Source organism: Methylobacterium sp. P3_A11 (assembly GCF_056403155.1).
Genome location: NZ_JBFUGA010000042.1, coordinates 1 through 47,017 on the forward strand (window position 1 = coordinate 1; position 47,017 = coordinate 47,017).

The following is a 47,017-nucleotide window of genomic DNA, read 5'->3' on the forward strand; positions in this document are numbered from 1 at the left end:
GCGCAGGCGCGCGACGGGATCGGCGCCGGCGGCGCGGCCGCGCTCGGCGTTCTCGGCGGCCTCGCGGTCGGCGGCGCCATCGCGTCGTCTAACAACGGCTACTACCCGGGCCGTCCGGTCTACCGCGCCCCGCCGCCGGTCTACGTCGAGGAGGATTACGGCCCGGTCTGCCATTTCGAGCGCCGCCGGACCGTCGATCCCTACGGCGACGTCTACGTCCGCCGCGTCCGCGTCTGCGAGTAGGCGGCCTCCGGGGTCGCCTCGGCGGCGAGGGCCGGTTTCAGGCGCTCGGCGCAGGCGATCCCGCCGAGCACCAGAGCCAGGGCGACCGCTTCCGTCGCCCCGAACGGCTCGCCGACCAACAGGACGGCGAGGATCGCGCCGAAGATCGGCACGAGGTTGACGAACAGGCCGGCGCGGTTCGGGCCGATCAGCTCGACGCCACGCATGAAGAAGAGCTGCGCCAGCAGCGACGGGCCGAGGCCGACGAACGCCACCATCACCCACCCCTCGCGGTTGGGCCAGACCGCGTGGCCCGTCGCCCATTCGACGGCCAGCGGCGGCAGGGAGGTGACGAGGGCCGCCAGAGCCATGGCGGAGAAGAACGTCAGCGCCGGCACCTTGGGGCGTGTCGGCAGGAAGATGGTGTAGCCGGCGTAGAGCAGGCAGGCCCCGAAGACGAGGACGTCGCCGCGGTTGAAGGCGAGGTTCGTCAGGACCGACAGATCGCCGTGCGTGGCGGCCAGGCCCGCGCCGACCAGCGTCAGAGCCACGCCCAGCATCTGGCCCGGCGTGACCGGCACCCGATAGGCGAGGCGGTTCAGAACGATCACCAGCACGGGGATCGCGCCCTGGAACAGGGCGAGGTTGATCGCACCCGTATGGACGCCGGCCGCATAGAACAGGCAGTTGAAGGCCGTGTAGCCGAGGCCGCCCATCAGCAGGATGCGCAGCCGGTGCGGCCGCAGCTGCGGCCAGGCGGCAACGAGGCGGCGGCCGGCAAACGGGATGAGAACCCCGCAGGCGACGGCCCAGCGCAGGGTCGTGATCACCTGGGGCGAGACGTGGCCCGGCGCCCAGCGACTGGTTACGGCGTTTCCGGCCCAGAGCAAGGCCGTGAGGGTGAGCAGCAGATAGGCTGACGCGGCCGCGGGAGCCCGGGCCGCGTGCCCGGTCCTCAACGGCGGCGGAACTGGCCGCCCCGCACGGGCGGACGCGGTCCGGAGGAGCGCTCGTCCTTGTGGCGGAACACCAGACGCCCCTTCTCCAGGTCGTAGGGCGACATCTCGACCGTCACCCGGTCACCCGCCAGCGTCTTGATGCGGTTCTTCTTCATCTTGCCGGCCGTGTAGGCCACGATCTCGTGGCCCTGGTCGAGCTGCACGCGGTAGCGCGCATCCGGCAGGATCTCGATCACGAGACCGTCGAACTGCATCAATTCTTCTTTCGCCATGCACCTTCTCCAGTCGGACCGTCCGGCAGCAGGCGTTCCGGCAATGCGTGTTCGGCTGTCATCGAGCTCGGGAAACGCCGCAGGGCGCGGATCCGATCCGACGGATCGCCCGCGCCAGCTCAGCAGCACAGCCCGCATGTAGTCGCCCGGGGAACCGGCGGCAAGTCACGGCGGCTGAACCAGTTCCGTCATCGACATGAATCGCCGCCGGTCAAGGCTCCGCATCATTGCCGGCATAGTCGAGGCGCCCATCCGGTGTCCGGCGCCAGATCCGCAGGGCGATCGGCGTTCCGGACCGGTCGCCCCGGGCATCGAAGCCGACCGGGCCGAGAAGCGTCCGGATCTTGCCGGCCCGTAGGGCCTCGGCCACCCGTCGGCCGTCGGCGATCCGGCCGGTCTTCGGGTCGGCCGCGCGGGCGTGCTCGACGGCCTGCGCCAGCAGCTCGACGGCCGCGTAGGCTCCCGCTGCAACGCTCTCCGCCTCCGGGCCGCGCGGCGTCGACCGGCCAGCGCGCGGTTCGGGCAGGCGCGGCGGGTCGGGGACCAGCGTCATCACGGTCCCCTCCCCGTCCCCGACCGCCGCGGCGGCGAAGCCCGGATCCAGGATGCCGTCGCTCGCCACCAGCGTCCCGCCGAGCCCGGCGTCCCGCATCGCGCGGAGGAGCGCGGCCGCCTCGAGCGCGAGGCCGCCGAAATACACAACCTCGATCCGCGCCGCCTTCAGCCGGGCGACGACGTCCGCGGGATCGCGGCTGCCCCGGGCGAAGCTGTCGAACAGCACCTCCGGCGTGCCCGCCTCCTTCAGCCGCGTCGCCACCGCGTCGGCGAGACCGCGGCCGAAGGTCGAGCGGTCGTTGACGATGCCGACGCGGCGCCCGGCGAAGGTCCGCGCGAGATAGGCTCCGGCCGCCCGCCCCTGCTGCGCGTCGCTCGCGCCCAGCCGGAACAGGTTCCACAGGCCGCGGCCGGTGAGCGGCGTGTAGGTCGCGCCGGGCGCCACCATCACGGCCCCGGCCTCCTCGTAGGCCGGGGCCGCGGCGGCGACCGCGCCGGATTCGAGAGGCCCGACCACGAGGCGCACCCCGTCGGCGGTGAATTTGCGCGCGACGGCAACGGCCTGCCGTCCCTCGCCGCCATCGTCGGCGGGGATCAGCACCCAGCGCGGGCGCCCTCCGGCGGCCCGGTTCAGATCGGCCACCGCCTGCTCGGCGCCCTGGCGGAGCCCCTGGCCGAAGGCCGCGTCCGGCCCCGTCAGCGGAGCCGACAGGCCGATCCGGACCGGCGCCTGCGCGGCGGCCGGGGTGGCGGCCAGGAGGCCGGCGAGGATCGGGGCGAGGCGACGCATCATGGCGGCACTCTATGGCCGATGGGCCGCCCTTCGGAAGAGCGGCGCAGGAGGCGAGGAAGGATCGTTGAGCGGATTGCGATGCTGATGCGCGCCGAAGCGCTGGCGGGCCGGCGCGATGTGCGGAATAAGGGGCTCCGGCCCGGCCCGTTGCCGGGCATGACGGGGCGCCCACGCGCGTCGCCGCCGAAGACCCTCTGGGACGATTGACGATCATGACCTCGCTGTTCGCCGGCATCCAGGACGCGCCGCTCGATCCGATCATGCGCCTGTTCGAGGCCTTCAACGCCGATCCGAGCCCGAAGAAGCTCAACCTCGTGGTCGGCGTGTACACGGATGCCGACGGCAAGGTGCCGCGCCTGCGCGCCGTGCAGACCGCCGAGAAGCGCTGGATCGAGAAGGGCCTGCCCAAGACCTACCGGCCGATCGAGGGCACGAAGCCGTTCCGCGACGCGGTCCAGGAACTGCTGTTCGGGAAGGGCGCCCCGATCCTGTCGCAGAACCGGGTCGCGACGCTCCAGAGCATCGGCGGCACCGGCGCCCTGAAGACCGGCGCGGACGTGCTCGCCAAGCTCTATCCGAACGCCAAGGTCGCGGTGAGCAATCCGAGCTGGGAGAACCACAAGGCGCTGTTCAGCCAAGCCGGCTTCACGGTCGTCGACTATCCCTATTTCTCGGCCGAGACCGGCAGCGCCGACTATTCGGCCATGAAGGCCTATCTCCAGGATCTGCCGAAGGGCTCGATCGTGGTGCTGCACGCCTGCTGCCACAACCCGACCGGCGCGGATCTCACCCTCGACGAGTGGCGCGACCTCGTGCCCCTGATGGCCGAGCGCGGCCTGATCCCGTTCCTCGACATCGCCTATCAGGGCTTCGGCAACGGCCTCGACGCCGATGCCGAGCCGGTGCGCCTGTTCGCCGAATCCGGCCAGGAATTCCTGGTCGCCTCGTCGTTCTCGAAGTCGTTCTCCCTCTATGGCGAGCGCGTCGGCGCGCTCACCATCGTGGCCGAGAACCCCGCCGCGAAGGCCAAGGTGGAGGCCTTCGCGAAGCGTCTCGTCCGCGCGAGCTACTCGAACCCCCATACCCATGGCGCCGCCATCGTCGAGATCGTGCTGACCGATCCGGAGCTGCGCGCCGACTGGGAGCGGGAACTCGGCGAGATGCGCGACCGGATCCGCGCCATGCGCGAGCGGATGGCCGACAGCCTGCAGCAGCGCCACCCGGAGCGGGGCTTCGACGCGATCAAGGTGCAGAAGGGCATGTTCTCCTACACGGGCCTCAGCCCCGCGGAGGCCACCCGCCTGCGCGAGGAGCACGAGGTCTACGCCCTGGAGACCGGCCGCATCTGCGTGGCCGCGGTCAATACCCACAACATCGACCACGTCATCGACGCGATCGACGCGGTGGTGAAAGGCTGAGGCCGTGGCGGCCCTCAAGCGCGTCTGCCGGTTCAACGTCTGGATCAACCCGATCTTCGACGCGCGCTTGAGGGCCGAGCCCGACATCGGCCTGCAGGTCGGCGACCTGCAGGGGCCCGAGGGCACGCTCCAGGCGATGCTCGAGCAGGCTCACGTCTTCCACGTCTCCCCGGCGCGGGACGAGCTGCCGCGTCGCTGGCATGTCACGGACGACCTGCTCGCGTCCTGCCCGAACCTGCTGGCCGTCTCGTCGGGCGGCGCGGGCTTCGACACGATCGACGCCGCCGCCTGCACGCGGGCGGGCGTCGCGGTCGTCAACCAGGTGGGCGGCAATGCCCGCTCGGTGGCGGAACTCGCGATCGGCCTGATGCTCGCCGTCTCGCGCAAGATCTGCGTCTCGGACCGGCTGCTCCGGACCGCCCGCGGCTTCCCGCGGGAGTCGCTGATGGGCCACGAGATCGGCGGCTCGACCCTCGGCCTCGTGGGGATCGGCCATACCGGCCGGGCGGTCGCCAAGCTCGCACGGGGCTTCGACATGCGGGTCCTGGCCTACGATCCCCTGCTCTCGGCCGACGAGATCCGGGCGCGCGGCGCGGAGCCGGTGGGCCGGGCGCAGCTCCTCGCCGGGTCCGACATCGTCTCCCTGCACTGCCCCCTCGACGACACGACGCGCGGCAGCTTCGACGCGCAGGCCTTCGCGGCGATGAAGCGGGGCGCGCTGTTCATCACCACCGCCCGGGGCGGCGTCCACGACGAGGCGGCACTCGCCGAGGCGCTGGCATCGGGGCATCTCGCGGGAGCGGGCCTCGACGTCTGGTCGCCGGAACCGCCGCCCCTCGACTCCGCCCTGCTGAAGCTCGACACCGTGGTGGCGACCTACCACACCGCCGGCGTCACCCACGAGGCGCGCCGGAACGTCGCGTCCTGGGGGGCCGAGCAGGTGATCGGACTGCTCAAGGGCGAGCGGCCGCCGCGCCTCGTCAATCCGGAAGTCTGGCCCGCCGTGCTGGAGCGCCGGGCGCAGCTGTTCGGTTGAGCTTCGCGACGCTGCCGTCCACACGCCTCCAGCGATCGGCCCGGATCGCCTCATCCTGAGGTGCTGCTCAGCAGTCCCGGAGGCATTCAGATACCGCTGCGATCCCAGGAGACCTCGGTCGCGGCGGCCGCCGCGCGTCCGCGCTCCGGGATGAGGTCGCGGGCGGGACCAGTCGGGTCGAATGACCCTGCGCGTTTCACCGCGCGGGCGGTTCGCGGCGCGAATAGTCGATCGCGGTGAACCCGCCGCCTTGATGGCGCTCCACCACCGGGTTGCCGCTTGTCTTACCCTCCAGGGCCGGTGCGTAGGCATCGGCGCTGTCCTGCGGTGCCCAGCCGATCACGGCCCGCCCGTCCTGCCGCCACCACGTCATGCGGCTGTTGTTCGAGGCGCCCCAGATCACCACCGAGCCCTTCGGCCCAAGGGTCGGCGCCAGGGTGGCGCGGGTGATCAGCCGGGTCAGGTCGGCGTAGGACAGCCACGTGGCCAGCATCCGCGCGTCGGTGGGCTCCGGGAAGCAGGAGCCGATGCGCAGGAAGACGCTCTCGACCCCGTGCTTGTCGCGGTAGAGTCCGCCCATCAGCTCGCCGTAGGCCTTGGACAGGCCGTAATAGCCGTCCGGCGCCAGGGCGCAGTCGTCGTCCAGCACCTCGGACCGTTCGTGGAACCCGATGGCGTGGTTCGAGGAGGCGAAGACCATCCGCGCCCCTTCGCGGCGGGCCGCCTCGTAGGCGTGGTAGAGGCCGCGGATGTTGGGGCCGATCACCGTCTCGAACGGATGCTCCACCGAGATCCCGCCGAAATGGAGGATCGTGCCGCAGCCCTCCGCCAGCCGCAGGATCGCCGGCCCGTCCTCCAGGTCGGCGGCCTGGAAGCGTGCGCCCTCGGGCAGCGGGTCTGGGAAGGGCACGCGGTCGGTGAGCCGGAGCGTCCAGCCCTGCGCGGCGAGCGCCCGGCTCAGGATGCGCCCAAGGGCGCCGGAGGCGCCGGTCAGGAGGACGGGTTTCTGCGGGACGGTCTCGGCGCTCATGGGTGCTGCTCCTGGGTCAGATGGCCTTGGCYGCGGCCAGGGGGCCGGCCTGCGCCGGGGTACGCGGCCGCCGGACGAAGATCGCCATGGCGACGACGCCGGCCGCCGCGATCAGCGCGGCGATCACGAAGGCGCTGGCGTAGCCTCCGAGATACTGCACCGCCAAGCCCGTGGCGGTCGGCCCGATGATCCCCGAGATGTTGCTCAGGAGGTGGATGAAGCCGCTGACCCCGCCGACCCGTGCCTCGGGCACCAGTTCGTGGATCGTCGCCCAGCAGGATTGCACGGAACTCGTCAGCATCAGCACAGCGAGCGCGATGAGCGACACCGCCATGGCGGTGCTGGTCGCGGCGTTGACCGCGATCAGGGCGACGCCCGCGATGGCGAGGGGCACGATCGTGGTGATCTTCCGGGCGGCCAGCTTGTCGCCCATGCGCGTGTAGACGAAATCGGCCACCACGCCCCCGCCGACATAGCCGACGAAGCCGCAGGCCCAGGGGATCGAGGCGACCAGCGCCATCTCCTTCACCGGCATGTGCAGGGCGTCGGTGAGGTAGCTCGGGAGCCACGAGAGGAAAATGTAGAGCGTGTAGTTCACCGCGAACATGCCGAGGCCGAGCGACAGGGTGCTCGGAAGGACCAGGTATTCCTTCAGGGAGCGGGCATGGTCCGAGGGCGCGAGGTGCGTGACAGCCCGGCTGCGCTCTACGAGGGCGATCTCCTCCGGGTCGACCCGGGGATTGTCCTGCGGCCGGTCGGTCATGAGCATGCGCCAGGCGACGACCCAGAGGAGGCCGACGGCGCCGATGGCCACGAACGCCACCCGCCAGCCGTACTGGATCGCCAGCAATCCGACCACGGGCGCGGCGACGGCGCTGCCCACCGTCTGGCCCGAGAAGGTGAAGCCGATGGTCCGGGCGGTCTCCTCGCGGGGGAACCACGTGGTGATGGTGCGGTTCGTGGTCGAGTTCATCGGTCCCTCGGCGAAGCCGAACAGGGCGCGGACGATGAACATCTGGGCGAAGCCGGTCACAGCGCCGGTGAGCATGCACAGGATCGACCACGCGGCGGCGGCCCAGCTGTAGACGCTGCGCGGCCCGTAGCGGTCGGCAAGCTGCCCGCCCACGAAGGCGAAGATCGCGTAGCCGAAGAAGAACGTGCTGAAGATCACCCCGAGTTCGGAGGGTGACAGATTGAGGTCTTGCTTGACGAAGGGGGCGGCGACGCCGAGCGCGGCGCGGTCCATGTAGTTGATGATCCCGGCTATAAACAGCAGGAAGGCGATCATGAACCTGTAACGCTTGACGAACATTGCGTTTCCTTCCGATGGTATTCTGATTTTTCTTGTTGTTTTGAGATATGCTGGCGCGATTTCAGAGATGGCTGCCGGCGGCGGGACTACTGCTTCCCGTGCGGGCTATCGAAGTCACACGGCGTGCGTCGGCGACGGCCTCCCTCTCCCGTGCGGAAGACGGGACCTGCGCCATATCGTGTGCCTGTCTGCCCGGGACCGTCGCGCTCCATCGCCAGCGCCGGACTCCACCGGAGAAGTCTGACCATCGCAGCCCGAGTGTCGGACGGAGGGTGGCGGGTCGGCCCCGCCGTGAAAGCGGACAGGTTCCAGGCCTTCGTCACAGGAACGCGAGGGTGCAGGGGCTGAGGCTCGGACGTGATCCCGTCCGGGTGAGGTCTCCGCGCGCGGGATCGATGGCGAATTCGACCAGGCCATCTCCCTGCTCGTTGGCGACGAGCAGGTGATCGCCGTCCGGCGCCACACTCATGAAGCGCGGGTCGCGACCGCCGGAGGACGTCCAGCCGAGGGGATCGAGCCGCCCGGCGACGTCCACCTGGAAGCGCGCGATCCCGTCCTGGCCGCGGTTCGACGTGTAGACGAACCGGCCGTCCCGCGTGACCGCGATGGCTGCGGCGGTGCTGGCGCCGAAGAAGTCCGGAGGTAGGGTCGGGGCGAGGTGCAGGGGCGTCAGCGTGCCGGTTTCCGCATCCCAACGGCAGGTGGCGACGCTCGAGTCCAGTTCGTTGACCAGGAAGGCGAGGGGCGCGTTCGGATGGAACGCGATGTGGCGCGGCCCGGCACCCGGCCGCATCGCCGTCTCCGAGGCCACCGCGAGGTGATCGCCGTCCAGCCGCAGGACGAAGACCCGGTCGAGTCCCTTGTCGGGCACGAGTACGTGGCGCCCGTCCGGTGCCATGACCACGTGATGCGGGTGGGCACAGGCCTGCTCGGTCCGGTGCGGGCCGGGCTCGCCGGGCAGCGACAAGACGTGGCAGGCGGGCTCCAGGCCGCCATCGGGGCGCACCGGCAGCAGTGCGACAGAGCCGGTGGCGTAGTTGGCGACGATGAGGAAGCGCCCGCTCGGATCGAGGGCCTGATGGACGCTGTTGGTGCCGCCGGTCGCCGCGCTCCCGAGGGCGCGCAGGGTACCGTCGTCCGCCACCGCGAAGGCGCTGGCCGCCTCGCCATCGCCCTGGACCGTGTAGACCACGGCGCGCCGGGGGTCGGCGACCAGGAAGGACGGGTTCGTCAGCCCCTCCACCCCGCCGAGATGCGTCCAGGCCTCCAGGCCCCCGTGGGTTCGGTAGACGTCGATGCCCCGGCCGCGGGCCTTGCGCCGCTCCGTTGTGAAGCAACCGACAAAGGCGAGGCCGAGAGGGCGGAGGGCTGCGTCGGTCATGCGGCGTGTCCGGTTCAGCCCCGCCGCGGGACGCGACGGAGGAAATCGGGGTTGAGTTCGGACAGGCGGTTGACGCCGATCAGCGCCATGTCGCGGTTCAATTCCTCTTTGAGGATCCGCATCGCGTGCTCGACGCCCGCCACGCCGCCGAGCGCGGCGGCAAACATGAACGGCCGGCCGAGCAGGACGAAGTCGGCGCCGAGCGCCAGCGCCTTCATCACGTCGGTTCCCCGCCGGATGCCGCTGTCGACAATGATCTTCAGGCCGCCCTTCCGGGCGGCGATCTCCGGAAGAACGTCCAGCGGCGCGATGGCGTAGTCGAGCTGGCGGCCGCCATGGGTCGAGAGGATCACGCCGTCGGCGCCGCACTCCCGGGCGATCTCGACATCCTCCGGAGACAGCAGCCCCTTCACCAGCAGGTTGCCGGACCAGCGCTTGCGGATCGCCTCCAGGTTCTTCCACGAGAGCTGGTCGCGGGCGATGGTGTTGCGTACCGCGCCCTGGGACATCATCGGCGGCCCGCGCTCGGCCTCCGTGTTCTCGAAATGCGGCGCGCCGTGCTTGAGGAAGGTCCGGGCGACGGTCCCCAGCAGCCAGCGCGGGTGGGTCGCGCTCTGCCATGCCACCTTGGGTGTGACCTTGATCGGCATGGAGAAGCCGCTGCGGATGTTGTGCTCGCGGTTGCCCAGCGTCGGCGTGTCGGCGGTGACCACGAAGGTCCGGTAGCCGGCGGCCTCGACCCGGTCGAGCAGGCGGTCGATCCGGTTCTGGTCGCCCGGCAGGTAGCCCTGGAACCAGGCCTGCGGGTTCCGGGCGTGCACGTCCTCCAGCTTGATCAGCGAGGAGGCGCTCAGGCACATCGGCAGATTCATCCGTCGCGCCGCCTCGGCGAGCACGATGTCGCCCCGGTAGGCGATGAAGGCGGCCCCGCCAAGGGGTCCGATTCCGAAGGGCGCCGCGTAGGTCTGGCCGAACAGCGTGGTGGCGGTGTCCCGGGCCGAGGTGTCGCGCATCAGCCGCGGCACGAGGGCGTAGTCGGCATAGGCGCCGCGGCTCTGCGCCAGGGCGGAACCGGTCTCCACCCCGCCGGACACGTACTGGAAGATCATCGGCGGCAGGAGCTTGCGCGCGTGGCGCTCGAAATCGTCCAGCGCCAGCAGGTCGCGGAACCGATAGGGCGTGACCGCGTCGCTGCGCTTCAGGCTGGTAACGAGCGCCTGCGGGGCCGCGATGCCGGCCGCACTCGCGTCGGCTCCGCCCACCGTCGGCGCCGCGCGCTCCGGTGCTCCCGCGACGGAGGCCGGCCGGTCGAGCGTCGCCATCCGCGTCTCCCCGAGGATCGTCCGGGGCGTTGGCAACCATCCCGGACACGTTTTTTGAAAGCGCTTTCAGATAGCCAGGCCGCCCCAGGAGTGTCAATATACTTCCGGATCCGGCCGGCCGTCCGGGTGGAGGCGCACGCTGAGACCCGCCCGCTGCGCATCCGGATCGGTCAGGAGAACTTTGCGTGCTGGACCTGCCGGGTGAGATTCTCGACGCCGCGCCGCGAAGTCCCGTAGCGCGCGACGTCGCCCGCCGCGCCGGGGTCTCGACGGCCACGGTCTCCCGGGTGCTCAACGGTTCGGCCGGTGTCCGGGCGGACAAGCGCGAGGCGGTGATGCGCGCCGCCCAGGACCTCGGCTTCGTCGCGAACGGCGCCGCCCGGGCGCTCTCGACCCGCCGGTTCATGGCGGTGGGCGCGGTGGTGCCCAACATCGAGAACGAGGCCTTCGTCCGGGTCCTGTCGAGCTTCCAGGACCGGCTGCGGCAGGCGGGCTACACGCTGGTCGCCGCCAATGCCGGCTACAACATCGAGGACGAACTGCGGGAAGCGACCTTCCTGCTGGAGCGCGGCGTCGACGGGCTGATGCTGGTCGGCGACATCCATCACCCGGACCTGCACGCCCGGATCGCCCGGACCGGCATCCCGATGGTGCAGACCTTCAGCCTGTCGCGGGAACGCCCCTGCGTCGGGTTCGACAACGCCGCCTCGGCGGCCCGGGCGGCCAATTACCTGATGGATCTCGGCCACCGCCGGATCGGCGTGATCTCCGGCCTGCGCAAGGACAACGACCGCGGCGGCGCGCGGGTGACGGGCATCGCGCAGGCGCTCGCAGCCCGAGGTCTGGTGCTCGCGCCCGAGCACGACATCGAGATCTCCTACGGGATCGGCGGCGGCCGCGACGGCTTTCGCCAGATGCTGGCCGGCGGCCCGCCGCCGACCGCGATCATCTGCGGCACCGACCAGATCGCCTTCGGCGCCATGATCGAGGCTCGAGCCCGCGGCCTGTCTGTCCCCCGCGATCTGTCGGTGATCGGCCACAACGATTCCGACTTCGCGCCCTTCCTGGACCCGCCGCTGACGACGATCCGCATCCATTCCGCCGAGATCGGCCACGCCGCAGGCGACCACCTGATCGCCCGGATCCAGGGCAAGCCGATGGTGCGCCTCACCGAGATCGACGCCGAGTTGATCCTCCGCGCCAGCACCGCGCCGCCCCCGCGCTAGATCGCCGGAGGCGAAGTTGCGCTATCTTGCCCCCTGTTTGAAATCGCTTACAAGCTGAGGACCCGCGTTCCGGCCCAGGCCGGTGCCCGCAGAACCCGAGACGCAGCATGGCCCCCCGCATCGTTCTCCTGCACGCGACGCCGGTCGCGATGGCGCCGATCCAGGCCGCGTTCACGGAGCGCTGGCCGGAGGCCGAGACGGTCAACCTCCTCGACGACGGCCTGTCGCTCGACCGGGCGAAGGAGCCCGGCGCGATCTCGGAGGGCATGATCGAGCGCTTCGTGCGGTTCGGCCGCTACGGCCACGACATGGGCGCCGACGGCATCCTGATCACCTGCTCGGCCTTCGGACCGGCCATCGACCGGCTGATCGAGACCCTGCCGGTCCCGGTGCTCAAGCCCAACGAGGCGATGTTCCGGGCCGCGATCGCGCAGGGCGAGCGGATCGGCATGCTGGCGACCTTCGGGCCGTCCATCGGCACGATGACCGACGAGTTCGAGGAATTCGTGGGTCAGGCCGGGGGCTCGGCCACCCTGCGGACGATCCTGGTGGACGACGCCATGGTGCGCCTGCGCGCCGGCGACACCGAAACCCACAACCGGCTGATCGCCGAGCGGGCTCCGGACCTCGCCGATTGCGACGCGATCATGCTGGCGCATTTCTCCACGTCCCGGGCCGCCGAGGCGGTGCGCAGGGTTGTGAACGTTCCGGTCCTGACCGCCCCCCACGCGGCGGTGGACCGGATGCGCGCGATGATCGAGACCGGCAGGAGCGCCTGAACCATGAAGCTCGGTGCCTTAAAGGACCGCCTCAGCGGCCATTGCGGCTTCCTGTTCACGGAGTTGCCGCTCGCGGAGCGCTTCGCGGCCGCCGCGCGGGCGGGCTTCCGCGCGGTCGAACATCCGAACCTGTTCGCGACTCCGGCCCGGGAGGTGGCGGCCTGGCTCGAGGGGGCGGGCGTGCCCCTGATCCAGACCGGTTTTCCCGCCGGTGACGCGAGCAAGGGCGAGAAAGGTTTCGCGGCGCTCCCCGACAAGGTCGATCATTACCGCTCGACCATCGAGCCGACCCTCGACTACGTGGCGCAGCTCGGCTGCCGGATGGTCCACCCGATGGCGGGAGTCCGGCCAGCCGGCGTCGAACGGGCGCGCCTCTGGGAGACCTATCTCGAGAACCTCGCCTTCGCGGCCGACGCCGCGCGAGCACGGGGGATGACGGTGATCGTCGAGCCGATCGGACCGGGCTCGATCGCCAACTACGTGATCGACGACCCGCTGGTGGCGGTGGAGGCGATCCGCGCGATCGGTCGCGACAACGTCAAGCTCCTGTTCGACGCCTATCACTGCGTCTGCCTGGGGCACGACCCGGCGGCGCTGATCCGGGCGCACGCGGCCCTCATCGCTCATGTGCAGATCGCCGACGATCCGGGGCGGCACGAGCCCGGGACCGGCACGATCGCCTTCGATCCGATCTTCCAAGCGCTGGAGGCGGTCGGCTATGCCGGTTTCGTCGGCTGCGAGTATCACCCCGCTTCGGGCACCGAGGCGGGGCTCGGCTGGATGCGGTCGGCGACCTGAGGGAGCGCCTGCGACCGCGGCGCCGTCCTGGCCGGCGGAGCGGGGCAATCGCGGTGCGCGTGGCCCCGGTACCCGTGGCGGCGCACGCCCGCCTCGCTCTCAACGATGAAGGCTGCAGGCGGGGACACCACGCTCACCGGATCGCCGGGCGACCACGCCCTCAAGCAGGATGATCGGACACACCATGGCAGACAGGCAGAACGCGACGCGGTTGAAATGCGCCCTGGTGGTGCGCGGGGCCTTCGACGCGCATGTCATCCCGGCCTTCGAGGCCGCAGGTGACCGGGCGGCGATTCACTGGGCGCCCACCACCGTGATCATGAAGGCGCTCGCCGGGGGCGAGGCCGCCGACGCCGTCCTCGTCCTCTCGGACGCCATGGACCGGCTGGTCGCCGAAAGCCGGGTCGAACCGGAGACCCGGATCGACGCCGTCCGCTCCCGCTACGGGATCGCCGTGAAGGCCGGGGCGCCCCATCCGGACATTTCTTCTGTCGAGGCGCTGAAGCGCACCCTCACGGAGGCGCGCTCGGTGGCCTATTCCCGCGCGGGCGCCAGCGGCATCTATTTCGCCGGCCTGCTGCCGCGGCTGGGGCTCGCCGAGGTGGTCAACGCCCGGGCGACCATCATCCCGCAGGGCTTCACCGCCGAGAAGCTCGTCTCCGGCGAAGCTGACCTCGCGGTCCAGCAGATCAGCGAGCTGATGGTGGTGCCGGGGATCGAGGTGGTCGGGGCTTTCCCGGATCCGGTGCAGGAGGTGACGACCTTCTCGGCCGCGATCCTGCGCGGCGCGACCGACCGCGATGGGGCCGCCCGGTTCCTCGCCGGGCTGACGACGCCGGAAGCCGCAGCGGCATATCGCGCGAGCGGGCTGGAGCCGGCCTTCTGACACGTCGGGCGCGCTGAGAGGGCGAGATCCGGCGGCGGCGGCGCGAGCGCCGTGAAGCGATCCAGGGCGCGGCGACACCCGACTTCCGCGGGCCGCCCGCGACGCCGACGGCGCCCCCACACGGTTGACCGGGGCTTCGCGACCGCAAAAAAGTCCTTATGCTCGTGCTGTCCGGGCGACTATTCCCGTCCGAACGGATCGCGCCCTCCATGCTGAAGACAGCCTTCGTTGCCGCCCGCGACCGTCAGAGGCTGTCGGAGATCGCGACGATCCTGATCGGCTTCGGCGTCACCCGCGTCGTGGACCGGCTCGGCCTGCGCTACCTGCCACTGCTGCCGCGGCGCCAGCCTCGGGTCGACGTGACCCGCCTGTCCGAGCCCGAGCGGCTGCGCCGGGCGATCGAGGCCTTGGGCCCGACCTTCATCAAGTTCGGGCAGGTCCTGGCGAGCCGGCCGGACCTGCTGTCGCCGGCCTGGACCGAGGAGCTGCAGAAGCTCCACAGCCAGGTCGTGCCGGTATCGTGGGCACAGATCGGGCCGCAGCTCGAACTCGATCTCGGCGCCCCGCCCCAGGAAATCTTCGCCGAGTTCGACACGAACCCGATCGCCTCGGCGTCGATCGCCCAGGTCTACCGGGCGCGCCTGCATTCCGGCGAGGACGTGATCGTCAAGGTCCTGCGGCCGAACCTGCGCAAGATCATCGAGGCGGACTTGCGCCTGATGGCGCACGGCGCCCGCATCGTCGAGAACGAGTGGCCCGACATGGCCCGCTATCAGCCGCGGGAGCAGATGCGCCACCTCGCGGAGGGCCTGAACGGCGAACTCGACCTGCTGAACGAGGCGCGCAACTGCGAGCTGCTCGCTCAGATCTTCGAGGACCGCGACGACATCGTCTTTCCGAAGATCCACTGGGAATACTGCTCCGAGCGGGTGCTGGTGCAGGACTTCATCCACGGCATCCCGCCCAACGACGAGGCGGCCCTGCGCGCCGCCGGCGTCGACAAGAAGCTGCTTGCCCAGAAGGGCACCGACGCCTTCCTTCAGATGGCCCTGATCGAGGGCGTGTTCCACGCCGATCCGCATCCCGGCAACATGCTGGCGATGCCGGGCAACAAGATCGGCTTCATCGATTTCGGCATCATCGGGCGGTTGTCGCAGCGGCGGCGCTCGCAGCTCCTCGTGCTGATCGGTGCCATGCTCAAGCAGGACGCGGACGGCCTCATGGCCGTGCTCCTCGACTGGACCGGCACCAGCAATCCGGATCTCACCCGCCTCCAGGTTTCGGCCCAGTCCTTCGTGGAGAGCCACTCCTCGATCCCGCTGAACCTCGGGCTCGTGCTCACCGACTTCATGAACATGGCCCGCGAGAACGACCTCGCCATGCCCACCGATCTCGCCATCCTGTTCAAGGGGCTGGTGACCGCCGACGGCGTGATGCGCCACCTCGACCCGAACTTCGACCTGTTCGCGGCGGCCGGCCCCACGGTGCGGGCGAGCATGCAGACGCAGTTCTCGCTCTCGGCCCTCAAGCAGAAGGCCGAGGCGCTGGGCGTCGGCCTCTACGGCGCGGCGTCCGAGCTGCCGACCCTGATCCACCTGATGCTGGTGCGGTTGAAGCAGGGCCGCGTCACCGTCGAGATCGAGGTGAAGGGCCTCGACAAGGTCACCCGCGGCATCGAGCGCGCCGCCGCCCGTGTCGCCGTAGCCCTGGTGGTGGCGGCCTTCGCGACTCAGCTCGCGCCCCGCCTCATCGATCTCGGCACGCCGGTCTTCGTCTCAATTGGATTGATTATCTTCATCCTCGGGATCGGCTGGCTGGTGCTGCTGATGCGAAACAAGTAGCTGTCTTCGCACCCGCACAAGGCGAAAAAATCAGTCATCAGCCGAATCAAAATACCCGGCGCGATTGATTATCCGGCCCGTCATGCTAGCCTGACACATCCAACGATTCGCTCGGCAGCGGGCGGGATTCCGGCACAAGAAGCGGCTCGAACCGCCGGTGCTTCCCGCCTCCGATGTTGCATCGCCGCGCCTCGCGATCGGTGGACCTCCGGCGGCGCACGCACAGGCGCCTCGCCGGGACGACGAGGGGGGCGGGCGATGGGAGCGGGCATCGTATGGCCGCGGACCGACGGGGCGGAGCGCCGCGTCGATATGCTCGAAGCGGAGAATCGCCGCCTGCGCGGCTTGCTCACGCAGGCGACTTCGCAGGCTGACCGGGAGCGGCAGCGCAGCCAACGGCTCGGCCGCCTCATCGAAGCCGCCAGCCGTGTGGAGGCTGGACGCCTGGCCGCCGACCGCGTCGAGGCGCCCCGCGAACCGCCGCATGGATGCGATGCCGGCCACGTCGCCGAGGCGCGATCGCGCGGCGCCGGTGGCGGACGCCCGTCCGGGCCGCCGCAGGTCCTCAACGATTACCTGGAACTGCTCGACCGCGAGGGGTACCTGATCACCGCCAGCGAGGACGGTCCGGCCCTGTCCGCTGCCGAGGACGCGGCCGAGGCGATCGGCCGGCCCTGGATCGAGGCCTGGACGCGCGCCGAGGACCGGGAGGCCGCGGCGGCAGCCCTCGACCGGGCGCGGGCCGGACGGCCGAGCCGTTTCCAGGCCCAGACGGAGACCGGCGGCGTGATCCGGTGGTGGGACGTGGCCGTCACGCCGATCGGAGCGGCGCCGGACCGGCCCGAGCGGATTCTGGCCGTGTCGCGCGACATCACCGAGCTGAAGCTGACCGAGGCGCGCCAGACGCTGCTCATGCAGGAACTCGCCCATCGGATGAAAAACACGATGGCCATGGTCCAGGCCGTCGCGGCGCAGACCATGCGCAATGCGCCGTCGCTGGAAGCGGCCGGCGAGGCACTGGCGGCGCGGCTGCTGGCCCTCGCCAAGGCCCACGACGTGCTCCTGCAGGGCTCCTTCGCCCGAGCTTCCCTGACGGGTCTGGTGGAGGGGGCCGTGTCTCTCCACGGCGACGGCGTCGCCGGCCGCTTCCGCATCGCCGGCCCCGACCTGACGCTGGGTCCGCGGCACGGCATGACCCTGGCGCTCATGCTGCACGAACTCGGCACCAACGCGGCCAAGTACGGCGCACTCTCGGTGGCCGCCGGCTGGGTCTGCATCACCTGGAACGTGGCGGACGCGGAGGGTGTGCCGAAGCTCCGGTTCCGCTGGGAGGAAAGCGGCGGCCCGCCCGTGTCGCCTCCGACCCGCACGGGATTCGGCACCCGCCTTATCGCCCGCAGCCTCGCCCACAGCTTCGGCGGGACCGCGCACCTGACTTACCCGCGCGAGGGCGCGGTGCTGATCTTCGAGGCGCCCCTGGACGCCGTGACGGTCGCCTGATCGGGATCGGCAGGTCGGTGCTACGCGCTGAGCCGTTTCTGCGCCTGCAGATCCCGCAGGGCAGCGACCGTCCTGTCGCGCAGGCTTCTGAGGTGAACGAGGGAGCCCGTCAGTTCGTCACCGGCCATGGCGGACGCTTCCAGGTCGCGACAGGCCCTGGACAGTTCGGCACAGCCGAGCATGCCGGCCATCGAGACCATCGTGTGGGCCTCACGGCCGTAATCGTCATTGGGGCGATCCGGCCCTTCGAAGGCCGTGGCGAGGCCGATGACGAACCGGTCCAAGATACGGACGAGCTTCTCCTTGCCGATCACGGCGGTGAGTTCGTCGAGCACGTCCCGGTCCACCAGGGAGTGTGACACCGTCCGTCTCCAATAGCGGATCCGTGACACGATCCGGGACACGCGCAATCGGCGCGCGCGCTCCGGCTACTTGGATTACTCAGCAGCGTTTACACCGGCTTGCGTCGACTTTTCAACAAAGGGTGATCGGTTCGCGCGAGGCTGCAGGACGTCGTCCGCGGCCGTCGCAGGGCAGGCCCTGAGGCGTCGGATCGGTCGTCACGACGGCACCGCGCTTGCCAGCAACCGGCATCACGGCATTGCCGATTTTTAATGGAGCGGACATGCGACCAGATCATCAAATGTCTATTATCTGAATACGGAATGAACAAGGCGAGTGCAGATGAACGCCTTGCATCCGATATTGGAGGGAGATCAGATGATGATCCATCGGAAATCTATGGCTGCCGCCCTCATACTCACCACAATCCTTGGTGGAAGCGCCTACGCGGCCGAACAGACGACCCCGTCGCATGTCGGGACAGCGCCGGTGAGCCAGACCGCGATCAGCAAAGATGTCGGCAAACTCTCGCAGGACGGAGCCCAGGGCTTCAGGGATCTTCAACTCACCCGCCTCGCGATCTTCGAGGCCAATCCAGCCCAGGCCAAGGACCTGATTGCCAAGGCGCAGGCGGCTTTGGCGAAGGCCAAGACCGACGACGCGGTTTTCACGAAGGCCGAAGCCGACCTCAAGACACCCGGCGATATGGCAGGCAAGGCTGCCCCGCAGGCGACCAAGGCCGATGCCAAGCCGGCCTCCAAGGAGCAGGTCGCCTGGGTGCCGGTCGACGCACAGCTGACCTTGGGCGACGATTTCGTGGCCACGCCCGCCAAGGCCTCCGCTGTCACCGAGGCGAACAAGAATCTTGCCCAGGGCGACCAGAAGGGCGCCCTCGAGAAGCTCAAGCTCGCCGATGTCGACGTCAACTTCACCATGGCGGTCCTGCCGCTCGACAAGACGATCGACGACGTGGATCAGGCGGCGACGCTGATCGGACAGGGCAAGTATTACGAAGCCAACGCGGCCTTGAAGTCGGCCCAGGACACAATGCGGTTCGACGTGATCGATGCGGTGGCCGTGCCGCGGAAGGCGAACCCCGCGATGGCCGACAAGACGGCGCCGCAAGCCACCGGCGCGACCATCGGGGCCAAGTCCGGCCAGTGAACGTCCGTTGACGAACCGATCATCGCCGCAAGACCTCCGAGACCGGCCGGCGCAGCACGGATTGCGCCGGCCGCCCCTGGCCGCGGGTCCGGTCAGCTGTCTCGGAGGGGTTGCATGGGCAGGTTCTGGATCTCGGCCGTTTTCGGGTTCAACCTGATCTTGTCCAGTCCCCTGGCGGCATCCGCGCGGACGGCTGGCCTCCCAGTCTTCGGCACCCGGGCGATCTGCGCACCAGAGCAAAGGGCGGGCTCCGATCGCGTCGATCGCGCGAGTGACCGCGGCTGCCTATCCGACGAAACCGCTGCGCGGTGCACCTGGCTCAGGCGTTGGACGACCTTCGACGCAGCCGGACGCAGGACATACCGCGCGGAAAGGGAGATCGGCGGCGCACCTTCCTACGTGGCGATGCTAACCTGTCTGCAGCTCCGGAGCGACGCGCTGCCGGTCCGTCCATCGGGCTTTCCCGGGAACGGCGGCCCTGGGCACCGACACCGTCACCGCGTGAAGCCGGCCCCGGACAAGACCGAGCCTGACCGACCGGGCGCGGGCGCGTGACCCGGGCCGCAACGGCGGGAGACGATCATCGGGCGCCTCGATGGCCGGCGGCCGGTCGGGCTCGCCAGGCCGCCGAGTGGCCACGGTGGTGGACAATGGCTTAGGGATCGGGTCCTGGCGCACATGATGCCGCCGCGGGAGCCAGCGCCATGCCCGACCGGACTGCGCCGTGACCGCCTACAGCCTGCGCGCCCGGCTGCTCGCACTGTGGGTGCTGCTGCTCGCCTCCGCGGCCGCGACCGCCTACCTGATGTTCGGCGTGTACAGCCAATCGACGGGCGTCCAGGTCGCACAGGCCGATATCGAGGTCGGGCGGGCCTGCCGCGAGATCATCGACCGGTACGCCGCCCTGGTCCGGGGCCGCCGCGCCGGGATCGCGGCGGGGGACCTCGTCGGCGCCGTCACCGCGGCCCTCGCGGGCTTCCCCGGCATCGAGGGCGGGATCTGGAGCGCCACCGATGGGTCTATGGCCTACGCCTATCCGACTTACGAGGGGACCGGGCCGAAGACGGACCTTCCGGCGGCCGAGCACGACGCCATCGCGGCGCTGAACGCGCAGGTTCTGCGCGTCGACCACGCGGTTTCGGTGCGCCGGCCGAGCCGCACCCAGGTGCTGCTGCTCCAGGGCTGCGCCCTGCACGGGCCGACGGCCGGACTTACGGCGTGGTCCATGGGGCGGACGCACGTCACCGACGGCCCCACCTACACGCGCTTCCTCGCGGGTCTCGGCTTCCTGGCCGCGACCGTGCTCGGGTCGGCGGCCTTCCTGGGCTGGTTCCTGTACGGGTTCTCGGGACGGATCGCCCGGCTCGAAGCCGCGCTCGCCGCACCGCGCCCGGACGGCGAGGACCTGCCCCATCTCGACCGCACCGGCGAGCGCGAGTTCGACCGGCTGGTGGATGCCCTGAACGCCGCCGGTGGACGGCTGCGGGAGGCCCGAGCCCGCGTCGTGGCCGCCGAGCGGCTCGCCGCCGTCGGCCGGCTGGCGGCGAGCATCGCCCACGAGATCCGAAACCCGATCGCGGCGATGCGCCTGAAGGCCGAGAACGCCCTGGTGAGCGGCGATCCGCCCCGTGCCGCCGCGGCCCTGGAGGCGGTGCTGGGCCAGATCGCCCGGGTCGATACGCTGCTGCGCGACCTCCTCAACCTGACGCAGGCGCGCGCCCTCCACCGGACGCCGACGCCGGTGACGCCGCTCCTGGCCGAGTGCGCGCGCCTTCACGAGGACCTGGCGGCCGTGCGGGCGGTCCGGATCGCCGTCCTGGCGGAGGATCTGCCGGCGGCGGACCATCCGCATCTCGACCGCGGGCAGGTCGCCCGCGCCCTCGACAATCTCCTGCTGAACGCCCTGCAGCACGCGCCGCCCGGCGGCCAGGTTCGCCTCGATGCCGCGCGGGCCACGGTCGACGGCGCCGTGCGGTTGCACCTTCGCGTCACCGACACCGGTCCCGGGATCGATCCCGCGATCCGTGCCAGCCTGTTCGAGCCCTTCGTCACCGCCCGCCCCGACGGGACCGGGCTCGGTCTGGCGATCGTGCGCGAGATCGCCCTGGCGCATCGCGGCGAGGCCCGGCTGGTCGACGCCGCCCCCCACACCACCTTCCTCCTGGATCTGCCATGGCGACCATCCTGATCGTCGACGACGACAGAGCCCTGCGTGACGGGCTCGCCGAGACGGTGGCCGATCTCGGCCACACGCCCTTGCCGGTGGCCTCCGGCTCGGAGGCGCTAGCACGGCTGCGCGACGGCCCCGTGGCGGCCGTCCTCCTCGACCTGCGCATGCCCGGCGACCTCGACGGCATGGCCACGCTGGAGCGGATCCGCGCCCTGCCGGAACCGCCCCCCGTCACGGTGCTGACGGCCTTCGCCAGCCCGGCCAACACCATCGAGGCGATGCGCCTCGGCGCCCACGACCATCTCACCAAGCCGATCGGCCGTGCGGACCTCGCCGCCGTCCTCGACGCGATGCTGCGCGCGGCCCGGTCCGATCCGGGCGCCTCCGCCCCGCCGCCGGGGCACCCGGTGCTGATCGGGTCCAGCGCGGGCATGCGGAAGGTCCAGAAGACCATCGGCCTCGTGGCCGACAGTGCCTCGACGATCCTGATCCAGGGGGAGACCGGCACCGGCAAGGAAGAGGTCGCCCGGGCGCTGCACGCCTTCTCGCGGCGACGGGCGCGGCCGTTCGTCCCGGTCAACTGCGCGGCGATCCCAGCCGCCCTCCTTGAGAGCGAGCTGTTCGGGCATGTCCGTGGGGCGTTCGCCGGGGCGACCGCGGACCGCGCCGGCGCCTTCCACGAAGCGGAGGGCGGGACCCTGTTCCTAGACGAGATCGGCGACATGCCGGCGGCGATGCAGGCCAAGATCCTGCGGGTGATCCAGGATTGCGTCGTGACTCCCCTCGGGGGACGGGCCGCCCGGGTCGATGTCCGCCTCGTGGCCGCTACGCATCGCGACCTCCCGACCCTCGTCGCCGAGGGCCTGTTCCGCGCCGACCTGTACTACCGCCTCAACGTCGTGCCGATTACCCTGCCGCCGCTACGCGAGCGCCTGGCAGACATCGTGCCACTCGCCGAGCACTTCCTCCTCCCCTCCGGCAAGCGCCTGAGCGGCCCCGCGGCATCCCGCCTGCTGGCCTATGAATGGCCGGGCAATGTCCGGGAGCTGCGCAATGTCGTCGAGCGGGCGGCCGTTCTGGTGCGCGGCGGCGCGATCGCGGCGGACGCCATCGATCTGCCGGAACAGGCTGACCGCCGGAGCGACGAGACGGGACCGGCCGACTGGCTCGCCGGTGACCTGCCCGGGGCCGTGGCCCGTCTGGAGCGGACCATGATCGCCGCCGCGCTCCGCGACGCCGACGGCAACCGCGCCCGCGCCGCGCGGCGCCTCGGCATCCAGCGGCAGCTCCTCTACGCGAAGATCGAGCGCTACGGCCTCGGGGTGCCGGGCGCCGATCTGTCGGGAGAGGCGACAGCCGATGTCGCAAATCCCGACGCTTCGGGGGACGACGAGACCCGTTGAGGCTGTCCACACGAAGAGTTTCGGTCGAGCCCCGGCTCACGGCCGCTCCAGGCGGGAACCGATCGCGCGGGCCGACGTCGAGCACCGCGTGCGATGGTGCGGCCCCGACGGGCCGGCGCCGTCCGACGGTCGGGGGATCGCGGCAGGATGGACAGGATCGAGACAGGCGCGGGCGGCGACCGCACCCGGGCGCCCGCCGCGAAGGCCCTGCGCGGCCTCGACGCGCTGAACTTCTTCCTCGCCGACGTACGCGACGGTCTCGGCCCGTATCTCGCGATTTACCTGATCGCCGTGCGCGGACCCGACCAGGGCTGGAACGAGGCGACCACCGGCCTCGTCATGACCATCGCGGGCATCCTCGGCCTCCTGGCGCAGACCCCTGCCGGTGCGCTGATCGACGCCACGAACCACAAGCGCGCCGTGGTGATCGGCGGCGCCATCGCGGTGACCGCGAGCTGCCTCGTCTTGCCGTTCATCGCGAACTTCTACCTCGTGACCGCGACCCAATCGATCGCCCACGTCGCGGGCACGATCTTCCCGCCGGCGCTCGCCGCGATCACCCTCGGCCTCGTCGGCCCGAAGATGTTCGCCAAGCGGATCGGCCGCAACGAGGGCTTCAACCATGCCGGCAACGCGGTTTCGGCGGCGGTGGCCGGCGGCCTCGCCTACTTCTTCGGACCGGTCGTGGTGTTCTGGCTCATGGGCGTCCTCGCCGCCCTCTCGATCGGCGCCATGCTGATGGTCCCGGCCGACGCCATCGACAACGACCTCGCCCGCGGCATGACTGAGGACGAGGCGAAATCCCAGGCGGCGCAGCCCTCGGGCTTCAAGACGCTGCTGGGGAACCGTGCGCTGCTGCTCTTCGCGGTTCTCTGCGCGATCTTCCACCTCGCCAACGCGGCGATGCTGACCTCCGTTGGTCAGCTGCTGACCCACATCTCGGGCAAGGACCACGCGACCTCGCTGATCGCTGTCTGCATCGTGGCGGCCCAGTGCGTGATGGTGCCGGTGGCGATCTTCGTGGGCGCCAAGGCCGACGTGATCGGGCGCAAGCCGATCTTCCTCGCGGCCTTCGGGGTCCTCGCCCTGCGCGGCGTGCTGTACACTCTGTCGGACAACCCGTTCTGGCTGGTGGGCGTGCAGCTCCTCGACGGGATCGGTGCCGGTGTCTACGGCGCGCTCTTCCCGATCGTGGTAGCCGATCTCACCCGCGGCGGCGGCCGCTTCAACGCGGCCCAGGGCGCCGTCGCCACCGCCCAGGGGATCGGCGCCTCGCTCAGCGCGACGCTGGCGGGCGTGATCATCGTTTCGGCCGGCTACGCCACCGCCTTCCTGGCCCTGGCGGCCATCGCGGCGTTGGGATTTGTTCTGTACCTCGCCGTGATGCCCGAGACCCGGAGCACGGTCGCCGCCGGCGACAGTTCGGAGAGCGGAACCGGTCTCCCGCCCGCGGTGCCGGCGAACGCCTGACCGGCCGGCATCCCGCTCGCCGCAGTGCACTCGCCGGCCGCAGCGCGAGTCCCGGTTGCGCCGCGCTGCCCGGTGGCGCGGTCGCGCGGAAACGCCTGGTAGCGCTCGCTAAGGTCGAACGGACTCGCGGCAGCGCAACTCCGGCGAGCGCCGGGACGGTTTCGGACGGTCCTACGAAGCGACGGCCAAGTGCGGGGCTGTCTGCGCCGCCGCGATCGGCTCCGGCGGCGCCTTGCGCGACACGTAGTAGATGTCGACGGCACGCCAGAACGCGCCCTGTTCCTCGGCCGAACGGCGCGCGAGAGAGGCCTCGAGGATCGACATGGCAGCCCGTGCCGGCGCGCTCCGCTCGAGTTCCTCCAGCAAGTCGGCGAGATGGAGCATGGGGCTTACCTCCGAGCGGACAGCAAGCCTGAACAACGCCCGAGCATCCGTAACGATCCGCCGCCCGCGGGCCGTCGCATGATCCTTGCCTCGGGCGGTCGGGCGGCTACCATCCCCGCGTCGAGTCCGACTCGTTCCCCCTTCAACCGTCGAGGATCCCCGATGTTCTCTTGCCGAAGCGGCGCGACCCTTCCCCTGCGCGGAGCGGTCTTCGCCCTGGCACTGGCCGGCGGATTCGGGGCGGCCCCGCTCTGCGCCCGCGAGATGCCTGACGCCGGCACCGCGGTCGCGGCCAAGAAGCCCAATGTCGTGATTCTCGCCACCGGCGGCACCATCGCCGGTGCGGGCGCCGACGCGGCCAACAGCGCCACCTACACCGCCGCGAAGGTGCCGGTGGACAAGCTGATCGCGGCCGTGCCGCAGGTGAACACCATCGCCAATGTCCGCGGTGAGCAGGTCTTCCAGATCGCGTCCGAGAGCTTCACCGACGCCCAGCTCGTCCAGCTCGGCAAGCGCGTGTCGCAGCTCCTCAAGCAGGACGACGTCGACGGCGTCGTCGTCACCCACGGCACCGACACCCTGGAGGAGACCGCGTTCTTCCTCGACCTCGTGGTGAAGAGCGACAAGCCGATCGTGGTGGTCGGCTCGATGCGGCCCGGCACGGCGATCTCGGCCGACGGCGCCCTGAATCTCCTCGACGCCGTGACCGTGGCGGCCAGCAAGGAGGCGGTCGGCCAGGGCGTCACGGTGACGATGAACGACTACATCCAGTGCGGCCGCGACGTGAACAAGCGGACGAACATCGTCCCCAGCGCCTTCTACAGCCAATGGGGACCCCTGGGGATGGTGGTCGAGGGCAAGACCTACTTCTTCCGCTCGCTCTCGAAGCGGCACAACATGAATTCCGAGTTCGACATCGACCAGATCGACAGCCTGCCGCTGGTGGGCATCGTCTACGGCTCGGGCAACATGATCCCGGGCGTCTACGACGCGGAGGTCCAGGCCGGCGCCAAGGCGATCGTCAATGCCGGTACCGGCAACGGTTCGGTCCCCGGCTACCTCGTCGACAAGCTCAAGGACATCCGCTCGAAGGGCACGCTCGTGATCCGCTCGTCGCGGGTCCCGGACGGCTTCGTGCTGCGCAACGCCGAGCAGCCCGACGACACGTACGACTGGGTGGTCGCCCATGACCTGAACCCCGCCAAGGCCAAGATCCTGGCGGCCGTGGCGCTGACCAAGACCACCGACACCAAGGAGCTGCAGCGGATCTTCTGGGAGTATTGAATCCAGGGTCGCGCTGCGTCTCGAAGATTCGACTCCATCCGGAGGCATGCCTCGAAGGAGCGCTTCGAGGTGTGCTGACGTCTGGCGTCCAGGATGACCGACCGCCACGGCTTTCGGGCAAAGGCGTAAGGTCACCGTCTTTGCGAGCGCAGCGAAGCAATCCAGGGTCGCGCTGACCTGGGTCACTTCGCTCCGCTCGTGATGACGATGCGGGCGGCATCGATCGAAAGCGAGAGCGAACGCTGCCTTGGACTTGGGGTTTCCTGAGCTGGCGGGCAGACCTCATGTCATCGCCGGCGTTCGCTCCGGGTTACATCCCGCAGCGCACCCCTTAGATACCGGCTACCGACGCGGCCGCGGGGCCGACAACGAACCGCGGCATCGGCCTCGCGCCCGTCGGCACCGAGCCTGGAGGAACGAGCATGACCGAGCTTCACCCCGAGGTCGCGGCGGTCACCGAGCGCGTGGTGGCGCGCTCCCGCGAGACCCGGCGCGCCTATCTCGACCTGATCGCCCGCGAGCGCGAGGCGGGGGTCCGGCGGGGCAAGCTCGCCTGCGGCAACCTCGCCCACGGCTTCGCGGCCTCCGGCGAGGACAAGGCGGCGATCCGCGACGAGCGGACGGTGATGAACATCGGCATCGTCACCGCCTATAACGACATGCTCTCGGCCCATCAGCCCTACGGGCGCTATCCGGACCAGATCAAGCTGTTCGCCCGGGAGCGGGGCGCCACCGCCCAGGTGGCGGGCGGGACGCCGGCCATGTGCGACGGCGTCACCCAGGGCCAGACCGGCATGGAGCTGTCGCTGTTCTCCCGGGATACGATCGCCCTCTCCACCGCGGTGGCTCTGAGCCACGGCATGTTCGACGGCGCGGCGCTCCTCGGCATCTGCGACAAGATCGTGCCGGGCCTGCTGATCGGGGCGCTGCGCTTCGGCCACCTGCCGACGATCCTGATCCCGGCCGGGCCGATGCCCTCGGGGCTGGCCAACAAGGAGAAGCAGCGGATCCGCCAGCTCTATGCGGAGGGCAAGGTCGGACGCGCCGAACTGCTCGAATCCGAGTCGGCCTCCTACCATGCCGCCGGGACCTGCACGTTCTACGGCACCGCCAACTCGAACCAGATGATGATGGACATGATGGGCCTGCACATGCCGGGCGCATCCTTCATCAATCCCGGCACCAAGCTGCGTCAGGCCGTGACTCGGGCGGCGATCCACCGGCTCACCGAGATCGGCGCCGCCGGTAACGATTACCGGCCGCTCGGCCTCTGCGTCGACGAGAAGGCGATCGTGAACGCCGCCGTCGGCCTGCTCGCCACCGGCGGCTCGACCAACCACGCGATCCACCTGCCGGCCATCGCCCGCGCCGCCGGCATCGTGGTCGACTGGGAGGATCTCGACCGGCTCTCCAGCGCCGTGCCGCTGATCGCGCGCGTCTACCCGAATGGCGCCGGCGACGTGAACCACTTCCACGCCGCGGGCGGCATGAGCTTCGTGATGGCCGCGCTCCTCGATGCGGGCCTGCTGCACGACGACATCCTGACCGTGGCGGGCCAGTCGCTGCGCGACCATGCCCGCGATCCGAAGCTCGACGGCGACGACTTGGTCTTCGAGGAGGCGGTGCCGGAGAGCCTGGACGACACGATGCTCCGCCGGCCCGCCGACCCGTTCCAGCCGGACGGCGGCATGCGACTGGTGAAGGGCAATCTCGGCCGGGCGACGTTCAAGACCAGCGCCGTCGAGGACCAGCGCCGAACCATCGAGGCGCCGGCCCGGGTCTTTTCGGACCAGGACGAAGTGCTGAAGGCCTTCAAGGCCGGCGAGCTGGAGCGGGACGTGGTGGTGGTGGTCCGGTTCCAGGGTCCGAAGGCCAACGGCATGCCGGAGTTGCACAAGCTCACCCCGCCGCTGGGCGTGCTCCAGGACCGCGGCCACAAGGTCGCCCTGGTGACCGACGGGCGGATGTCGGGGGCGTCGGGCAAGGTCCCGGCCGCGATCCACCTGAGCCCGGAGGCCCTGGGCGGCGGCCCGATCGGGCGGATCCGAGACGGCGACATCGTCCGCCTCAGCGCGGCTGACGGGCTTCTGCAGGTACTGGTCGACGACGCGGAGTTTGCCGCGCGCCCCGAGGCCGAGGCACCGGAGCCCGCGCAGGGCACCGGGCGGGAGCTGTTCGCGTTCATGCGCCAGGGGTCCGACACGGCGGAGCGGGGCGCTTCGGCAATGCTCGCCGCCGCCGGCCTTTGAGAACCGCATCCAGGAGGTATCGGTCATGAACGATCTGACCAGCATCGACGCGCTGATGCGCTCCGTGCCCGTCATTCCGGTCCTGGTGATCGACGACGTGGCCCAGGCCCGCCCCATCGCCGAGGCCCTGGTGAAGGGCGGCCTGACCGCCCTGGAGGTCACCTTGCGCACGCCGGCAGCCCTCGAGGTGATCCGGGAGATGACCCGGGTCGAGGGGGCGGTTGTCGGGGCCGGGACGGTGCTCAATCCCCGCGACTTGGAGAACGCCCTGGCGGCGGGGGCCGAGTTCATCGTCTCGCCGGGACTCACCGACCCGCTGACCGACGCCGCCAAGGCCAACGGCGTGCCCTACCTGCCGGGCGTCGCCACGGCGGCCGACATCATGCGGGGCCTCGATCACGGGCTCGACCGGTTCAAGTTCTTCCCGGCCGAGGCCGCGGGCGGGATCAAGGCGCTGAAGGCGCAAGCGGCGGTATTCGGCGCGGTGCGCTTCTGCCCGACCGGCGGGATCACCGAAGCGAGCGCCCCGGACTGGCTGGCAATCCCGTCGGTGCTCTGCGTCGGCGGCAGCTGGGTGGTGAAGCCCGGCACGCCGGATCCCGCGGCGATCGAGCAGGCGGCCCGCGCCGCCGCCGGGCTGCGGAAGGCGACCTGAGATCGGACCGGTCCTGGCGCTAGCGCTTGTCCTCCGCCGGCTGCGGCTGGGGAGGGACAGCGCGGAGCGGGAGCTGCCCTACTCCGCCGGCAGCGGCTCCCGGCGCGCCCGGGGCACGAACACGCCGCCCTCAGGCTCCAGCGTGATCCGCCGGTCGTGGAAGGCGTCGAGGGTCGAGCGGTGGCCAATCGACACGATGGTCGTCCCCGGCAGCCGCTCGCGCAGCATCCGGTAGAGCGCAGCCTCGGAGGGCTCGTCCAGGGAGGCCGTCGCCTCGTCGAGGAACAGCCATTCCGGCTTGGACAGGATCGCCCGAGCGATGGCCAGCCTCTGCTGCTCGCCCCCGGAGAGGCGCCGCTCCCAGGTATCGGTCTCGTCCAGGCGATCCGCCAAATGGGTGAGCTGGGCGGCCGTCAGCGCATCCCTGATCGCCGCGTCGGAGAACTGGTCCGTGGTGTTCGGGTAGACCACGGCCCCGCGGAGCGTACCCTGCGGGATGTAGGGCCGCTGCGGCAGCACCAGGGCCGACTGCCCGGCCGGCACGTCGACCCGGCCCTTGCCGAACGGCCAGATCCCCGCGATCGCCCGGAACATTGTCGACTTGCCCGAACCGGAGGGGCCGGTGACCAGGGTTGCGCCGCCGCGCGGCAGCGTCAGCGCGTCGGCGGTGACGATCGGGCGGCCGTCCGGCAGGGCGAGGACGAGGCCCCGCGCGGTCACGTCGCCAGTGCTGTCGTTGCCCTGGATCAGTCCGTAGCCCGCATTCTCCAGCGCCTCGGCCTTCGTCATCGCACGACGGAAGGAGCCGAGACGGTTGGTATTGGCCTTGTAGGCGGCGAGCGTCGTGTAGGAATCCACGAAGAACGACAGCGAACTCTGCACCTGACCGAAGGCCTGCGAGGTCTGCTGCAGGGCGCCCAGGGTGATCTTCTTGGCGAAGAAAGACGGCGCCGCCAGCACCATCGGGAAGATCACGCTCGCCTGCCGGTAGCTGAACGTGAAGGCGATCAGCTTGATGCGGCGAAAGATGATGCCGATGTAGTTGTCGATGACGCTGTGGAACAGCGTCGCCAGCCGGGACGCCTCGGCACGCTCGCCGCGCAGCAGCGCGATCTGCTCGGAATAGATGCGGTTGCGGGCCAGGGCGAAGCGGAAATTCGCCTCGACCTGCTCCTGCCGGAAATCGAGCCCGATGAGCGGCCGTCCGATCAGGTGGGTGAGCCATGTGCCGACCACTGCGTAGGCGATGACCAGCCAGACCAGGAAGCCCGGGATCACCGCGTCGGTGAACGGCACCACGAAGTCGCGCGACAGGCCCCAGAGGATGACGATGAAGGAGACGAGCTGGGCGGCCTGGCTCAGAAGCCGGATCGACAGGGTCGTGGTCTGCACGATGAAGCTGTTGACATCGGCCTGGATACGCTGATCCGGGTTGTCGGCCTCCTCGTCGGTGAACGGGATCCGGTAATGCGTGCCGTTGCCGAGCCAGCGCTCGTACAGGCTGTGGGTCAGCCATGTGCGCCAGCGGATCAGCAGCGAGGAATCGACGAACAGGTCGAACATGCCGATGGCGATGTTCAGCGTGGCCAGCGGCACGAAGACCCAGAGCAGCTGGTACCAGAAGGCGTTTGCGTCGTACTCCTGCAGCGAGTTGTAGATATCGCGATAGAAGAAGTTGAACCGCAGCGTCAGCGCCACGTCGGCGAAGTTCACGAAGATGGAGAGCGCCACGAGGTTGCGCCCGATTCGCCCCTCGGTGGTTCCGAACCAGCGGAACAGACCGATCTCCTTCGTGGGCCTGTCGCGGTTGGCGAAGTAGGGGTCGGCGATGTTGGTGATCGCCCGGATCGGCTCGAGATACGAGATGCCGAGCACGATGGCGGCGAAGACCACGGCCCCGGTGGCCGCGAAGGCCGGCGGCAGCAGCGCCGCGATGACCGGCGGCAGCAGCCCCATCGCGGCGATCGTCTTCGACCCGGCGAGCAGCAGGTAGCCGACGCCGTAGACCGAGACGAAGACCTTCAGGTAGGCCGAGATGCCGTTCGACGCGACCAGGATGCCCGCCATGGCGAAGCCCGCGAGCGAGACGTAGAGCGGCGGGCTCGGGATGCCCGGAAACGCCAGCAGGATCAGCGCGGCCAGCGCCGTGAGGACGGCCTGGATTCCGAGCCCGGTCCTGAGTGCAGCCACGCGTCGATCTCCCATCCCCTCCACGCCCGCGGAAGGCGCTGCCGGCGGCCTTGGCCCCGGGTGATGGCGAGATAAGGGCACGTGCCCCGCGCTGTCGCGTGAAACTTTCGTCACGTGCCGACGGTGCGGCGATTTACGCGGGCCGCGCGCCTACCAGTTCCACTCCTCGAAGCCCGGCTCGCGGCACCGGTAGCCGATCGGGCATTGCGGGTTGTCCCGGGTCGGGGCGAAGCGCAGTTCCGCGATCTCGGAGCCGCTGCACTGGCCGGGGCCGCTGACGAAGCGCTCCGGAGCGGTCCCGGCGGCGATCACCACGTCGCCCTCGTTCCTCACCAGGGCCATCGCCTCGGCACAGGTCATCCGTGCGGTCATCGAGCCGCGCGGCGCCCGCGACTGGGCATGAGCCTCCGCCCCGGCCACGAGCGCGGCGAGGTGGGTCAAGAGCAAAGCGAGGGCCAACGGCCGCATCGGGAACGGGTTCCGGCACACACACCCGGGAAGAAAGCCCGCGGGTCTGGCGCCATCCTGCACAAGCGGGCCGTCCGAGACTGTCACCGGAATGTGCCACCACGCCGCTTTCGCCGTCGGACCGCCGCAATCGGCCGATTATGAGATTCCGGGATCGCCGGATGCAGCTGTAGATTTGTGATCGCGGACGCCTGCGCGGGCGTCCCCGGCACGACGGCGCGACCGGCCCTCCGGCACGCGTCTCCGGCGCCGGGCGTGCCGGCCGACCGGCGCCGGAGCCAAGGGACCCAGCGATGTCCGCCCTCTCGATCCTCGACATCTCCGCCGTGCGCGCCGCGCCCGTCTCCCGCGAGCCCTACGTCTACACGCTCGGCAACAACGTCCTGAATCCCGACGCGATCGACGACATCCGCCGCGACTTCCCCGACATCGCCAAGCCCGGCTACCTCACCGTCGACGAGGTCGCCCTCAAGGGCCGGTTCAAGGCGCTGATCGACGAACTGGAGAGCGACGCGTTCTCGGAGATCCTCGGCGAAAAGTTCGGGATCGACCTCGTCTCATGCCCGCGGCTGACCACCATCATGCGCCGCAGCCAGCTCAAATACGGCTCGATCCACACCGACGGCCCCTCGAAGGTGCTGACCCTGCTCGTCTACATGAACGACGCCTGGGACGCCCCGGCCGCCGGCCGCCTGCGGGTGCTGTACGACGGGCGCAACTACGAGCCCTTCGCGGTCGAGGTGCCGCCGACCATGGGCACGATGTTCGCCTTCCTGCGCGCCGACAATTCCTGGCACGGCCACGAGCCCTTCGAGGGCGAGCGGCGGGTGGTGCAGGTCGCGTGGCTGAAGGACGCGTCGGAATTGGAGCGCAAGCGCAAGCGCAACCGCACGGCCCAGTTCCTGAAGGGTATCTTCGGCCGCTGATCGGACAAACGGGGGGGATCATGGGGGCGGTCGTGCTGGCGAATCCGGGCGACGGGGAGCATTCCGGCTCCCGGCGCCGCTACGCCCTGCCGGCGCTCCTGGTCCTGGGCTGGATCGGCCTCTTCGCCTACAGCATCGCCTACCTGACGGAGGATCTGCCGTTTCGCCCCGCGCCGGTCTCCGCCGGGCCGCGCGCGGCCCCACACCGGGTCGTGATGCTCGACAGCCCCGACGAGCCGGCGCCACCCGCGGAGGCGACGGGGCCTGACGCCCCGTCGAACACCCCTTCGACCGCCATGGCGGCGTCGGGACCGCAGGCGGCCGCGGCGATGCCGGGCGATGCGGCAAAGGCCCCGCCGGCAGCGGTACCGACTCCTGCCCCTGTGTCGGCCCCTGTGTCGGCCAACGTCGACTATGTCGGCGTCTGGGGGCCGACCCACGAAGCCTGCGGGACCCGGTCGCGGCGCCGGGGCTACATCCCGGCCACGATCACGCAGGATCGCGCCCGCGCCGGCCGGACGATCTGCACCTTCCACGACACGCGGCGGGCCGGCGCCGCCTGGGTCACCTCGGCCGAATGCAGCGATCGCGGCCGGCACTGGTCCTCCCAGGTCCGCCTGCAGGTGGACGGAGACCATCTGACCTGGTCGAGCAGCCGCGGGACCTCGGCCTATATCCGCTGCGGCCGGCGCGCCGGCTGAGCCTCTCGGGCGTCCGCCGCGCGCAGGACGATCCGCGCGGCGGCCCGGCTCGGCGTATCGGCTTCCGCGAGCCGCATCCGTCCGTCGATCCGGGCGAGGGCGGCGAGTTGCGCGTCGCGCTCGGCACCGCCCACCAGCAGCGGCCTCAGTGCCTCCGCGAGAGGCCCGGGGGTGCAGGCGGCCTGGACGAATTCCGGCATGGCGTTCTCCGCCAGGATCAGGTTCGGCAGCACGATGCTCGGGACCTGGATGAGCCGACGGGCGATGATCTCCTCGGCCCGCGACACCTTGTAGGCGACGACCATCGGGACGCCGGCGAGGGCCAGTTCCAGCGTCACCGTGCCGGAAGCGGCGAGCGCCGCCCGGGCCTCCCGGAAGGCCGCGTATTTCGGCGCCTCGCCGGTCACGATCCGGACCGGCACCGGCCAGTCGGCGGCCATCCGTTCGAGCAGCGCCCGGTGGCGGGTCACGGCGGGCAGCAGCGCCTCGATCGCGAGCGTGCCGGCCACCCGCGCGAGCGCCGCCCCGAAGACCGGCATGAGCCGCTCGATCTCGGACCGGCGGGAGCCGGGTAGCACCACGAGGCTGTAGGGGACGGCTTCGCGCCGCCGCCGCTCGGCTCCGATTGGCCGAAGTTCCGGAAGGCGCTCGATCAGCGGGTGCCCGACATAGGTGCAGGGCGGGCCGCCCAGCCGCCGGTGTGCGTCGGGCTCGAACGGCAGGAGCGCCAGGACATGGTCGATGAACGGCCGCATGCCCTTCGCCCGCCAGGGCCGCCAGGCCCAGACGCTCGGCGAGACGTAGTCGATGATCGGGATCTCGGGGGACGCTTTGCGCACCCGCCGCGCGACCGCGTGGGTGAAACCGGGGCTGTCGATGATCACCAGCACGTCCGGCTTGGCGCGGACCGCATCCGCAACGGTCTCGCGGATGCGCCTCAGGAGCGTCGGCGCGCGGGCGAGCACCGGCAGGTACCCCATCACCGCCACGTCATCCATGGGGAACAGGGACGAGAACCCTTCCTCCGCCATGGCCTCGCCGCCGACACCGCCGAAGACCACGCCGGGGGCCGCCTCGCGCAGAGCCCGCATCAGCTTGGCGCCGAGCTGGTCACCGGAATCCTCGCCGGCCACGAGCCAGATGGTGCGCGGCTGGGTCATCGCGCAGGTCCCGGCACCCGAGGGATCACGCCGCGCCTCCGTAGCCGATGACGAACAGACCGAGGCGATCGGCCTCGGCAGCCGTGGCGGCCCGGTCGATGACCAGGGTGCCGCCGGCCTCCAGCGCCAGGCCGACGCAGCCGGCCCGCGCCGCGTTCCGGACCGTGCGCGGCCCCACCGCCGGCAGATCGATGCGCCGGTCCTGGCCGGCCTTGGGAGCCTTCACCAGAACGGTCGCGGGCATCGCCCGTCCGAACCCGAACGGCCGGCGCCCCAGCGCTCGAGCCCGCGCCAGCATCCGGTCGGTGCCCTCAGGCCCCTCCACGGCGAGGACGCGGTCGCCGGCCACGGCCACGGCCTGCCCCAGATCGTGAGACGAGAGCGCCTCCAGCACGGCGCGCCCAGCGCGGATCGACGCGGCCGCCCCGGCATCCGGTGTCCGGCACCCCAGGGGTCCCTCAGGGCACAGCAGGTCCGGGGCGGCCTCATGGACGCCAATGACCCGGTGGCCCTCCTCCTCCACCAGCGCGAGCGCGGCGCGCAGGAGGCGATCGTCGCCGCCGCCCGCAATGGCCCGCAGGGCCTCCCGGTTGCGCAGGGCAGCGCCGGCATTGAGGATCGCGGCCGGGCTCGGCCGGGCGACGCCGCCGGCCGGCACCACGAGCGCCGGCCCCCAGCGCCGCAGCAACTTCAGGGTGGCGGCGAGGTCGAGGAGATCGACCGTGGCGTCGGCGACCCCGCGCAGGACCGGCCCCGTGAAGCCGCGCAACGCGATGACCCGGAAGGGTCGCTGCGTCCGGCGCAGCGACTCGGCGACGAGTTCCGGCAGGCGTCCGGCCCCGGCGATCAGGACCAGAGCCCCCTCGGGCACGGGATCGGCCTCGGCCACGGCTCGGCCGTTCAGGCGGCGCTGATCGGGGTCGGGAGCTCGCGCGGCGTGCAGATCGAGCGCTTGCCGCCGAGCCGGATGAAATCGAGGATCTCGCGAACCGCCGCGTGCGATTCGAAGGTCGCGGCCACGTCCTCGACGCGCTCCATCAGCGTGCCCTCCGGGGCGAAGAGCAGTCGGTAGGCGCGCCGCAGGGCGTGAATGTCCTCGCGGGCGAAGCCGCGGCGCTGCAGGCCGATGATGTTGAGCCCCGACAGGTAGGCCCGGTTGCCCAGCACCATGCCGTAGGGGATGCAGTCGTTCTCCAGGCCTGACAGGCCGCCCACGAAGGCATGCGCGCCGACCCGGGCGAACTGGATCACGGCGGCGCCGCCGCCGAGGATCGCATAATCGCCCACGCTGCAATGGCCCGCCAGCATGACGTTGTTGGAGAAGATCACGTGCGCGCCGACGCGGCAATCGTGGCCCACGTGGGAATTCGCCAGGAAGGTGCAGTGATCGCCGACCACGGTCTCCAGGCCGCCGCCGCTGGTGCCGGGATTCATGGTCACGCCTTCCCGGATCAGGCAGTCGGCGCCGATCGTCAGGGTCGAGGCCTCGCCCCGGTACTTCAGATCCTGCGGCGGATGACCGATCGACGCGAAGGGGAAGATCCGCGTGCGGGCTCCGACGGTGGTGCGGCCCGCCAGCACGACGTGGCTGATCAGCTCGCAGTCCCGCCCGAGGACCACCTCGGGGCCGACGTGGCAGAACGGTCCGATGCGCGCCCCGTCACCGATCTCGGCGCCGGACTCGACGACGGCGCTCGGGTGGATGAAGGGGGCGCTCACTCCGTCACCAGCATGGCGCTGATCTCGGCCTCGGCGACCAGCGTGCCGTCGACGCGGGCCTCGCCACGGAACCACCACATGGTCCGGCGCTGATTCAGCTTCGTCATATGGAAGCGCACCTGATCCCCGGGGGTGACGGGCTTGCGGAACTTGCACTTGTCGATGGTCATGAAGAACACCTGCTTGGTGTTCCGCCCGTCCGCCCGGATGTGGCGGCAGCAGATCGCACCCGCCGTCTGCGCCATGCCTTCGATCAGGAGCACCCCCGGAAAGACCGGCATGTCCGGGAAATGGCCCATGAATTGCGGCTCGTTGGCCGTGACGTTCTTGATGCCGACGCAGGACTCGTCCCGGTCGATCTCGACGATGCGGTCCACCATCAGGAACGGATAGCGGTGCGGCAGCAGCTCCAGCAGCGTCTGGATATCGGCTATGCCCAGCTCGGTGCCGGTCTCGCGCGCCGCCTCACTCATCGAAATCCGCACCTCGACTTGCCGCCCGCAGCGGCCTGAATCCGGCCGCCATCGACGAACGGAGCGCCCTCTTCGGCAGAAATCGCCGGAAGCGCAAGGCCTTCCCGGTCACGCGCCGTCGTCGGAGGCATCCTTCCCCGACCGTTCGGCGAGGCGCGCCAGGGTCGTCAGTTCGCGGAACCAAGCCCGCACAGGCTTGGCGGGCGTTCCGCCCCAGCGGCTGCCCGGCGGCACGTCCCGGTTGACGTTGGACGAGCCGGCAATCTGTGACCCGCGGCCGATCCGCAGGTGGCCGACGACCCCGACCTGCCCGCCGAGGACGACGTAATCCTCGAGCGTGGTCGAGCCCGAGATGCCGACGCCCGACACGATGATGCAGTGGCGGCCGATCACGACGTTGTGGGCGATCTGTACGAGGTTGTCGATCTTGGTTCCCTCACCGATCACGGTGTCGCGGGAGGCCCCCCGATCGACCGTGGTGTTGGCGCCGATCTCGACATCGTCCTGGACGATCACCCGCCCGACCTGCGGCACCTTGAGATGGGTCGCGCCCATGGCGAAGCCGAACCCGTCCTGGCCGAGCCGCGCACCCGGATGGAGGATCACCCGGTTTCCGAGAAGGGCGTGACTGAGCGTCGACCCGGCCCCGATCGCGCAGTCGCGCCCGATGCGGACGCCCGGGCCGATCACCGCGTTCGGGCCGATCACGGTTCCGGCGCCGATCTCGGCGTCAGGCCCGATTACGGCGCCCGGATCGACGGTGACGCCGTCCTCGAGACGGGCGTCGGGATGGACATGGGCGCCGGGTGCGATGCCGCGGGCGGCGAATTGCGATCCGGGACGGAGGGCGTCCGGATGAAGGCGCCCGAGCAGGGTCGCGTACACGCGGTAGGGATCGCGACACACCAAGGCGACAGTGTCGGCCGGGCAGCGGGCGGCGAACCGTGGGGAGACCAGGCACACGCCCGCACGCGTGGCGGCGAGGGCATCGCCGTAGCGGGCATTGTCCATGTAAGCGAGATGCTCCGGGCCGGCGCTCTCCAGGGAGGCGGCACCGATGAGCCGCTGCTCCGGATCCGCCCCCGAGGGCAGGGTCGTACCAGCGGCCGCTGCGATCTCGGCCAGGGCGAGGCCGGTGGCGGCGGTGAAGAAGACGGGATCTGTCATGTGCGATAACGCGCCGACCGGGATGATCCGGCCGGCGCGCGAGGCTGTGATCAGAAGCGCGAGCCGCCGGAGAAGCGGAACGCCTGGGTCTGATCCTTGCCGATATGACCGTACTTGCCGAGGATCGGGACGAACACCTTCTCACCCTCGTCCTTCGTCAGAGCGTAGGCGTAGTCGAACCGGATCGGGCCGAGCGGCGAGTTCCACAGGATGGAGGCGCCGATCGAGGAGCGGATCGCGGACGTATCGCGGACGTTCACGCATTCCGGCTCGACGCCGATCGTGAAGGCGTTGAAGTTACACTTTCCGGTCTGCGGCGAGATGCCGTTGATGAACGCATCGCCGTTCACGTTGAACGCCCTCTGGCCGTGGTAGCCGAACAGCGTGCCGGCATCGGCGAAGAGCGCGCCCTTCAGGCCCAGATCGCGCGGAACCGCAGGAAGCGGGAACTGCACTTCGAGGGTACCGCCGATATAGGTCGAGCCGCCGATCGCGTTCGAGCGCGCATCGGCGATGCCGACGTCGCGCGGACCGATGCCGTTCGGCGCGAAACCGCGAACGAGCGACGGGCCGAGGAAGAACTGGTCGGTCACACGAAGCGGATCGTTGTTGAGCGACGAGATGTGGCCACCCTGGAAGCGGATGAAGCCGACCACGTCCTCGAAGATCTCCTTGTAGTAACGCGCATCGGCGGTCACGCGGAAGAACTTCGAGTCGCCGCCCAGCCCCGCGACGTCGGGCTTCAGTTCGGCGTAGAGGCCGTTCCGCGGTGCGCCGATCACGTCCAGCGTCGAGTAGGCGAGCGTCAGGCCGGCCAGCGAGGTCAGCGTATTGCCCTGCGAACCCTTGATGGCGATCGAGGCTTCGCCGTCATACGCACAGTTCGGATAGACCGACTGACCGCCGATGTTCCGACCCGTGTTCGGGTCGATCGTCCCGGCCGCGTAGGTGGCGGTGTAGCCCGGGATCGGGATCGAGCAGTCGTTGTACGGCCGCTTGAGGGTGTTCGGCACCTTCAGCTCGGTGTTGTACAGCGAGTAGCGCAGCGTGATGCCGAACTCCTCGGTGATCGGCAGGCCGAGGCGCAGCTGGCCGCCGTAAACCGTAGTCTCGTAGCGCGAGTACCGGGTCAGGTCGGAGTACTTGTAGAAGGCATCGAAGCCGGCGGCGAGCCGGTAGCCCAGGAAGTAAGGCTCGGTGAACGAGAAATCGACGCCGCGCGAGTACTGGCCGCCCGTGCCGGCGAGCCGGACGTACTGGCCGCGACCGAGGAAGTTCGACTCGGAAACCGAGACCTCGCCGATGATGCCGTCCTGGGTGGAGTAGCCGCCCGCCACCGAGAACGAACCCGTGGGCTGATCCTCGACGTCGATGTTGATGACCACGCGGTCAGGCGCCGAGCCCGGCTCGTTGGAGAAGCGGACCTTCTTGAAGAAGCCCAGGCCGTTCAGGCGCCGCTCGGCGCGGTCGGTCAGCACGCGGTTGTAGGCATCGCCTTCCGCGATATCGAGTTCGCGGCGGATCACGTAGTCGCGGGTGCGGGTGTTGCCGCGGATGTTGATGCGCTCGACGTAGACGTGCGGGCCATCCTCGACCACGAAGCCCAGGGAGACCTGGTGGCTCCCCGGATCGCGCTGGCCGGTGGGACGGACCTGCGCGAACGGATAGCCGGCGCGGTTGACCTCGCGGGTGACGTTGTTGAGCGTCTTCTCGACGTCGTCGGCGTTGTAGACGTCGCCCACGGCGGTGGCGACATCGCTGTCGAGCTTCGTCGTGTCGAGGCCCGGCAGACGCGAATCCACCTGGACGGCCCCGACCTTGTACTGCTCGCCCTCGTTCACCGTGACGGTGATGACGTAGCCGGACTTGTCGCCCTCGACGTAGCGCGCGTCGGCGTTGACCACCTGAAAGTCGGCATAGCCGTTCTTCAGGTAGTAGCGGCGCACCTGATCGAGGTCGTTGGTGATGCGGTCCGGATCGTAGACGTCGGAGGTCTTGATGAACGACAGGAAGTTCATCTCCGAGGAGCTCATCAGCCCCTTCAGGGTCCGCTCCGAGAAGGCGTTGTTGCCGACGAAGTTGATCGAGAGGATGCCGGTCTTATCGCCCTCGTCGATCTGATAGATCACGTCGACGCGGCCGTTGGGCAGGTCGACCGTCCGGTAGGTCACCTTGGCGGTCCCGCGGCCGAAGCGCTTGTAGACGTCGCGGATGCGGGCGAGGTCGGCGTTGATGATCGCCTCGCTGTAGGGGCCCCGCGCCTTGGCCTCGACCACCCCCTCGAGGGTGCCCTTCTCGATCTTCTTGTTGCCCTCGAAGACCACGCGGTTGATCAGGTTGTTCTCGCGGACGGTCACCACCGTGCGGCCGCCGGACTGGGCGACCTTCACGTCGGAGAACATCCCGCTCGCGAGCAGGTTGCGGCGGGCCTCCTCGGCCGAACCCGACGCCGTCCCGGTCACGTAGGACCGGATCGTGTCGGCATCGACGCGCTGGTTGCCCTGGACGACGATCTGCTGCGCCTGTGCGGCCCCGCTCAGGACGACGCCAAGACCCGCAGTGACTAGGACGATGGTTTTCCGCACCGACTTCCGTCGGGGCTTCCCCGTCAACGACATCATGCAATCGCCCGTTTCTGTTCTGGTCGCGGGGGTTAGCCCGTCACAGGCGACCGTTGATCGGCCGTCCCGTCACCTGGTCCAAGCGTGGCTTCGGTCCAAGCGTAGCTCTTAGCGGGATTCCCCTGCCAAGCAAACGCGCGGTCGGCCATCGTCAGGGGATTTTGGGGGGTCGTGGCCTTCGCGCCACTTAACGGTGCCGTCACCCTGCCGACAATCCGCGGATCGTGGTGAACGGGACGTAAACGCCTGTGCCCACGGGCGTTTTCAGGCCCGCTCCCGTTCCCGCAAACACGATGGTAACCGTGTTTCGCACCGCCGCGACGGCGCCATCGAGGCCGCGGCCGGGCGAGATCGCGGCGGCATTGGGGCACCCTTTCCGGTGGAGATCCGGCGGAACCGCCGGACCCCGCGGTGGTCCGGGATCAGGTGTTGCGCCAGGAGGCACCGAGATTGAGGATATCGTTCCAGGCGGCGAACAGCATCAGCATCAGAACCAGGGCGAGGCCGATGCGGAAGCCGATCTCCTGGGCGCGCTCGCTGAGCGGACGGCCGCGCACGATCTCGAAGGCGTAAAACAGGAGGTGGCCGCCATCGAGCAGCGGCACCGGAAACAGGTTCAGGAGACCGATCGAGACGGAGAGCAGCGCGATCAGGCCGACGAGGCCGCCGACGCCCCCGGTCTTGGCGACCTCGCCGGAGACGCGGGCGATGCCGATGGGGCCGGACAGCTGGTCGGCGGATTCGCGGCCCGTGGCGAGCTTGCTCAGATACGAGAAGGTGCGCTCGACCACGAAGTAGGTCTCGCGCACGCCGAGATCCAGGGAGTCCAGCGCCCCGTACCGCACCAGCTTGGCCTCCGAACCCGCCGGCGACCGGATGCCGAGACGGCCGATCCGGTGGCGGCCGAAGGGCGTCTTCTCCTCGAAGGTGGCCGGCGTCGCCTGGATGGTGATGGGCTGCTCGTTGCGCTCGACCGTGAAGGTCAGCGGCGTGCCGGCGCTGCCGGTCACCGTGCGGTACATGGCGTTGAAGTCGCCGATCTTCTCGCCGTCGATAGCGGTGATCACGTCACCGGGCTGGAAGCCGGCCTGGGCGGCGACACTGCCCGCCTCTACCGCAGAGACCCGGGCGGGCAGCTCGTAGCGACCGCCGAGCCAGATCGCGCCGGCGAACAGCAGGATCGCCAGGATGAAGTTCGCCACCGGCCCGGCGGCGACAATGGCGGCGCGCTTGGACACCGGCTGGGTCGGGAAGCTGATTGCCCGCTCCTGCGGGGTCATCCGGGCGACGGCCTCGGGATCGGGCACGCTGGCGCCGTTCACGTCGCCGTGAAACTTCACATAGCCGCCGAGGGGGATCGCGCAGAGCTTCCAGCGGGTCCCGCGGCGATCGTTGAAGCCGAACAGCTCCGGCCCGAAGCCGAGCGAGAAGGCGTGCACGCCGACGCCGCACCACCTCCCGACCAGGAAGTGCCCCATCTCGTGCACGAAGACGACGACGGTGAGCACGAACAGGAATGGGATCACCGCGCCGAAGAAACTGCCGGCGGTGCCGCCCATCGCATTGAGGAAGTCCATGAGCCGTTCCCTGGCCGTCGTCGCGCCGGCTTCTCGGGCCAGGCATCGCACCAGTCTAGCAGATCGGCGGTGCCGACCGCCAACGCAATCCTGCGTGCCGGTCGCGCGAGGTCGCACGCGCCGTCCGCTTCCGCACCGGCCGGCCGATCCTCAGATGGCCCCCGTCAATGGCCGCCTCCGCCGCCGCCCACGGCGATCGGACGCCGGATCATCGGAACGGCACAGGCCATGGCTAGGAACAGCACCGTGAGGGCCAGGAACACGTCCTCGAACGCCATCACCAGGCCCTGGATGCGCACCGTGTTGGACAGGGCCTTCAGCGCCATGTCGGACGCGGCGCTGCCATAGGCATCGAAGCCCTGCCGCATCGTGTCGAGGCGCTCCAGCGCGGCCGTGTTCGCCCAGGTGAAGCGCTCGTGGAGGCGCGAGAGGTGGAGGTCCCAGCGGTCGTTGAGGATCGTGTTGATCAGGGCGAGGCCGACGGCCCCGCCGAGGTTGCGCGTCAGGTTGAAGAGCCCGGACGCATTCTTCATGCGCGCCGGCGGCAGCGTCCCGAGGGCGATGTTGTTGATCGGGATCATGCACAGCATCAGCGAGCAGCCGCGCAGCACCTGCGGCAGCAGCAATTCGTAGAAGTCCCAGTCCTTGGTGAGCCCGGTGACGATCCAGGTGCCGCAGGCGAAGCCGACGAATCCGATCCCCATCATGATCCGCGGATCGACCTTCCCGGACAGCCGGCCGGCGATGGGAGCGGTGGCGAACATGCACAGGCCGGAGACGAACATCGTCTCGCCGATCATCAGCGCCGAATAGCCCCGTACGCGGGCGAGATAGACCGGGTAGATGTAGGTCAGCCCGTAGAGCCCGATGCCGAGCACGAAGCTCGCGACGCAGCCGCTGGCGAAGTTACGGTCCGAGAAGGCCCGCAGATCGACGATCGGCTGCTTGGCGGTGAAGACCCGCCAGAAGAACAGCAGCGCCGATATCCCGCAGACCGCCGCACAGGCGAAGACCGTCTCGTCCTGAAGCCAGTCGTGATTCGGTCCCTCCTCGAGCACGTATTCGAGACAGCCGAGGAAGCCGGCCATGAAGGCGAGTCCGGCCCAGTCGAACGACTTGATCAGGCCGTAGTTGGGCTGGTCGAAATCGACCAGGATCCAGGTCGAGACCGTCACGAAGATTCCCGGCACGACGTTGATCAGGAACAGCCAGTGCCAGGACATCAGGTCGGTGAGGTAGCCGCCCACCGTGGGTCCGATGGTCGGCGCGAGGGTCGCCACGAGGCCGATCATCGGCGACACAATGGTCCGCTTGGAGGGCGGGAAGATCGTGAAGGCCGCGGCGAACACCGTTGGGATCATGCCGCCGCCGATGAAGCCCTGAAGCGCCCGCCAGACGATCATCTCGCCGATCGACGACGAGGTGGCGCACATCAGGCTCATGACGGTGAAGCCGCCGGCCGAGATCGCGAACATCCAGCGCGTCGAGAGCACCCGCGACAGCGTGCCGGAGAGCGGGATCGAGATGACCTCGGCGATGAGGTAGCTGGTCTGGACCCAGGGGATCTCGTCCCCCGAGGCCGAGAGGCCGGCCTGGATCTCGTTCAGGGAGGCCGAGACGATCTGGATGTCCAGGATCGCCATGAACATGCCGAACACCATGCAGACGAACGCCACCATGCGGCGGCGGTCGAGGGGCGGCTCGGCGGCGCGGGCGGGCGCTCCCGGCGCGAGGGCGGCGGTGGCGGCCATGAACGGTCTCAGCGGCTCGCGGTGCTGACGGGCTGGGCGGCCGAGGCCCGGTCCAGCACCGACCGATCCGCACCGGAACGGGTATCGACCCGGACGACGACCGACAGGCCCGGACGCAGCAGGCCCTCGCGGGCGACGTCCTCGGGCACGCGGACACGCACAGGCAGGCGCTGGACGATCTTGGTGAAGTTCCCCGTCGCGTTGTCGGGTGGCAGCAGGCTGAACACCGAGCCGGAGGCCGGCGAGAACGATTCCACCACCGCGTGGATCTCGCGGTCGGGATAGGCGTCGACCGTCACCGTCACCGGCTGGCCCGGACGCATGCGCTGGACCTGGGTCTCCTTGAAGTTCGCGTCGATCCGCACACTCTGGAGCGGCACGAGGGCGGCAATCCGCGTGCCGGGGCCGACATAGGCGCCGGCCTCGACGGCCTTGTTGCCCACCACGCCGTCGAAGGGGGCACGGATCACCGTGAAATCGAGGTCGCGGCGCGCCCGGTCCACGGCGGTGCGGAGTTCCGCCGCCAGGCTCTCCGCCTCGCGCTTCTGCGCCTGGAGGACGTCGACGTTGGCGCGGGCGGCGACCAGGCCGGCCTCCATGGCCTTGACCGACGCCTCGGTCCGGTCGCGGTCGGCGCGGGTCTGATCGATGCGCGACTTGGCGACGTAATCCGCCTGCATCTGCGTCGACCGTATGAAATCGGCCTGGGCGCGGACGGCGTCGGCGCGCGTCGCATCGAGTTGCGCGGCGGCTTGGGCGACCTGCGCCTGCGCGGCTTCGGTCTGGCGGGCGATGCGGGTGATGGTGCTCTGTTGCGTCGCGAGCTTGTCCTGCGCCGCCTGAAGGGCGAGGCGGTAATCGCCATCGTCGAGCTTGGCGATCACGTCGCCCTTCTTCACCGACAGGCCGTTCACCACCGGTACGGCGTCGAGGTAGCCCGACACCTTCGCGGCGAGCACCGAGATGTCGGCCTGCACATAGGCATCATCCGTCGAGACGAAGAACCGTCCGACTGACCACCATTGCCATCCCTCGTAGGCCCCGCCGATCGCGGTGGCGAACAGCAGGACGAGAAGGACGAACCTCTTGAGCGGACGCCTGCGGGGCGCTGTCGTCTCCGGCGCGGCCCGATTCGACTCTACCGCCGGCATCGGAGCGGAGACCGGTGCACGTGGCGCAGGATGCTCGGCCCGATCCTCGTCGCCGGCCTCGATACGGGCGTCGATGCCGGAATGGGGTCGATCCGCGTCCTCGCGAAGGGACATCTGACGCCTCAAGACTGATGACCGAACCGTTCGGTCAGTGAACGGGCACGTCTTGACGCGCCGTCGAAGAAGCCGCAGGTTATGTTGACCGAACGGTTCGGTCAAGCGCGGCAGCGCCTCGGAGGTGGAGCGGAACGATGGCTCAGGGTGCGGTGCTGGAGCGGCAACAGGCTCAGTACGAGGGCGACAAGCGTCGGCAGATCCTCGACGGCGCACGGACCGTTTTCCTGGCGGCCGGGTTCGACGGTGCCAGCATGGGCGAGGTCGCCCGGGCAGCGGGCGTCTCGAAAGGGACGCTCTACGTCTACTTCGACAGCAAGGAAGACCTGTTCGAGGCGCTGATCATTCAGGAGAAGTCCAGCCTGGCCGAGGCTCTCTTCACCCTCGACGCGGAGAACCCCGATGTGCCGGGCGTCCTAACCCGGCTCGGCACGAGCTTCCTGACGGAAATGTGCCGGCCCGAACACGTGTCGGTGGTCCGGATGGTGATCGGTGCCTGCGAGAAATTCCCGCGCTTCGGCCAAGCCTTCTACGAGGCAGGGCCGGCCTGCGGCGTCGAGCGCCTGTCGGCTTACCTCGACGCGCAGGTCGAGGCCGGCCGGCTGAGGATCGCCGATACGGAACTCGCCGCCCGTCACTTCCTGCATCTCTGCCAGGCCGGCTTGCTGACCCGCCTGCTGTTCCGGGCCGGCGGGGTCGCGAGCGAGGCGGAGACGCGCCATCAGGTCGACGAGGCGGTGCGGATGTTCCTGGCCGGCTACGGCGCGCTCCGCTGAAAGAAACCGCTCGCGACGGAGAAGAAGGCCGTCAGCCCGCCGCGCGCAGTTCCGGCAGGACCTCGGCACTCCAGATCCGGACATGCGCATCGATGGCGAGGGCCTCGTCGACGTCGGCCGGGGCGGTCCGGTACGACCCGGCGAAATGCGTGCAGGCGCGCTCGACCAGATCGCTGATCCCATAGAAGCCGATCCGGCCGGCGATGAACGCCGCCACCGCGATCTCGTTGGCCGCATTCATCACGGTCGGCGCCGCACCGCCGGCGGCCAGGGCCGCCCGGGCGATCCGCAGGCACGGGAATCGCGCCTCGTCCGCCGCCTCGAAGGTCAGCGACCCGAGCGTCACGAAGTCGAGGGACCGTCCCCGCTGGATGGTGAGGCGGTCGCCGAGGCCGAGGCAGTGCGAGATCGGCACCCGCATGTCGGGCAGCGCCAGCTCGGCGGTGACGGCGCCGTCGAGCCAGTAGACCATCCCGTGGATCACCGATTGCGGGTGCACGACGACGTCGAGGCGCTCCGGCTCGATGCCGAACAGGTGGTGCGCCTCGATCAGTTCGAGGCCCTTGTTCATGAGGCTGGCCGAATCGATGTTGATCTTCATGCCCATCGACCAAGTCGGATGGGCGGCCGCCTCGGCCGCGGAGGCGGCGGCGATCCGCTCGCGGCTCCACGTGCGGAACGGTCCGCCCGAGGCCGTGATCATCATGGTGCGGACGTCGGCGAGCGGCCGGCCGGCGAGCGCCTGGCTCAGGGCATCGTGCTCGGAATCCATCGGCAGGATCGTGGCCCCGTAGCGCGCGGCGTCGCGCATGAACGCGTCGCCGGCACAGACCAAGCTCTCCTTGTTGGCGAGCGCGACCTTGCGGCCGAGGCGGAGCGCCGCGTGGGTCGATTTCAGGCCGGCCGCGCCGCTCACCGCCGCGACGACGATGTCGGCATCCCGGGCGACCGCCTCCATGACGGCCCCCTCCCCGGCCCCATTGGGGATGCCGGAGCCGGACAGTGCCTCGGCGAGCGCCGGGCCGGCCGATTCGTCGGCGAGGGCCGCGAAGGATGCATTCAGCTCCCGCGCGACCTTGGCCAGCGCGACGGGATCCCGGCCGCCCACGAGGGCACCGACGCTGAACCGGTCCGCATGCTGGGCGAGCAGGTCGGCGGTGGAGCGGCCGATCGAGCCGGTGGCGCCGAAGACGGTGACGACCTGGGTCACGGGTTCAACTCCCTCATCGTCACGGGATCAGACCGCCCCCGCGCAGGGCCAGGTAGAGAGCCGCCAGAACGGCGACCGCGAAGAAACCGTCGAGCCGGTCCATGACGCCGCCATGACCCGGGATGATCTTGCCGGAATCCTTCACGCCGTAGCGGCGTTTCAGACCAGATTCGATGAGGTCCCCCGCCTGGCTGAGGATCGAGGCCACGGCACTCACGCCCGCCACCACCGGGAGGGAGGCGGCGCTGGGCAGGGTCATGCCGGCAAGATCGGCGATGACCGGGACGAGTGTCCCGGCCGCGACCGCGCCGATCAGGCCCCCGATCGCGCCGGACCAGGTCTTGTTGGGCGAGACCCGGGGCATCAGCTTCGGTCCGCCGATCTTCCGGCCGGCGAAATATGCGGCGATGTCGGTGGACCAGACCACCGCGAACATCCAGGCCGGCCCGACGAGGCCGATGGCGGGGTCATCGCGCAGGGCCACGGGYACCGCCGCGATCGCCGCCGCGCCGAGCACGCCGACGAGAGCCCGCAGCCGTCCCCGGCCGGTCCGCGCCACCGT

The 47,017-nt window shown here is 70.1% G+C and carries 41 protein-coding genes; 19 read left to right on the plus strand and 22 right to left on the minus strand.

What is annotated here, in order from left to right:
* On the plus strand, window positions 1–243 hold a 243-nt coding region (locus AC1DXK_RS14635), incomplete at its 5' end, for a hypothetical protein (RefSeq protein WP_477298132.1).
* Here AC1DXK_RS14635 and AC1DXK_RS14640 read toward each other — a convergent pair.
* The 3 genes from AC1DXK_RS14640 to AC1DXK_RS14650 all read right to left on the minus strand — a co-directional run bounded on the left by AC1DXK_RS14640 (window position 213) and on the right by AC1DXK_RS14650 (window position 2,801).
* Window positions 213–1,181, minus strand: coding sequence for a DMT family transporter (locus AC1DXK_RS14640; protein WP_457104525.1), 969 nt, complete (start codon window positions 1,179–1,181; stop codon window positions 213–215). The genes AC1DXK_RS14635 and AC1DXK_RS14640 overlap by 31 nt on opposite strands.
* Window positions 1,178–1,453 (minus strand): translation initiation factor IF-1, encoded by a 276-nt coding sequence (gene infA / locus AC1DXK_RS14645; protein ID WP_012320343.1) that lies wholly within the window; start codon window positions 1,451–1,453, stop codon window positions 1,178–1,180. The genes AC1DXK_RS14640 and infA overlap by 4 nt, the downstream gene beginning before the upstream one ends.
* A gap of 211 nt (window positions 1,454–1,664) precedes the next feature.
* On the minus strand, window positions 1,665–2,801 hold the full coding sequence (locus AC1DXK_RS14650; RefSeq protein ID WP_457104526.1) for a branched-chain amino acid ABC transporter substrate-binding protein: 1,137 nt from the start codon (window positions 2,799–2,801) through the stop codon (window positions 1,665–1,667).
* Window positions 2,802–3,013: 212 nt separating this feature from the next.
* Between AC1DXK_RS14650 and AC1DXK_RS14655 the strand changes: the two genes are divergently transcribed.
* Window positions 3,014–4,219: an amino acid aminotransferase gene (locus AC1DXK_RS14655; protein ID WP_457104527.1), complete on the plus strand. Its 1,206-nt coding sequence runs from the start codon at window positions 3,014–3,016 to the stop codon at window positions 4,217–4,219.
* Between the two features lie 4 nt (window positions 4,220–4,223).
* The gene (locus tag AC1DXK_RS14660) at window positions 4,224–5,255 is read left to right on the plus strand and encodes a hydroxyacid dehydrogenase (protein ID WP_457104528.1); all 1,032 of its coding nucleotides are present in this window, start codon (window positions 4,224–4,226) and stop codon (window positions 5,253–5,255) included.
* A gap of 196 nt (window positions 5,256–5,451) precedes the next feature.
* Here the strand turns inward: AC1DXK_RS14660 and AC1DXK_RS14665 are convergent, their stop codons facing one another.
* From AC1DXK_RS14665 to AC1DXK_RS14680, 4 genes are all read right to left on the minus strand, one after another.
* On the minus strand, window positions 5,452–6,285 hold the full coding sequence (locus AC1DXK_RS14665; protein WP_457104529.1) for an NAD-dependent epimerase/dehydratase family protein: 834 nt from the start codon (window positions 6,283–6,285) through the stop codon (window positions 5,452–5,454).
* Between the two features lie 16 nt (window positions 6,286–6,301).
* The gene (locus tag AC1DXK_RS14670; RefSeq protein WP_457104530.1) at window positions 6,302–7,597 is read right to left on the minus strand and encodes an MFS transporter; all 1,296 of its coding nucleotides are present in this window, start codon (window positions 7,595–7,597) and stop codon (window positions 6,302–6,304) included.
* A 319-nt stretch (window positions 7,598–7,916) separates the two neighbouring features.
* A complete protein-coding gene (locus AC1DXK_RS14675; RefSeq protein ID WP_457104531.1) occupies window positions 7,917–8,978 on the minus strand; it encodes a lactonase family protein in 1,062 nt (353 codons plus the stop codon).
* Window positions 8,979–8,992: 14 nt separating this feature from the next.
* On the minus strand, window positions 8,993–10,300 hold the full coding sequence (locus AC1DXK_RS14680) for an alpha-hydroxy acid oxidase (protein ID WP_457104532.1): 1,308 nt from the start codon (window positions 10,298–10,300) through the stop codon (window positions 8,993–8,995).
* A gap of 185 nt (window positions 10,301–10,485) precedes the next feature.
* Here AC1DXK_RS14680 and AC1DXK_RS14685 point away from each other — a divergent pair, with 185 nt between their 5' ends.
* The 6 genes from AC1DXK_RS14685 to AC1DXK_RS14710 all read left to right on the plus strand — a co-directional run bounded on the left by AC1DXK_RS14685 (window position 10,486) and on the right by AC1DXK_RS14710 (window position 17,330).
* Complete coding sequence (locus AC1DXK_RS14685; RefSeq protein ID WP_457104533.1) at window positions 10,486–11,526, plus strand: LacI family DNA-binding transcriptional regulator; 1,041 nt, start codon at window positions 10,486–10,488, stop codon at window positions 11,524–11,526.
* 107 nt (window positions 11,527–11,633) lie between these two features.
* On the plus strand, window positions 11,634–12,305 hold the full coding sequence (locus tag AC1DXK_RS14690) for an aspartate/glutamate racemase family protein (protein ID WP_457104534.1): 672 nt from the start codon (window positions 11,634–11,636) through the stop codon (window positions 12,303–12,305).
* Between the two features lie 3 nt (window positions 12,306–12,308).
* A complete protein-coding gene (locus AC1DXK_RS14695) occupies window positions 12,309–13,103 on the plus strand; it encodes a hydroxypyruvate isomerase family protein (protein ID WP_457104535.1) in 795 nt (264 codons plus the stop codon).
* 184 nt (window positions 13,104–13,287) lie between these two features.
* Entirely contained in the window at window positions 13,288–13,989 is a 702-nt protein-coding gene (locus tag AC1DXK_RS14700; RefSeq protein ID WP_457104536.1) for a substrate-binding domain-containing protein, read from the plus strand.
* 209 nt (window positions 13,990–14,198) lie between these two features.
* Entirely contained in the window at window positions 14,199–15,830 is a 1,632-nt protein-coding gene (locus AC1DXK_RS14705; RefSeq protein WP_457104537.1) for an ABC1 kinase family protein, read from the plus strand.
* Window positions 15,831–16,142: 312 nt separating this feature from the next.
* Window positions 16,143–17,330, plus strand: a complete 1,188-nt coding sequence (locus tag AC1DXK_RS14710; protein ID WP_457104538.1) for a sensor histidine kinase — start codon at window positions 16,143–16,145, stop codon at window positions 17,328–17,330.
* Window positions 17,331–17,350: 20 nt separating this feature from the next.
* Here the strand turns inward: AC1DXK_RS14710 and AC1DXK_RS14715 are convergent, their stop codons facing one another.
* Complete coding sequence (locus tag AC1DXK_RS14715) at window positions 17,351–17,692, minus strand: Hpt domain-containing protein (protein ID WP_457104539.1); 342 nt, start codon at window positions 17,690–17,692, stop codon at window positions 17,351–17,353.
* Window positions 17,693–18,161: 469 nt separating this feature from the next.
* Between AC1DXK_RS14715 and AC1DXK_RS14720 the strand changes: the two genes are divergently transcribed.
* The 4 genes from AC1DXK_RS14720 (at window position 18,162) to AC1DXK_RS14735 (ending at window position 23,879) form a co-directional block, all read left to right on the plus strand.
* Window positions 18,162–18,836, plus strand: a complete 675-nt coding sequence (locus tag AC1DXK_RS14720; RefSeq protein ID WP_457104540.1) for a YfdX family protein — start codon at window positions 18,162–18,164, stop codon at window positions 18,834–18,836.
* Window positions 18,837–19,560: 724 nt separating this feature from the next.
* On the plus strand, window positions 19,561–21,024 hold the full coding sequence (locus AC1DXK_RS14725; RefSeq protein ID WP_457104541.1) for a sensor histidine kinase: 1,464 nt from the start codon (window positions 19,561–19,563) through the stop codon (window positions 21,022–21,024).
* Complete coding sequence (locus AC1DXK_RS14730; RefSeq protein WP_457104542.1) at window positions 21,009–22,409, plus strand: sigma-54-dependent transcriptional regulator; 1,401 nt, start codon at window positions 21,009–21,011, stop codon at window positions 22,407–22,409. The genes AC1DXK_RS14725 and AC1DXK_RS14730 overlap by 16 nt, the downstream gene beginning before the upstream one ends.
* Window positions 22,410–22,556: 147 nt before the next feature.
* Entirely contained in the window at window positions 22,557–23,879 is a 1,323-nt protein-coding gene (locus tag AC1DXK_RS14735) for an MFS transporter (RefSeq protein ID WP_457104543.1), read from the plus strand.
* A gap of 171 nt (window positions 23,880–24,050) precedes the next feature.
* Here the strand turns inward: AC1DXK_RS14735 and AC1DXK_RS14740 are convergent, their stop codons facing one another.
* Entirely contained in the window at window positions 24,051–24,263 is a 213-nt protein-coding gene (locus AC1DXK_RS14740; protein ID WP_457104544.1) for a hypothetical protein, read from the minus strand.
* 162 nt (window positions 24,264–24,425) lie between these two features.
* Here AC1DXK_RS14740 and AC1DXK_RS14745 point away from each other — a divergent pair, with 162 nt between their 5' ends.
* The 3 genes from AC1DXK_RS14745 to eda all read left to right on the plus strand — a co-directional run bounded on the left by AC1DXK_RS14745 (window position 24,426) and on the right by eda (window position 28,451).
* A complete protein-coding gene (locus tag AC1DXK_RS14745; RefSeq protein ID WP_457104545.1) occupies window positions 24,426–25,547 on the plus strand; it encodes an asparaginase in 1,122 nt (373 codons plus the stop codon).
* A gap of 422 nt (window positions 25,548–25,969) precedes the next feature.
* The gene (edd, locus tag AC1DXK_RS14750) at window positions 25,970–27,796 is read left to right on the plus strand and encodes a phosphogluconate dehydratase (protein ID WP_457104546.1); all 1,827 of its coding nucleotides are present in this window, start codon (window positions 25,970–25,972) and stop codon (window positions 27,794–27,796) included.
* Between the two features lie 25 nt (window positions 27,797–27,821).
* Entirely contained in the window at window positions 27,822–28,451 is a 630-nt protein-coding gene (gene eda / locus AC1DXK_RS14755; protein WP_457104547.1) for a bifunctional 4-hydroxy-2-oxoglutarate aldolase/2-dehydro-3-deoxy-phosphogluconate aldolase, read from the plus strand.
* A gap of 78 nt (window positions 28,452–28,529) precedes the next feature.
* Here eda and AC1DXK_RS14760 read toward each other — a convergent pair whose 3' ends face one another.
* The gene (locus AC1DXK_RS14760; protein ID WP_457104548.1) at window positions 28,530–30,641 is read right to left on the minus strand and encodes an ABC transporter ATP-binding protein/permease; all 2,112 of its coding nucleotides are present in this window, start codon (window positions 30,639–30,641) and stop codon (window positions 28,530–28,532) included.
* 150 nt (window positions 30,642–30,791) lie between these two features.
* Entirely contained in the window at window positions 30,792–31,109 is a 318-nt protein-coding gene (locus tag AC1DXK_RS14765) for a hypothetical protein (RefSeq protein WP_457104549.1), read from the minus strand.
* A 293-nt stretch (window positions 31,110–31,402) separates the two neighbouring features.
* Between AC1DXK_RS14765 and AC1DXK_RS14770 the strand changes: the two genes are divergently transcribed.
* Entirely contained in the window at window positions 31,403–32,035 is a 633-nt protein-coding gene (locus tag AC1DXK_RS14770; protein WP_457104550.1) for a 2OG-Fe(II) oxygenase, read from the plus strand.
* A 20-nt stretch (window positions 32,036–32,055) separates the two neighbouring features.
* Entirely contained in the window at window positions 32,056–32,736 is a 681-nt protein-coding gene (locus AC1DXK_RS14775; protein ID WP_457104551.1) for a peptidase inhibitor family I36 protein, read from the plus strand.
* On the opposite strand, the gene lpxB is transcribed toward AC1DXK_RS14775, so the two are convergent.
* From lpxB to AC1DXK_RS14820, 9 genes are all read right to left on the minus strand, one after another.
* On the minus strand, window positions 32,706–33,896 hold the full coding sequence (gene lpxB / locus AC1DXK_RS14780; RefSeq protein ID WP_457104552.1) for a lipid-A-disaccharide synthase: 1,191 nt from the start codon (window positions 33,894–33,896) through the stop codon (window positions 32,706–32,708). The genes AC1DXK_RS14775 and lpxB overlap by 31 nt on opposite strands.
* Before the next feature lie 25 nt (window positions 33,897–33,921).
* Entirely contained in the window at window positions 33,922–34,785 is an 864-nt protein-coding gene (locus tag AC1DXK_RS14785) for an LpxI family protein (RefSeq protein WP_457104553.1), read from the minus strand.
* Window positions 34,786–34,796: 11 nt separating this feature from the next.
* Window positions 34,797–35,615: an acyl-ACP--UDP-N-acetylglucosamine O-acyltransferase gene (gene lpxA / locus AC1DXK_RS14790; protein ID WP_457104554.1), complete on the minus strand. Its 819-nt coding sequence runs from the start codon at window positions 35,613–35,615 to the stop codon at window positions 34,797–34,799.
* Window positions 35,612–36,088, minus strand: coding sequence for a 3-hydroxyacyl-ACP dehydratase FabZ (fabZ, locus tag AC1DXK_RS14795; RefSeq protein WP_331317020.1), 477 nt, complete (start codon window positions 36,086–36,088; stop codon window positions 35,612–35,614). The genes lpxA and fabZ overlap by 4 nt, the downstream gene beginning before the upstream one ends.
* Window positions 36,089–36,196: 108 nt before the next feature.
* Entirely contained in the window at window positions 36,197–37,255 is a 1,059-nt protein-coding gene (gene lpxD, locus AC1DXK_RS14800; protein ID WP_457104555.1) for a UDP-3-O-(3-hydroxymyristoyl)glucosamine N-acyltransferase, read from the minus strand.
* A gap of 50 nt (window positions 37,256–37,305) precedes the next feature.
* Window positions 37,306–39,876: an outer membrane protein assembly factor BamA gene (gene bamA / locus AC1DXK_RS14805; RefSeq protein WP_457104556.1), complete on the minus strand. Its 2,571-nt coding sequence runs from the start codon at window positions 39,874–39,876 to the stop codon at window positions 37,306–37,308.
* 422 nt (window positions 39,877–40,298) lie between these two features.
* The gene (locus tag AC1DXK_RS14810) at window positions 40,299–41,453 is read right to left on the minus strand and encodes a M50 family metallopeptidase (protein ID WP_457104557.1); all 1,155 of its coding nucleotides are present in this window, start codon (window positions 41,451–41,453) and stop codon (window positions 40,299–40,301) included.
* A gap of 164 nt (window positions 41,454–41,617) precedes the next feature.
* Entirely contained in the window at window positions 41,618–43,204 is a 1,587-nt protein-coding gene (locus AC1DXK_RS14815) for a DHA2 family efflux MFS transporter permease subunit (RefSeq protein WP_457104558.1), read from the minus strand.
* A gap of 8 nt (window positions 43,205–43,212) precedes the next feature.
* Window positions 43,213–44,469 carry an HlyD family secretion protein gene (locus AC1DXK_RS14820; protein ID WP_457104559.1) on the minus strand — a complete coding sequence of 419 codons (1,257 nt, stop codon included), beginning with the start codon at window positions 44,467–44,469 and terminating at the stop codon, window positions 43,213–43,215.
* Between the two features lie 137 nt (window positions 44,470–44,606).
* On the opposite strand from AC1DXK_RS14820, the gene AC1DXK_RS14825 reads away from it, so the two are divergent.
* Window positions 44,607–45,245 carry a TetR/AcrR family transcriptional regulator gene (locus tag AC1DXK_RS14825; protein ID WP_457104560.1) on the plus strand — a complete coding sequence of 213 codons (639 nt, stop codon included), beginning with the start codon at window positions 44,607–44,609 and terminating at the stop codon, window positions 45,243–45,245.
* Window positions 45,246–45,276: 31 nt separating this feature from the next.
* Here AC1DXK_RS14825 and dxr read toward each other — a convergent pair whose 3' ends face one another.
* Both dxr and AC1DXK_RS14835 read right to left on the minus strand, forming a co-directional pair.
* Window positions 45,277–46,455, minus strand: a complete 1,179-nt coding sequence (gene dxr / locus AC1DXK_RS14830; protein WP_457104561.1) for a 1-deoxy-D-xylulose-5-phosphate reductoisomerase — start codon at window positions 46,453–46,455, stop codon at window positions 45,277–45,279.
* Window positions 46,456–46,474: 19 nt separating this feature from the next.
* Window positions 46,475–47,017 (minus strand): phosphatidate cytidylyltransferase (locus AC1DXK_RS14835; RefSeq protein ID WP_477298146.1); only part of this gene is annotated, 543 nt, incomplete at its 5' end.

Excerpts from the sequence above, each read along its gene's own strand:
- AC1DXK_RS14680 (WP_457104532.1), bottom strand. The coding sequence starts at position 10,300 with ATGGCGACGCTCGACCGGCCGGCCTCCGTCGCGGGAGCACCGGAGCGC.
- AC1DXK_RS14655 (WP_457104527.1), top strand. The coding sequence starts at position 3,014 with ATGACCTCGCTGTTCGCCGGCATCCAGGACGCGCCGCTCGATCCGATC.
- lpxD (WP_457104555.1), bottom strand. The coding sequence starts at position 37,255 with ATGACAGATCCCGTCTTCTTCACCGCCGCCACCGGCCTCGCCCTGGCC.
- edd (WP_457104546.1), top strand. The coding sequence starts at position 25,970 with ATGACCGAGCTTCACCCCGAGGTCGCGGCGGTCACCGAGCGCGTGGTG.
- AC1DXK_RS14700 (WP_457104536.1), top strand. The coding sequence starts at position 13,288 with ATGGCAGACAGGCAGAACGCGACGCGGTTGAAATGCGCCCTGGTGGTG.
- AC1DXK_RS14665 (WP_457104529.1), bottom strand. The coding sequence starts at position 6,285 with ATGAGCGCCGAGACCGTCCCGCAGAAACCCGTCCTCCTGACCGGCGCC.
- AC1DXK_RS14745 (WP_457104545.1), top strand. The coding sequence starts at position 24,426 with ATGTTCTCTTGCCGAAGCGGCGCGACCCTTCCCCTGCGCGGAGCGGTC.
- AC1DXK_RS14810 (WP_457104557.1), bottom strand. The coding sequence starts at position 41,453 with ATGGACTTCCTCAATGCGATGGGCGGCACCGCCGGCAGTTTCTTCGGC.
- AC1DXK_RS14730 (WP_457104542.1), top strand. The coding sequence starts at position 21,009 with ATGGCGACCATCCTGATCGTCGACGACGACAGAGCCCTGCGTGACGGG.
- AC1DXK_RS14705 (WP_457104537.1), top strand. The coding sequence starts at position 14,199 with ATGCTGAAGACAGCCTTCGTTGCCGCCCGCGACCGTCAGAGGCTGTCG.
- AC1DXK_RS14690 (WP_457104534.1), top strand. The coding sequence starts at position 11,634 with ATGGCCCCCCGCATCGTTCTCCTGCACGCGACGCCGGTCGCGATGGCG.
- AC1DXK_RS14735 (WP_457104543.1), top strand. The coding sequence starts at position 22,557 with ATGGACAGGATCGAGACAGGCGCGGGCGGCGACCGCACCCGGGCGCCC.
- AC1DXK_RS14710 (WP_457104538.1), top strand. The coding sequence starts at position 16,143 with ATGCTCGAAGCGGAGAATCGCCGCCTGCGCGGCTTGCTCACGCAGGCG.
- AC1DXK_RS14775 (WP_457104551.1), top strand. The coding sequence starts at position 32,056 with ATGGGGGCGGTCGTGCTGGCGAATCCGGGCGACGGGGAGCATTCCGGC.
- lpxB (WP_457104552.1), bottom strand. The coding sequence starts at position 33,896 with ATGACCCAGCCGCGCACCATCTGGCTCGTGGCCGGCGAGGATTCCGGT.
- AC1DXK_RS14825 (WP_457104560.1), top strand. The coding sequence starts at position 44,607 with ATGGCTCAGGGTGCGGTGCTGGAGCGGCAACAGGCTCAGTACGAGGGC.
- eda (WP_457104547.1), top strand. The coding sequence starts at position 27,822 with ATGAACGATCTGACCAGCATCGACGCGCTGATGCGCTCCGTGCCCGTC.
- AC1DXK_RS14815 (WP_457104558.1), bottom strand. The coding sequence starts at position 43,204 with ATGGCCGCCACCGCCGCCCTCGCGCCGGGAGCGCCCGCCCGCGCCGCC.
- fabZ (WP_331317020.1), bottom strand. The coding sequence starts at position 36,088 with ATGAGTGAGGCGGCGCGCGAGACCGGCACCGAGCTGGGCATAGCCGAT.
- bamA (WP_457104556.1), bottom strand. The coding sequence starts at position 39,876 with ATGATGTCGTTGACGGGGAAGCCCCGACGGAAGTCGGTGCGGAAAACC.
- AC1DXK_RS14675 (WP_457104531.1), bottom strand. The coding sequence starts at position 8,978 with ATGACCGACGCAGCCCTCCGCCCTCTCGGCCTCGCCTTTGTCGGTTGC.
- AC1DXK_RS14770 (WP_457104550.1), top strand. The coding sequence starts at position 31,403 with ATGTCCGCCCTCTCGATCCTCGACATCTCCGCCGTGCGCGCCGCGCCC.
- AC1DXK_RS14650 (WP_457104526.1), bottom strand. The coding sequence starts at position 2,801 with ATGATGCGTCGCCTCGCCCCGATCCTCGCCGGCCTCCTGGCCGCCACC.
- AC1DXK_RS14695 (WP_457104535.1), top strand. The coding sequence starts at position 12,309 with ATGAAGCTCGGTGCCTTAAAGGACCGCCTCAGCGGCCATTGCGGCTTC.
- AC1DXK_RS14765 (WP_457104549.1), bottom strand. The coding sequence starts at position 31,109 with ATGCGGCCGTTGGCCCTCGCTTTGCTCTTGACCCACCTCGCCGCGCTC.
- infA (WP_012320343.1), bottom strand. The coding sequence starts at position 1,453 with ATGGCGAAAGAAGAATTGATGCAGTTCGACGGTCTCGTGATCGAGATC.
- AC1DXK_RS14820 (WP_457104559.1), bottom strand. The coding sequence starts at position 44,469 with ATGTCCCTTCGCGAGGACGCGGATCGACCCCATTCCGGCATCGACGCC.
- AC1DXK_RS14740 (WP_457104544.1), bottom strand. The coding sequence starts at position 24,263 with ATGCTCCATCTCGCCGACTTGCTGGAGGAACTCGAGCGGAGCGCGCCG.